Annotated in this window: 58 protein-coding genes (2 of these 58 cut by a window edge); 31 read left to right on the top strand and 27 right to left on the bottom strand. The window is 39.5% G+C overall.

Features of this window, described 5'->3' with window-relative positions:
* The 6 genes from CLW00_RS17760 to CLW00_RS21555 all read left to right on the top strand — a co-directional run.
* Positions 1-1,768, top strand: the 3' portion of a protein-coding gene (locus CLW00_RS17760) for an ATP-dependent Clp protease ATP-binding subunit (protein ID WP_106135048.1). 764 nt of this gene lie to the left of the window's left edge; 1,768 of the gene's 2,532 nt are visible here — the last part of the coding sequence; its start codon lies off the left edge, out of view; it ends in the stop codon at positions 1,766-1,768.
* Between the two features lie 480 nt (positions 1,769-2,248).
* Positions 2,249-3,223, top strand: coding sequence for a nucleoside hydrolase (locus CLW00_RS17755; RefSeq protein ID WP_106135047.1), 975 nt, complete (start codon positions 2,249-2,251; stop codon positions 3,221-3,223).
* 467 nt (positions 3,224-3,690) lie between these two features.
* Positions 3,691-6,474 carry a TonB-dependent receptor gene (locus CLW00_RS17750; protein WP_106135046.1) on the top strand — a complete coding sequence of 928 codons (2,784 nt, stop codon included), beginning with the start codon at positions 3,691-3,693 and terminating at the stop codon, positions 6,472-6,474.
* 32 nt (positions 6,475-6,506) lie between these two features.
* Complete coding sequence (locus CLW00_RS17745) at positions 6,507-7,862, top strand: right-handed parallel beta-helix repeat-containing protein (protein WP_106135045.1); 1,356 nt, start codon at positions 6,507-6,509, stop codon at positions 7,860-7,862.
* 46 nt (positions 7,863-7,908) lie between these two features.
* A complete protein-coding gene (locus CLW00_RS17740) occupies positions 7,909-8,859 on the top strand; it encodes a hypothetical protein (RefSeq protein ID WP_245917360.1) in 951 nt (316 codons plus the stop codon).
* An 11-nt stretch (positions 8,860-8,870) separates the two neighbouring features.
* Complete coding sequence (locus CLW00_RS21555; RefSeq protein WP_146131451.1) at positions 8,871-10,382, top strand: leucine-rich repeat domain-containing protein; 1,512 nt, start codon at positions 8,871-8,873, stop codon at positions 10,380-10,382.
* Between the two features lie 233 nt (positions 10,383-10,615).
* Here CLW00_RS21555 and CLW00_RS17730 read toward each other — a convergent pair whose 3' ends face one another.
* From CLW00_RS17730 to CLW00_RS17720, 3 genes are all read right to left on the bottom strand, one after another.
* On the bottom strand, positions 10,616-12,952 hold the full coding sequence (locus CLW00_RS17730) for a TonB-dependent receptor (RefSeq protein ID WP_245917358.1): 2,337 nt from the start codon (positions 12,950-12,952) through the stop codon (positions 10,616-10,618).
* A 69-nt stretch (positions 12,953-13,021) separates the two neighbouring features.
* Complete coding sequence (locus CLW00_RS17725) at positions 13,022-14,275, bottom strand: sensor histidine kinase (protein ID WP_106135043.1); 1,254 nt, start codon at positions 14,273-14,275, stop codon at positions 13,022-13,024.
* Complete coding sequence (locus CLW00_RS17720; protein WP_106135042.1) at positions 14,272-14,955, bottom strand: response regulator transcription factor; 684 nt, start codon at positions 14,953-14,955, stop codon at positions 14,272-14,274. The genes CLW00_RS17725 and CLW00_RS17720 overlap by 4 nt, the downstream gene beginning before the upstream one ends.
* A 401-nt stretch (positions 14,956-15,356) precedes the next feature.
* Between CLW00_RS17720 and CLW00_RS17715 the strand changes: the two genes are divergently transcribed.
* Both CLW00_RS17715 and CLW00_RS17710 read left to right on the top strand, forming a co-directional pair.
* Positions 15,357-16,004: a hypothetical protein gene (locus CLW00_RS17715; protein ID WP_106135076.1), complete on the top strand. Its 648-nt coding sequence runs from the start codon at positions 15,357-15,359 to the stop codon at positions 16,002-16,004.
* On the top strand, positions 15,988-16,506 hold the full coding sequence (locus tag CLW00_RS17710; protein ID WP_106135041.1) for a PRC-barrel domain-containing protein: 519 nt from the start codon (positions 15,988-15,990) through the stop codon (positions 16,504-16,506). Before CLW00_RS17715 ends, CLW00_RS17710 begins: the two co-directional genes overlap by 17 nt.
* Positions 16,507-16,564: 58 nt before the next feature.
* Here CLW00_RS17710 and CLW00_RS17705 read toward each other — a convergent pair whose 3' ends face one another.
* Both CLW00_RS17705 and CLW00_RS17700 read right to left on the bottom strand, forming a co-directional pair.
* A complete protein-coding gene (locus CLW00_RS17705) occupies positions 16,565-17,245 on the bottom strand; it encodes a hypothetical protein (RefSeq protein ID WP_106135040.1) in 681 nt (226 codons plus the stop codon).
* A gap of 66 nt (positions 17,246-17,311) precedes the next feature.
* Positions 17,312-17,881: a Crp/Fnr family transcriptional regulator gene (locus CLW00_RS17700; protein WP_106135039.1), complete on the bottom strand. Its 570-nt coding sequence runs from the start codon at positions 17,879-17,881 to the stop codon at positions 17,312-17,314.
* A gap of 236 nt (positions 17,882-18,117) precedes the next feature.
* Between CLW00_RS17700 and CLW00_RS17690 the strand changes: the two genes are divergently transcribed.
* The 6 genes from CLW00_RS17690 to CLW00_RS17665 all read left to right on the top strand — a co-directional run bounded on the left by CLW00_RS17690 (position 18,118) and on the right by CLW00_RS17665 (position 21,891).
* A complete protein-coding gene (locus CLW00_RS17690; RefSeq protein WP_170073246.1) occupies positions 18,118-18,459 on the top strand; it encodes a winged helix-turn-helix domain-containing protein in 342 nt (113 codons plus the stop codon).
* A 73-nt stretch (positions 18,460-18,532) separates the two neighbouring features.
* Positions 18,533-19,042 (top strand): molybdopterin-dependent oxidoreductase, encoded by a 510-nt coding sequence (locus CLW00_RS17685; RefSeq protein ID WP_106135037.1) that lies wholly within the window; start codon positions 18,533-18,535, stop codon positions 19,040-19,042.
* A 6-nt stretch (positions 19,043-19,048) separates the two neighbouring features.
* Entirely contained in the window at positions 19,049-19,825 is a 777-nt protein-coding gene (modA, locus tag CLW00_RS17680; RefSeq protein WP_106135036.1) for a molybdate ABC transporter substrate-binding protein, read from the top strand.
* A 5-nt stretch (positions 19,826-19,830) separates the two neighbouring features.
* Positions 19,831-20,505, top strand: coding sequence for a molybdate ABC transporter permease subunit (modB, locus tag CLW00_RS17675; protein ID WP_106135035.1), 675 nt, complete (start codon positions 19,831-19,833; stop codon positions 20,503-20,505).
* Positions 20,502-21,170: an ATP-binding cassette domain-containing protein gene (locus CLW00_RS17670; protein WP_106135034.1), complete on the top strand. Its 669-nt coding sequence runs from the start codon at positions 20,502-20,504 to the stop codon at positions 21,168-21,170. Before modB ends, CLW00_RS17670 begins: the two co-directional genes overlap by 4 nt.
* Before the next feature lie 187 nt (positions 21,171-21,357).
* On the top strand, positions 21,358-21,891 hold the full coding sequence (locus CLW00_RS17665) for a hypothetical protein (RefSeq protein ID WP_106135033.1): 534 nt from the start codon (positions 21,358-21,360) through the stop codon (positions 21,889-21,891).
* 60 nt (positions 21,892-21,951) lie between these two features.
* Here the strand turns inward: CLW00_RS17665 and CLW00_RS17660 are convergent, their stop codons facing one another.
* Together CLW00_RS17660 and CLW00_RS17655 are read right to left on the bottom strand one after the other, a co-directional pair.
* The gene (locus CLW00_RS17660) at positions 21,952-23,052 is read right to left on the bottom strand and encodes a fatty acid desaturase family protein (protein ID WP_106135032.1); all 1,101 of its coding nucleotides are present in this window, start codon (positions 23,050-23,052) and stop codon (positions 21,952-21,954) included.
* Between the two features lie 101 nt (positions 23,053-23,153).
* Positions 23,154-23,339 carry a general stress protein CsbD gene (locus CLW00_RS17655; protein ID WP_106135031.1) on the bottom strand — a complete coding sequence of 62 codons (186 nt, stop codon included), beginning with the start codon at positions 23,337-23,339 and terminating at the stop codon, positions 23,154-23,156.
* A 637-nt stretch (positions 23,340-23,976) separates the two neighbouring features.
* Between CLW00_RS17655 and CLW00_RS17650 the strand changes: the two genes are divergently transcribed.
* Positions 23,977-24,204, top strand: coding sequence for a hypothetical protein (locus tag CLW00_RS17650; protein WP_106135030.1), 228 nt, complete (start codon positions 23,977-23,979; stop codon positions 24,202-24,204).
* 85 nt (positions 24,205-24,289) lie between these two features.
* On the opposite strand, the gene CLW00_RS17645 is transcribed toward CLW00_RS17650, so the two are convergent.
* On the bottom strand, positions 24,290-25,675 hold the full coding sequence (locus CLW00_RS17645; RefSeq protein WP_106135029.1) for an alpha-amylase family glycosyl hydrolase: 1,386 nt from the start codon (positions 25,673-25,675) through the stop codon (positions 24,290-24,292).
* Between the two features lie 529 nt (positions 25,676-26,204).
* On the opposite strand from CLW00_RS17645, the gene CLW00_RS17640 reads away from it, so the two are divergent.
* From CLW00_RS17640 to ctlX, 5 genes are all read left to right on the top strand, one after another.
* The gene (locus tag CLW00_RS17640) at positions 26,205-27,686 is read left to right on the top strand and encodes a potassium/proton antiporter (protein ID WP_106135028.1); all 1,482 of its coding nucleotides are present in this window, start codon (positions 26,205-26,207) and stop codon (positions 27,684-27,686) included.
* A 55-nt stretch (positions 27,687-27,741) separates the two neighbouring features.
* Positions 27,742-28,059: a hypothetical protein gene (locus CLW00_RS17635; RefSeq protein ID WP_146131449.1), complete on the top strand. Its 318-nt coding sequence runs from the start codon at positions 27,742-27,744 to the stop codon at positions 28,057-28,059.
* 63 nt (positions 28,060-28,122) lie between these two features.
* Positions 28,123-28,599, top strand: coding sequence for a hypothetical protein (locus tag CLW00_RS17630; protein ID WP_106135026.1), 477 nt, complete (start codon positions 28,123-28,125; stop codon positions 28,597-28,599).
* Between the two features lie 203 nt (positions 28,600-28,802).
* The gene (locus tag CLW00_RS17625; RefSeq protein ID WP_211300217.1) at positions 28,803-29,711 is read left to right on the top strand and encodes a hypothetical protein; all 909 of its coding nucleotides are present in this window, start codon (positions 28,803-28,805) and stop codon (positions 29,709-29,711) included.
* Between the two features lie 26 nt (positions 29,712-29,737).
* Positions 29,738-30,673: a citrulline utilization hydrolase CtlX gene (gene ctlX, locus CLW00_RS17620; RefSeq protein ID WP_106135024.1), complete on the top strand. Its 936-nt coding sequence runs from the start codon at positions 29,738-29,740 to the stop codon at positions 30,671-30,673.
* Here the strand turns inward: ctlX and CLW00_RS17615 are convergent.
* Both CLW00_RS17615 and purB read right to left on the bottom strand, forming a co-directional pair.
* The gene (locus tag CLW00_RS17615) at positions 30,665-32,227 is read right to left on the bottom strand and encodes a SulP family inorganic anion transporter (protein WP_106135023.1); all 1,563 of its coding nucleotides are present in this window, start codon (positions 32,225-32,227) and stop codon (positions 30,665-30,667) included. The two genes, ctlX and CLW00_RS17615, sit on opposite strands and share 9 nt — an antisense overlap.
* Before the next feature lie 328 nt (positions 32,228-32,555).
* Positions 32,556-33,902, bottom strand: coding sequence for an adenylosuccinate lyase (purB, locus tag CLW00_RS17610; protein ID WP_106135022.1), 1,347 nt, complete (start codon positions 33,900-33,902; stop codon positions 32,556-32,558).
* 153 nt (positions 33,903-34,055) lie between these two features.
* Between purB and CLW00_RS17605 the strand changes: the two genes are divergently transcribed.
* The 3 genes from CLW00_RS17605 to CLW00_RS17595 are packed head-to-tail and all read left to right on the top strand — an operon-like array spanning position 34,056 to position 37,907.
* Positions 34,056-36,287, top strand: coding sequence for a DUF5916 domain-containing protein (locus CLW00_RS17605; RefSeq protein ID WP_146131448.1), 2,232 nt, complete (start codon positions 34,056-34,058; stop codon positions 36,285-36,287).
* A gap of 11 nt (positions 36,288-36,298) precedes the next feature.
* On the top strand, positions 36,299-37,405 hold the full coding sequence (locus CLW00_RS17600) for a ferredoxin--NADP reductase (protein ID WP_106135021.1): 1,107 nt from the start codon (positions 36,299-36,301) through the stop codon (positions 37,403-37,405).
* Complete coding sequence (locus tag CLW00_RS17595) at positions 37,398-37,907, top strand: hypothetical protein (protein WP_245917356.1); 510 nt, start codon at positions 37,398-37,400, stop codon at positions 37,905-37,907. The genes CLW00_RS17600 and CLW00_RS17595 overlap by 8 nt, the downstream gene beginning before the upstream one ends.
* Before the next feature lie 2 nt (positions 37,908-37,909).
* On the opposite strand, the gene CLW00_RS17590 is transcribed toward CLW00_RS17595, so the two are convergent.
* On the bottom strand, positions 37,910-38,230 hold the full coding sequence (locus CLW00_RS17590; protein ID WP_106135020.1) for a HesB/IscA family protein: 321 nt from the start codon (positions 38,228-38,230) through the stop codon (positions 37,910-37,912).
* Between the two features lie 69 nt (positions 38,231-38,299).
* Here CLW00_RS17590 and CLW00_RS17585 point away from each other — a divergent pair, with 69 nt between their 5' ends.
* The 5 genes from CLW00_RS17585 to CLW00_RS17565 all read left to right on the top strand — a co-directional run bounded on the left by CLW00_RS17585 (position 38,300) and on the right by CLW00_RS17565 (position 42,020).
* Positions 38,300-38,821: a DUF7935 family protein gene (locus CLW00_RS17585; protein WP_106135019.1), complete on the top strand. Its 522-nt coding sequence runs from the start codon at positions 38,300-38,302 to the stop codon at positions 38,819-38,821.
* A 9-nt stretch (positions 38,822-38,830) separates the two neighbouring features.
* A complete protein-coding gene (locus CLW00_RS17580) occupies positions 38,831-39,247 on the top strand; it encodes a YkvA family protein (protein WP_106135018.1) in 417 nt (138 codons plus the stop codon).
* Between the two features lie 121 nt (positions 39,248-39,368).
* The gene (locus CLW00_RS17575; RefSeq protein WP_106135017.1) at positions 39,369-40,085 is read left to right on the top strand and encodes an NAD-dependent epimerase/dehydratase family protein; all 717 of its coding nucleotides are present in this window, start codon (positions 39,369-39,371) and stop codon (positions 40,083-40,085) included.
* Positions 40,082-40,534, top strand: a complete 453-nt coding sequence (gene dtd, locus CLW00_RS17570; RefSeq protein WP_106135016.1) for a D-aminoacyl-tRNA deacylase — start codon at positions 40,082-40,084, stop codon at positions 40,532-40,534. Before CLW00_RS17575 ends, dtd begins: the two co-directional genes overlap by 4 nt.
* A gap of 16 nt (positions 40,535-40,550) precedes the next feature.
* Positions 40,551-42,020, top strand: a complete 1,470-nt coding sequence (locus CLW00_RS17565; protein ID WP_106135015.1) for an ATP-binding cassette domain-containing protein — start codon at positions 40,551-40,553, stop codon at positions 42,018-42,020.
* Between the two features lie 242 nt (positions 42,021-42,262).
* Here CLW00_RS17565 and CLW00_RS17560 read toward each other — a convergent pair whose 3' ends face one another.
* The 3 genes from CLW00_RS17560 to CLW00_RS17550 all read right to left on the bottom strand — a co-directional run bounded on the left by CLW00_RS17560 (position 42,263) and on the right by CLW00_RS17550 (position 43,864).
* Positions 42,263-42,658 (bottom strand): hypothetical protein, encoded by a 396-nt coding sequence (locus CLW00_RS17560; RefSeq protein ID WP_106135014.1) that lies wholly within the window; start codon positions 42,656-42,658, stop codon positions 42,263-42,265.
* Between the two features lie 63 nt (positions 42,659-42,721).
* A complete protein-coding gene (locus CLW00_RS17555; RefSeq protein WP_106135013.1) occupies positions 42,722-43,108 on the bottom strand; it encodes a hypothetical protein in 387 nt (128 codons plus the stop codon).
* A gap of 84 nt (positions 43,109-43,192) precedes the next feature.
* The gene (locus tag CLW00_RS17550) at positions 43,193-43,864 is read right to left on the bottom strand and encodes a metallophosphoesterase family protein (RefSeq protein WP_106135012.1); all 672 of its coding nucleotides are present in this window, start codon (positions 43,862-43,864) and stop codon (positions 43,193-43,195) included.
* Positions 43,865-44,071: 207 nt separating this feature from the next.
* Here CLW00_RS17550 and CLW00_RS17545 point away from each other — a divergent pair, with 207 nt between their 5' ends.
* Positions 44,072-44,647 carry a DUF4136 domain-containing protein gene (locus CLW00_RS17545; RefSeq protein ID WP_106135011.1) on the top strand — a complete coding sequence of 192 codons (576 nt, stop codon included), beginning with the start codon at positions 44,072-44,074 and terminating at the stop codon, positions 44,645-44,647.
* Between the two features lie 5 nt (positions 44,648-44,652).
* Here CLW00_RS17545 and CLW00_RS17540 read toward each other — a convergent pair whose 3' ends face one another.
* The 11 genes from CLW00_RS17540 to CLW00_RS17490 form a co-directional block, all read right to left on the bottom strand.
* Positions 44,653-46,200, bottom strand: coding sequence for a glycoside hydrolase family 3 protein (locus tag CLW00_RS17540; RefSeq protein ID WP_106135072.1), 1,548 nt, complete (start codon positions 46,198-46,200; stop codon positions 44,653-44,655).
* Between the two features lie 23 nt (positions 46,201-46,223).
* Positions 46,224-47,492, bottom strand: coding sequence for an MFS transporter (locus CLW00_RS17535; protein ID WP_106135010.1), 1,269 nt, complete (start codon positions 47,490-47,492; stop codon positions 46,224-46,226).
* Positions 47,485-47,967: a GNAT family N-acetyltransferase gene (locus CLW00_RS17530; RefSeq protein ID WP_106135009.1), complete on the bottom strand. Its 483-nt coding sequence runs from the start codon at positions 47,965-47,967 to the stop codon at positions 47,485-47,487. Before CLW00_RS17530 ends, CLW00_RS17535 begins: the two co-directional genes overlap by 8 nt.
* Before the next feature lie 131 nt (positions 47,968-48,098).
* Entirely contained in the window at positions 48,099-49,766 is a 1,668-nt protein-coding gene (locus tag CLW00_RS17525) for a glycoside hydrolase family 10-like protein (RefSeq protein WP_106135008.1), read from the bottom strand.
* 25 nt (positions 49,767-49,791) lie between these two features.
* The gene (locus CLW00_RS17520) at positions 49,792-50,451 is read right to left on the bottom strand and encodes an N-acetylmuramoyl-L-alanine amidase (RefSeq protein ID WP_106135007.1); all 660 of its coding nucleotides are present in this window, start codon (positions 50,449-50,451) and stop codon (positions 49,792-49,794) included.
* Between the two features lie 77 nt (positions 50,452-50,528).
* Positions 50,529-51,482 carry a formimidoylglutamase gene (hutG, locus tag CLW00_RS17515; RefSeq protein ID WP_106135006.1) on the bottom strand — a complete coding sequence of 318 codons (954 nt, stop codon included), beginning with the start codon at positions 51,480-51,482 and terminating at the stop codon, positions 50,529-50,531.
* Positions 51,483-51,493: 11 nt separating this feature from the next.
* Entirely contained in the window at positions 51,494-51,895 is a 402-nt protein-coding gene (locus CLW00_RS17510) for a VOC family protein (protein ID WP_106135005.1), read from the bottom strand.
* Between the two features lie 69 nt (positions 51,896-51,964).
* Complete coding sequence (locus CLW00_RS17505; RefSeq protein ID WP_106135004.1) at positions 51,965-53,431, bottom strand: Gfo/Idh/MocA family protein; 1,467 nt, start codon at positions 53,429-53,431, stop codon at positions 51,965-51,967.
* A 97-nt stretch (positions 53,432-53,528) separates the two neighbouring features.
* Positions 53,529-54,020, bottom strand: a complete 492-nt coding sequence (locus tag CLW00_RS17500) for a DUF4199 domain-containing protein (RefSeq protein WP_106135003.1) — start codon at positions 54,018-54,020, stop codon at positions 53,529-53,531.
* Between the two features lie 39 nt (positions 54,021-54,059).
* Positions 54,060-54,527 (bottom strand): SRPBCC domain-containing protein, encoded by a 468-nt coding sequence (locus CLW00_RS17495; protein ID WP_106135002.1) that lies wholly within the window; start codon positions 54,525-54,527, stop codon positions 54,060-54,062.
* A gap of 90 nt (positions 54,528-54,617) precedes the next feature.
* Positions 54,618-55,223, bottom strand: a complete 606-nt coding sequence (locus CLW00_RS17490; protein WP_106135001.1) for a DUF2911 domain-containing protein — start codon at positions 55,221-55,223, stop codon at positions 54,618-54,620.
* Positions 55,224-55,511: 288 nt separating this feature from the next.
* On the opposite strand from CLW00_RS17490, the gene CLW00_RS17485 reads away from it, so the two are divergent.
* Together CLW00_RS17485 and CLW00_RS17480 are read left to right on the top strand one after the other, a co-directional pair.
* Complete coding sequence (locus tag CLW00_RS17485) at positions 55,512-55,847, top strand: zinc ribbon domain-containing protein YjdM (RefSeq protein ID WP_106135000.1); 336 nt, start codon at positions 55,512-55,514, stop codon at positions 55,845-55,847.
* Between the two features lie 123 nt (positions 55,848-55,970).
* The gene (locus tag CLW00_RS17480; RefSeq protein WP_106134999.1) at positions 55,971-56,636 is read left to right on the top strand and encodes an FAD-binding oxidoreductase; all 666 of its coding nucleotides are present in this window, start codon (positions 55,971-55,973) and stop codon (positions 56,634-56,636) included.
* Between the two features lie 49 nt (positions 56,637-56,685).
* Here the strand turns inward: CLW00_RS17480 and CLW00_RS17475 are convergent, their stop codons facing one another.
* Both CLW00_RS17475 and CLW00_RS17470 read right to left on the bottom strand, forming a co-directional pair.
* Positions 56,686-57,504 (bottom strand): tyrosine-protein phosphatase, encoded by an 819-nt coding sequence (locus CLW00_RS17475; RefSeq protein ID WP_106134998.1) that lies wholly within the window; start codon positions 57,502-57,504, stop codon positions 56,686-56,688.
* Between the two features lie 52 nt (positions 57,505-57,556).
* Positions 57,557-57,671, bottom strand: the final stretch of a protein-coding gene (locus CLW00_RS17470) for a SusD/RagB family nutrient-binding outer membrane lipoprotein (protein WP_106134997.1). The gene runs 1,472 nt beyond the window's last position; only the last 115 of its 1,587 coding nucleotides appear in the window; its start codon lies off the right edge, out of view; the stop codon is at positions 57,557-57,559.

The raw sequence follows: 57,671 nt of genomic DNA, 5'->3' as shown, positions 1-57,671 counted from the left end.
AAAAGTCTCTAGGGTGCTTTTCAATAAGCGCGTAGTGACTTTGGATCTTGCTTCATTGGTGGCAGGGACCAAGTACCGTGGCCAGTTTGAAGAAAGAATGAAGGCCGTTATGAATGAGTTGGAAAAATCTCCAAACGTGATCCTTTTCATAGATGAGCTGCATACCATCGTAGGTGCCGGCGGTGCCAGTGGATCATTGGATGCATCCAATATGTTCAAACCAGCTTTGGCCAGGGGTGAAATCCAATGTATCGGTGCAACTACCTTGGATGAGTACAGACAGTATATTGAAAAAGATGGCGCTTTGGCCAGAAGATTCCAAATGGTGATGGTCGATGCCACCACTCCTGAGGAAACCATTCAGATTCTGAATAATATCAAGGACAAATACGAAGATCACCATAATGTCATTTACACAGACGAGGCAATTGATGCTTGTGTGAAACTATCAGACAGGTATATTTCTGACAGGTTTTTACCAGATAAGGCTATTGATATATTGGATGAGGCGGGAGCTAGGGTCCATATCAATAATATACATGTGCCAGAAGAAATCCTTAAACTTGAGCAAGAAGTAGAGGATATCAAGGTTGAAAAAAATAGGGTTGTTAAAAGTCAGAAGTACGAAGAAGCAGCACAACTCCGTGATAAAGAGAAAAAACTCTTAGAACAACTTGAAAATGCCAAGACACGTTGGGAAGAAGAAAGCAAAACCAAACGCTACACCGTAGAAGAAGAAAATGTAGCTGAGGTAATTGCTATGATGACAGGAATTCCTGCCAAGAGAATTGCCCAGAATGAAGGTGCCAAGCTACTGACCATGTCTCAAGAGCTTTCAGGTAAGGTTATCGGACAAGAACAAGCCATCAAGAAACTGACCAAGGCTATCCAAAGGACGAGAGTAGGTTTAAAAGATCCTAAAAAACCAATAGGTTCGTTTATATTCTTAGGTCCTACAGGTGTTGGTAAAACAGAACTTGCCAAAATATTGGCTACCTACCTATTTGACAAAGAAGATTCTTTGATCAGAATAGATATGTCTGAATACATGGAGAAATTCAGTGTATCCAGATTGGTAGGAGCACCTCCAGGATATGTAGGGTATGAGGAAGGTGGACAGCTTACTGAGAAAGTAAGGAGAAAGCCGTATTCTGTGGTTTTATTGGATGAGATTGAAAAAGCTCACCCAGATGTTTTCAACATCTTATTACAGGTGTTGGATGATGGCATACTGACAGATGGTTTAGGAAGAAGAGTAGATTTCAGAAATACCATTATCATCATGACATCTAACATCGGTGTTAGAGATTTGAAAGACTTTGGTGCAGGTATTGGCTTTGCCTCCAAAGCAAAAGCACAAAGTATGGACGAGGTAATGAAGTCTACTATACAGAGTGCTTTGAAAAAAGCATTCAGTCCGGAATTCCTCAACAGGTTGGACGATGTGGTAGTATTCAACTCTCTTGAAAAAGAGCATATTCATAAGATTATTGATATCAGCTTAGGAAAGCTGTTCAGTAGGATAACTGACCTAGGTTACAACATAGAGTTGACAGAAAAAGCGAAAGATTTCCTCGCAGAGAAAGGATATGATCAGCAATACGGAGCCAGACCCTTGAACAGGGCAATCCAGAAATACTTGGAAGATGCCTTGGCCGAGGAGATTCTCAAAGGAGAGTTATCCGATGGGGATGTGATTATTGCAGATTATTCCGGAGAAGGAGAGGAGTTGACCATCAAGGTTGACAAGAAGGAAAAAGCCGAGTAAGTTGTTTAACACCAAATTGAATAAAACGGTCAACGAAAGTTGACCGTTTTTTTTATGCCCTTTGCGTATTGGTGATCGGGACACAAGATTATAAGGATTCCTAATCCCTAAGATCCAAAACCAAGGAATGAAGATATACAAGTTACCTTTCACAAAGTCATTAAAGTTGAGAAGAGAGCTAATCCTCATTATTTTATATGATTATACGCTACTTTGCCAGTAGAATATAATTCTAGTATTAATGTTGGATTTAGATCAATATCTATCAATATCTAATATCATTTAATATCAAAATGAATCAAAGAGAACTCTCTCCTTAAGTTACTGGTATAATTCCGTATATACATTTTATTTTAAATTCCTTTACCCAAATTAGTCTTCTAACAGGATCTTGTTTTTTGAATTAAAATATTGAAGATAAAGAAAATGTGAAGTGAAATATGTTTGTTTTGGGAAAGACTTGACTTAACTTATTCAAATATGACGATTGGGATACGATTTATAGCGCTGTTTTTTCTTTGTGCATTTGCTACAATCTCAAATGCACAAAGCCACAAGGTAATATTGGATACAGATATTGATTCAGATGTGGATGATGTGGGAGCTTTAGCGATGTTACATACTTTGGCAGATCATAAATTAGTGGATATTTTAGGGGTAATTGTTACAAGTGATGACCTCCATGCAGCACAGTGTACTGATGCGATCAATCATTATTTCAAAAGGGGGAATATCCCTATTGGAGTAGAGAAAGGCATTGCATTAAAGTCTTTTTCCAAATATACCAAACAGATTAGCGAAGAATTCAAACACCAACTGAAATCTGCAGAAGATGCTGAAGATGCTACTTCCTTATATCGAAGGCTGCTGTCTGCTCAACCTGATTCAAGTGTAATCATTATTACCATCGGACATTTGACAAATTTGAGAAACCTGATGGAATCCAAAGCGGATGAATATTCAGATCTTTCAGGTATTGAACTGATCAAGAAAAAAGTCAAATTATGGTCTTGTATGGGAGGAATGTTTCCCGAGGGAAAGGAGGCCAATTTTTATCGACCTGACCCGGAATCAACCAAAATAGCGGTTGAGAAATGGCCGGTCAAGGTGGTTTTTGCAGGATGGGAAATTGGGAATGAGATAATTACTGGAGCGGATTTCCTCAAAAAATCACTTCCCGAGCATAGTCCAGTTTGGAGGGCCTATCAGCTATACAATAATTTTCAAGGCAGACAGAGTTGGGATCAGGCATCCATACTTTATGCAGTTTCCAGCTCAGAAGATTACTGGGATTTGAATGAAGAAGGTAGATGTGTGGTGATGACGGATGGTAGTAATACATGGAAAAGTGGAGAGAGGAGCAACCACTCCTATTTGATCCAAAAAATGAACCCCAAGGAAATCGCCAAGATCATTGATGCATTGATGGTAGGGTTTTATGGTGCTGAATATTGAACAAGAGCTGGAAGGGTATGATGTTTAGAAGCAAATAATCAAACTCATTTGGTTTTAACTACGCTTAACCTCCTCGACAAACTTCGTCTAGAAGGGTCTCTTCCCGATCTGGAATCGAATAACGATACATTTAAGGATTTAGAATCCTAAAGGCAAATAGTCCAATAAATCAGGAATTCAAAATTTTCAGTACCCACTCTCAAAATTCCAAATTTGGAAAAGCAGTAAAAGAGTAGAGCACCCAAAATTTCGAAATCATAACCCCAACTCAAAAATTGTACTTTTCCTGTTAATCTTTAAAAACTGGTTTAATTTACATGAGGGTGGGTTTTGTTAGGGCTTAAACCTGTTTATTTTTTCAGTAGATCTATTGGCTTAACAATGAGCTAACCTCAAGGCTATAAATGGTAACAAAACATAAATAATAGGGAAATGATTGGATAAAAGTGATTGCCCACCTTTGGGGCATGAAAAGAATTTTGCTGTTCTTAATATTCGTTACTGCTTCGTACACTTCTTTATTTGCCACTACGCTTACCGGTCTTGTCCAAGATAAGGAAACTGGGGAGCCGTTGATAGGTGCTACTGTAGAGGTCAAGGTTTCTGGAGATAAAAAATATGCCATAGTAGGCATGGATGGTTCCTTTGTAATCAAAAATGTACCTGTAGGTAAACATCTGGTAGAGGTGTCTTTTATAGGCTACTCAAGGGAATCAATGGAGATTGAGTTTACCAATGGAAATGCCGTCAGAAGGAATTTTGAACTCATTTCTGAGTTGAGTGAATTGACGGAATTTGTATTGTCTGCCTCCATGATTAAAGGTTCGGAGATGCAAGCGAGGAACATGGAGCGCAACGCACCTAACACCTTAAACATCATTTCAAAAAGAGCCATTGAGTTATCTCCCGATATCACTGTCGCAAATATTGTACAGCGTGTATCTGGGCTCTCTATAGAAAGAAATGCCAACGGAGATCCACAACATGCCATCGTAAGAGGTATGGACAAAAGGTACAATTACACCTTGATCAATGGAGTGAAGATTCCTTCCCCTGACAATAAAAACAGGTATATCCCTCTGGATATATTTCCCGCCCAGCTTCTGGAAAGGTTGGAAGTGTCCAAATCGCTCAATGCTTCTATGGAAGGCGATGCAATAGGTGGTGCAGTCAACTTGGTGATGAAGGATGCACCTGAGGAGTTTATGCTAGAAGGCGATGTGCAGCTTGGGTACAACCAAATCAATATGGATCGGGGTTTTTATAGCTACGATAGAAGCCCTATCAATAGACGCTCCCCCTATCAGCAATTTGGTGCGGATTATTTTGCAGAGACTTCAGACTTTCCAACAAGAAATATGGTTTTGCAAAATGTCATGCCTCTCCCTGATATTATCGGCAGTTTGACCTATGGAGATAGATTTTTGAACAACAAACTTGGTGTCATGCTCGGTGGTAGCTTTCAAAACAGTTACCGTGGAGTTGACAGTCAGTGGTACAGAGTAGGCTTGGATAATTTTGGGTCTAACAGGCCTACTCTTCAGAGGCTTCAAGAGAGAGAATCTTCCACACAGCAACAGCGCTATGCCATCCATAGCAAGCTTGATTATGCCATCAGTGAAAATCATGTACTGAAATTCTATTATGGGAATTATCAATTGAATGATTTCAGGGTAAGGGATATGTTGGATACGGATACAGAGGGGAGAAATTTCAGTGTTACCGAAGGAAATGGGATATTGACTTATATCACAAGGTTTACATCTAGGTTCCAAAATATTCAGACGCTTAATCCAAGAGGAGAACACAAGCTCTCAGATAAATTTATCATTGATTGGAATGCAGTGGCCTCACTTGCAAAAAGTGAATCTCCCGACGATGGCAATTTTATCAGAAATGGGGAATTGGCAAATTTCGTCGAAATGCCGCAGAATATAGAAAGGAGAAACAACAGGCGATGGGAAAACAATACCGACAGGGATTTGACCCTATACCTTAATTTTACTTATTCCCCGAGGTTGATCAATGACCAAACTCAAGTGAAGTTTGGTGGTATGTATAGGGATAAGGAGCGAGAAAGTTTTTTCAATCGGTATATTTTTGACCCATTCAATCCGGCTTTCCAAATCCAGGGGACGCATTGGGAGACCTTCGAAGATGTGAATTTTCAGTTGCTGAATCCACGAGGTGGGGTATCAGATCCTTTGAATTTTGAATCTTTCGAAAGGATTGCAGCGGGATATTTTACTACAAGATGGGATGTTTTCAATACTGAGATCCATGCCGGTGTCAGGGCTGAAATGACCGAACAAGGTTATTCACTTCGCGTGGCCCAGCAAAATGTAAACCCTGATTCCAGTCAGAATTATTTGGACCTGCTGCCTTCTCTAAGCTTCAAACACAGGTTGAACCCGAAAACCAACATCAGGGCTTCCTACTATAAAGCAGTGGCAAGGCCAGGGTTCCACGAAATTGTGCCTTATAGGATGTCAGAAGATGATGGTTTTGACGAATCAGGAAATCCAGGTTTGAACAGGGTAAGGGCGAACAATTATGACATCAGGTGGGAGCATTTTCCTTCTTTGACAGAACAGGTTTTTTTGGGAGCATTTGTAAAAGACATCAAAGACCCGATTGAATACACATTGGTAAGGGATAGGATTTTTTCAGGACCACTAAGTTTGAGACCCAATAATTTTGGAGACGCACTAAACTGGGGATTGGAGGCTGATTTTATCAAATACTTCAGAAGAATTGGCTTGAGGATGAATTATACCTACACCAATTCCAGAATTACCACAACAAAAATCACCAGAAGAAGAGAAGATCCCAATGATGAGAGCTCACAATTGGTGCAGGTGATTGAAAACCAAACCAGACCACTTCAGGGACAGGCAGACCATATCGGTAACTTCAGTATCATGTATAAGTCCGAAAAGACTGACATTCAATTGGCAGCGGTCTACACTGGGGAGCGAATAGAGTTTGTATCACCATTCTTGGACAACGACCATTGGTCGAGACCCATAACTCAGCTTGACTTTTCTTTCGATCAAAGAATCAACAAGTTCCTAACGCTATTTGTGAGGGTGAACAATATCCTTGACTCACCTTATGAATTATTCATCAAAAGCCCATTGGCAAGAGAAGGAGCGCTATTTCCTTATCAGGACAATCCCAATGAGACTATGGTCAGAACTGATAGATTCGGCCAATCATATAGAGTAGGCTTGAGATTCAAAAGAAATTAAACAATCATAAACTAAACCTTAAATCTTAAATTATGAAAATGACTAATTGGTTAAGATCATCTTTCATTGCAGCACTAGTCTTCGGATTTGTAGCATGTTCTGAAAATGATCCAGGTCCTAACGTACAGGATCCAAACGATGATGACGACGAAGAAGTGATAGCTTCACCGGAGAATATGTTTGGTGAGGTTGAGGGGGTATGGCCGTCAGGGTCTACTTACACAATTACAGGTGATGTAGTAATCCCTGAAGGTAGTAGTTTGACAATTGAAGAAGGTGTTACTGTAATTATTGATGGTGACGGTCGTCAGGGAAGTAGCCCTGAGATTGTGGTAAGAGGTAGCCTTTATGCATACGGTACTGAAAATGCAAGGGTAAGATTTACTGTTCCTGAAGGAAGAAGAACTGTTGCCAATACTTTTGCAGGCCTTTGGGGCGGATTCACTGCTACTGAAACTGTCGGTGATTTGGTGTTTGAATATGCTGATATTGAATATGCAGGTGCTCCAGGTGAAGCCAATAACCCAATCGTTCAAGAGGGTGAAATCTCTGAAGGTGAGCCAAGATATGCCATTTATATGCAGGATGATGGATTGACTTCCAACTTTATTGTGTGGCATACAAGAATTGCTTATAGCAAAGACGATGCAATCAGATTGAACGGTGCCAAAACTTTAATTGCGCATTCCACATTTGAGTTGAATGGAGAAACCGGGGGAGAAGCTGTAAATACCAAGTCAGGAACAGTTGGAGACTTTTGTTTTAATTTGATATATGGTTCAGCTACAAATGGCTTGAAAGTAGCCAACTCCAAAGGCAGAACACCACAAGCGGACAACTACTTTTACAACAATACCATAGTGGATTCAGGCTGGAGAAGAGTACAAGCTGGTAGAGGTGGTTCTTTGAATTATGAAAATGGTTCAAGAGGGCAATGCTTCAACAATTTGGTGGTGAATTCCAGATATGGTTTGAGAATGGTTCCACCAGATGATCAACCTGATTTGGCCAATACAGAATGGGGTTTTCACTACTACTATGGTGATGAAGAGATTATTGTAGAGGAGTTTTATCCTTCCAATGGCACCATAGGCAGAGTTGAAGACCAACCAAGACCAGCTTCTGATATTGCAGGTGGAGTAGGAGAAAATGATCCTCTTTTTGCAAATCATGCTTTAGGTTCATTTGATATTGCTTCAGCTAGGGAGGCGTCAACAGTGGGCAGAATGCCGGCAGATGCTGATTTTAGATTGAGTGCTGGATCTCCAGCTTTGACGGGTGCCAATACTGAATTTTCTCCAAGATATGCTTCTTACGAAGTGAATGGAAAAACTTACACTACTCCGACGCCACAGGCATACTTCGGAGCTTTCGGTGCAGCTAATTAATTAAATCCTAATGTTTGGGAGCCTAGAAGCTCCCAAACCTTTTTCTATGCTAAGAGCAATTCAAATAGTATTCCTTCTTACCCTTTGTTTTTCCTGTTCAGAAGCTGAGTCACCCGTTGACTTTTGGCAAAATCATGTTCCCTTCGAGGCGGAATATGCCGATGGCAATATGGAGAGGCTCGGTATTTTTGCTTCACCTGCCGAATCCAAAGGGCCTTCTACTTTGATAGAAGCTTCAGGTTTGGCTTATTCAAGGAAAAACCCTGGTCATGTTTGGTCACATCAGGACAAAAATAATGATAACCGCTTCTTTTTGCTTGATGCAAATACAGGTGAGACAGTGGCCGCATACAGGATTCCCGGGACCAGAAATAGAGACTGGGAGGATATAGAAATTGCCAACGGCCCAGTGGACGGGGTAGATTATCTTTATATAGGAGATGTGGGAGACAATGATCAAGTATATGCCAATTATACCATCTACAGGTTTGAAGAACCACAATTTGAAGAGGCCCACAGAGGTCAAATAGTGGACTTGAACATTGAATATGATGAAATCAAGTTTGTGTACCCAGATAAAAGCCATGACGTGGAAACGCTTATGGTTGATCCTCTCACCAGAGACATCTATTTGGCTACAAAAAGGGACTTCAGGTCTATTTTATTTGTCCTTCCATATCCACAGAATACCACAGAAAGGTTTACAGCTACACAGGTAGGCACATTTTCATTTACAAGGGCTACAGCCGGAACCGTATCCAAGGATGGTATGGAGGTTTTGGTCAAAAATTACGATCGTATTTACTATTGGAAAAGGGAGGCAGGACAAAGTTTTGCTGACTTGATGGCCACCAAACCAGCTTTGGCGCCCTACAACCCTACAGAAGCTCAGGGTGAAGCTATTTGTTTTGACCATGATGGAGGGTATTACACGCTAAGCGAATTTTCGAATGCAATTATTCCAGAACTCTATTATTATAAAAGACTGCAAAATTAAACACTGTAATCATGACTAAACTTTACAACTTACGAACAATGATGCTAGCCTTGCTTTTTGGAGCTACGGCAATAGCATGTACAGATGATGGAGATACTCCTCCAACCCAAGATCCAAATGACGAGGTGGTCGTTTTTGACGATGAGCTTTTGGAGGGTTTTATCAAAAGCGATCTTAACATCGGAGCCAATAATGACATTACTGTTGGTAGATTGGCAAACCTTACCACATTAAATGTTGCCAACACTCAGGTGGCTTCAATTTCCGGATTGGAAAAAGCAACAAATCTGGAAGTATTGAACTTGAACTTTACCAATGTGACAGACATGTCACCTGTAAAAGACCTTACAAGTTTAAAAGAGTTGAACCTTTGGAATCTTGACTTGGAAGGTGAAGGTGCCGCGATCCTTGATTTTGTTCAGAACTTAAATTCACTTGAATTTCTTGACCTGAGGGAAACGCCAACATCTGATATTTCAAGGCTTGCAGGAAAGTCTACTTTGAAGCACCTCAACTTAAGAGAGGCATCTGTATCTGATTTATCGCCGCTTGCAGGTATGACGCAGCTCGAATATTTGAACTTTAACAGGTGTGGAAATATCACAGATATCTCTCCGCTTGATGGTATGGTCAACCTTTATTACCTCAGCTTAAGAAATGCCGAAGTGGGTGATGAGCAGTTTCAGCAATTTGCCCAATATACCAAACTGGTAGAATCCAATATCAGAAACACCGGTATCACGGATATCACTCCATTGGTGACGATTTTTGAGGCGGGAGCTTTTACACAGGAATTATCTGATCTGTATGGAAATAAAATTTCTCTTGATCTTCAGAATAACAACATCACAAATCCATGTGTGATCGCTGAGTGGGTTGATCAATTTCCTCAAGGAGAGCTTGAAGGATGGGATGGTACAACATGTGGCGATATTGCAGAACCTTCTTTCTTTGAAGACGCTGGTCTTGAAGGCAAGGTAAGAGAAATCTTAGGTCTTGGTGATGAGGATGAAATCACTGAGGAATTGCTATTGACTGTAGAAGAGTTGGACCTTAGAGGCACGACTACTTCAAGTGTAGCTGGCGTGGAGAAAATGCCAAACCTTACTTTTGTAAGATTGGATGGTACAGAAGTTACTGATCTTACACCTTTTAGTGAGCATACAAAAATCACTTACTTCAATATCAATAGTGTAACTGGAATCACAGATATTTCCCCACTAGGTAACAATGCTGATTTGGGAGTATTGATTGCGAGAAATATAGCTTTTGGAAATGAGGGGATGGAAACCATTGCCAAATTTAAAAATCTGTGGAGACTGAATATGAGAAACACAGGTGTTACAGACCTTTCAGTTTTGGCTGAATTGATGGAAGAGGGAGCGCTTCAAAACGAAAAAGCACCCGAAGGGGAGGTTGCTATTTTGGATATTAGAGAAATCGAAGCAGACTTTTGTGTGATCGCAGCTTACAGAGACGAAATCGGTGACCTAAGCGGAGGTGACTTCTCTTCTTGTGATTAATACGCCTTTACCAGTTGGTCAATGATCAGCGGATAATTTTAGTATATATTTTTATGATTTTACCACCGGGTTTTGAAATCCGGTGGTATTTTTTTTGCTCTTCGCAATTTGTAATTGCGAAGCTTGATAATTAAAGATTTCTAATCATTAAGATCTAAAGTCAAGGGAGTCAGAAATTTTACAGCCTGATTAATATTCCAAATCATTACAATTCTCGAGAAGCGTTTGCCTCCTTAAAAATTATACCTTGCCGACATCAGCACAATTCTGGTCTCTTGTTTGGAATAGAATTCCTGGGAAAATGAATTTGTCAATGCATTGCCTGCAAACCTTCTGGTGTCAAAAATATCCCTTACACTCAAAGAAATACTTCCCTTATCCTTAAATAGGGCTTTTTGTATAGTGCCATCTATATAGTATTGGGCTAAATCCCTTCCTTGGGCTTCAATTTCCGGTGAATCATAATTACCTGCAAATTGAAGGTTCAATCCAAATGGTAATTTGAAATCCTGTATCAGCTTGAGGTTCCAGGCATAACCCGAATTGGTGAACTCCTCGCTGATATTTGACCCGTCCACCAGAATCCTGTAGATCGTAAAACCTCCATTGATGGAATACCAACTGTTGACTTCACTGCTTCCAATCCATTCCAATCCATAGGATTCTGCAGAAAGCAGATTGTCCGGCTGGGAGAAAGAGATTCCATCTTCCACGGTGGTAATGAAATCAAGCTGACCATTTACCTTTCTATAAAATAGGTTGGTGGTCAAGCTGGAATTTTTGAAGTTGGCAATGTGACCGAGTTCAAATGAGTTGATCATTTCGGGCTGAAGTTCGGGGTTTCCTCGCCTTACATTTAAGCTGTCTGTGATATCTGGAAATGGATTTAACCTCCAAGCGGTCGGCCTGTCGATTCTTCTGCTATAGGTGAATTTTATCGAGTGAATATCACTGACATTATACATTCCCTGCACACTGGGAAATAGGTTGAAATAATTTTGTTTGTTTCGCTCATCAGTATTTTCGAGGTAAGTATCGACCACAGTCATTTCACCTCTCAGCCCAAGTCCATATTCAAACTTAGGTGTACTTGCAGAAAACAAGGCATACCCTGCATGAATTTGATCTTTGTATATAAACCGGTTACTGATCAGGTCATCTTCCAAAAAGCCACCCTCCGACTCATTAAACCTGAAGTATTGGTAGTCATTGTCAAATTTTCTAAGAATGGACTTTAGCCCTGTTTCAAATTTCCCATTTTTCAAAGGTTTGATGTAGTCTGCCTGAAATACCGATATATTACGCACTTCATCTATATAGGCCAATTCCTGACCTGTGAGATTTTCTGGAATTGGATTGAGTGTATTGTTGAAAATATCGATTTCTTGTGTTTTGAATTGATTCCTAAATGAATGGCTTGCCGTAGCCCGGAACAAATGCCCCTTTTCTTTGAAAGAATGTTCAAAAATCAAAGCGTTATCCAAACCTGTATCGGTTTCACTTTCATTATTTCTCCTCACATAGTCAAATGAACGGGGGTTGTTTCCGCCTCTCTCCAATTCTGCGAATAGGGTATTCACCTGCCTGTCAAGACTGGATTGAAAAACTCCCTCATAGCTCAATACACTGTTTCCGAAATAATATTCCGTGCCATAGGTTAAATTATGACCTGCATTTCTACTTGAGCTGGATGTATTTTGCCTTAATTCTTCCTGATCTTCGAATAAAATTCTGGTGTTACGTCTTTCACCTACATTTTTCCAGTCTCGGTAGTTGTAGCCGACAAAAGTATTCCATTTTGCATTGCGGTGGTTGATTCGAGCTCCCAAATTCGTCCTGTTTCTGGTTCCATAGGTTGCTTCAAGTCCACCGTGTGTGCCGAGGTCTGTGCCTTTTTTCAAAATGATATCAATGACACCACCTTCGGCTTCAGCATCATACCTTGCATTTGGATTATTGATTATTCTTATCTCTTCCACTGCGCTGGCCGGTAATTGATCCAGGTTTTGTGTAAGAGAGGAATTCCTTCCGTTGATCAGGATATTGGTGCCGGTACTGCCTCTAATAGATATACCGCCATCTTCAGCCACTGAAATAGAAGGTGTGTTTCTCAGGATATCAAGTAAGGTGCCTCCGATATTGGCCAAGTTGTTTTCTGGAGTAATTGTGATACCTTCCATACTTGTTCTGATAGGAAGTTTATTTGTTTGGACGACCACCTCCTCAAGGTTTTGGCTGTCTCCGGACATTTTGATCTCACCTAATTTTTTTGCTGAGTTGATGCTGATTTTTTCAATCACAATATCATCATAACCTATAAAAAAAGCCTTGAAAGTATAAATACCTTGTGGTGCCTGGAGTGAAAAATCACCATTTTGATCGGTGTCTGAAAATGTGAGTGGCTGATCCTGATTTTCTTGAGAAAACAAGGCTACTTGTACAAAAGCCATTGGTTCATTTGAATCATTATCCAAAAGCGTACCTGTGACAGGGTAGGTTTGGGCTGATACTTTTGTAAATGAAAGTAAGGAAATGAAAGTAAAAAGCAGAATGTATTTGGACTGAAGCACTTGTGATGTTGGTTTAATATTTCACTACAAAACTACAGTCACATTCTGATTCAATTTTGAAGATGCAGTTCAAAAATCAATTGTCATGGTGTGGATGTTGTCCTTATCGACAGCATAACAAAATCTAAAACCATATGTTTTACAAATTTGATTGACAATAGCCAATCCCAGGCCTACAGATTCTATGTGTTTACTTTCTTTTTTGAATCTTTCCATCAATTCAATCGGCTCTTGCTTCAAGGCCTCGCCTGAATTGGAGATTATCAATTGATGGGTGACAAGTGAAATTTTTATCCAACCACCTTTAAAGTTATGTTTAATGGCATTGCTGAGCAGGTTGCTGAACATGATTTCTGCAACAGAAGGATGGATGTTTACAAAAACCGATGGACTGATGTCTGACTGGAATTTGAGTTCACTTAAAGTGATAAGCTCTGATAGGATTTCTATGTTTTTTGTAAGTATTTCTGAAACATCAATTTTAGTACTTGCCTTGAATTCTTCATTTTCAAGTTTTGCCAATAGTCCTAGAGATTTTACTATCCGATGAATCCGCTCATTGTTCTGATATGCAGCATATATCAAGACGGCTTGCTCTTCAGTGATTTCGGAGTTCAAGAGGTTTTCCAATTTGCCGCTTACTACAGCTGTGGGGGTTTGAATTTCGTGGGAAATATTTTCAGAAAACTCCTTTATTTGTCGATAATCTACCAGGAGTTTTTGTGTCATTTTCTCTAAAAAACCATTGAGTTGATCAAATTCTGAAATCTTAGTATCTTCAAAAAGCAGAGGTTCATTTGCTCTAAAATCAAAATTTCTGATTTTTTGCAATGTTGAATGAAATGGGCGCAGTATCCTGTTCGAAATATTCCTAAAAAAGAAAACAATGAATGCAATTTGAATCAAAAAAACCAAAGCCATGGTGTAAACCACCGTTTCTGTGATGTCTTCTGCTTCCACTACAAGATTATAGTAGGAGATTCTATAATGCGTATTGCCGATTTTGAAAGACTTGGAGGCTTTGAGCTGTTTTTCTTCCCTATTCAATGGGTCATGGTAGGCTATGGTATCACTCAATACCAATCCTTCCTCTTTCAAATCAAAGGCGAGTTCGGTGATTTGCAGACGATCACTTTCTAAGGCACTTGGAGATACCCCATTACTGATTCTTTCTGCATAAGCTTCTATTTGCCTTTCCAGCTCCTTTCCCAATTCAAAATCTATTTCAGAAACCAGTTTGCGGTAAATGAAATATCCGCCAATGATTACAGCAAGCAATGTGATGATGAGGTATACGGCTGTTAGTAAATTGAGTAGTCTCATGATTGAATAGGCCCAAATTTATATCCAATTCCATACACTGTAGACAGGTAATCATGGCCACCCCCTTCCGAGATTTTTTTCCGGAGGTTTTTGATGTGTTGATAGACAAAGTCAAAGTTCGAAAGGTTATCCGTGTAATCACCCCAAAGGTGTTGTGCAATGGCATTTTTGCCCAGAACCCTGTTTTTATTGGTTATTAAAAAAACCAAAAGGTCAAACTCTTTTTTGGTTAAGTCCAATGGTTTGCCATGCACACTGGCTTTTAGGTTTTGATATTCTACTTCGATTTCTTCAAATTTCAATACCTCAGTTCCACCAAGTTTTGTCCTTCTGTAAATCGCCTTAATCCTTGCAAGAAGTTCTGCTAAGTGAAAAGGCTTTGGTAAATAATCATCAGCCCCAAGATCAAGACCTTGTAATTTATCTTCAAGTGAATTTTTGGCTGAAATAATAAGGACATTTGGTTTTGACTCCAACCCCTTGATGCTATTCAGCAGACCAAGCCCATTGCCATCAGGCAGGGTTAGATCCAACAATATACAATCATACTCATAGGAAAGTATTTTATCCTGTGCTTCAAAAAGATTCTCAGCTACCTCACAAATGATCCCTTCCTGCGAAAGATATTTAATGATATTGAGAATCATTTCCTGGTTATCTTCTACTAACAACACTTTCATAACCTTTTCTTCAACCAATGAAATTTTTGAATTGGATAAGTAAATAACTGAAAAAAGTTGAAGTAAATCTGAAGTTTGGATTTAATTGTAAAAATGGGCTTTGGCTATCAAATCCATAATGAGAAAATCTATCTTCGACTTGCTAGCAGTAAGAATGATCTCTAGTAGAAGGATAAGTCTCGAAAGCGGAATTGCCTCCAAGAAATCAGCACAAACTGAGTAAGAGCATGCGCAACTTGGGTCAACTTTCATCCATCTATTATTTTTAATATTTTTTGTATAAACAAGGTTTATATGCTTTTGACTCAAATAGATGCAGTATTTATTTGTTGGCTTTGTTTAAACTTCTTACGGAGCAATTTTTGAAACAAGACATTTTTATAAACCAAAAGATAAGCATTATGGCAGAAATTAGAATTGAAAAAGAATCGCCTAAATGGCCATGGATACTATTGATACTAGCTGTAGTAGCTGTCTTGATTTATGTATTTGCCTTTAATGGCACTGATGATCAAACAGATGAAAGAATGCAGCAAGATAGAAATGAAGAAACAACGGGTGATTTTTCGGATACCAGTCATGCTGCCGCAAATAATTCAGTGGTAGCGGTCTATGTAGACTACATCAAGGATGATCCTGATCAGATGGGACTGGATCACGATTTTACCAATGAGGCCCTTATAAGGTTGGAGAAAGCCACCAATGCGATGGCAGATGAAATTGGCTATGACATCAAAAAGGATATGGATGAGGCAAGGACTCATGCAGTTAAGATTACCAAAGATCCATTTGAAACAACTCATGCCAATTCCATCAGGAAATCAGCGGAAATTCTGGCTGAAGTATTACAGAATATTCAGGAAAGAGCTTTCTCAGGTTTGGCAAATGAAGCCAATGAAGTAAAAAATGCAGCAACTGCCATCGATCCCGAAGTACTTACTTTAGATCAAAAAGAAGACATTAAAAATTTCTTCAGAGAGTCAGCTGACTTGCTTGAAAAAATGAACAATAACGCTTATCAAATGCAAAATCATGTCAGAGAACAATAGAAAACTTTATTACCTAGACGACCTTTCCGATTATAAAGTAGCCTCAGATGACAGTGATGTCAGGGGTTGGGAAGTATTAGATGCTGAAAACCGTACGGTAGGAACAGTAGACCGTTTGCTAGCAAATAAGGAAACAAAAAAGGTTGTTTACTTGGACATTGAAGTAGACCAGAGTTTGATTGAAGTAGGTCATGAGATCTATAACAAATCCGCAAACGAAGGAGCGCACGAGTTTATGAACCAAGAAGGAGATAATCATTTGATCATTCCGATTGGACTTGTGAAGCTTGATACAGAGAACAAGAAGGTTTTAACTAACGAAATCGATCATACTACTTTTTCCAAAACCAAACGATTCAGTAAAGGACAGAATTTAGATCGTAATTATGAAGTTACAGTCCTAGAACAGTATTTCCCGGAAAACAGGGTCAATGAAGATGATCAGCTAGAGGATGAATTCTACAACCGTCAAGAATTCAAACATCCACGAGAAGAACATTGATAGTTCTTTTAAATCAATTAATATCTAAACCCCTGGAAATGTATTTTTTCCGGGGTTTTTACTGGAATGCCCAACCCACAAAAATCCCATAATTGGGTTTGAATACTTTTTCTGGCCCATATTGGTCCAGATTCGCTCCCAAACCAAAACTCAAGGCCTCTTTTTTGAGACCTGCACGTAGCTGAAGAAAACTACGGGCGTGTAAGTTTTCGGCAAATCCATGAATATACATGTATTGAAGTCTTGTGTACAAACCCAAGGAATCGTTGATTTTTGGCTTGTATTCATATATACCAAAAAGTTCCACACTTCTGCTTGAGTTGAGGAAAAATGAAGCAATAGAAACAGCTACCCACTCTCTATTGGCAAATTCATGTTGTACACCAGCCAATGGTGCAAAACCGACCTTATTATTGATAGTAGTACCCGCCACCAAGCCGAAGTTTTTATAAAAATTGTAACTGATCAGGACAGGCATTACCAAATCCATTTCATTCAGATCATTGCTGTAATCAGCAGTAAAAGTAGCCACACTCAAAAATCCAAATTTACTCTCTGGAGCAAATTCCTTTTTGACTACCATTTGAAAGAATAGCCTTTCGTGACCTGCCATAAATTCCACTGGTGTAGGAACTTTTGGTTTTTGGAACTGTGCTCTAAGTACGCTTGGCATTGCCAAAAGTAAGAGCAGTAGCAAATATAGCTTTTTGTTAAAATCGAAAATGTTGAATTGTGCCATGATCAGAACTTTTTTTTGCAAAGTTCAGCCAATTAGCCCAAAAAAAGGTTGTCCTATGTCAACGTTTTACAACTTCGACTTTAACCGACTTAAGGTGTGGGGAGTTATGCCTAGGTAGCTTGCTACTACTTTATTGGAAATGCGGCTTAAAATTTTAGGTTGGTTTTTTAACAACCATTGTACCCTTTCCAAGCTGTCAGTACCTTGAAAATCATAAATTCTCCTTTGGGTAGTGATGTAAGCTGATTCTAGAATATGTCTGTAAATTTTATTGATAGAAGGTTCAGACTCCACCAAGTCATAAAAGTCATCCTTGTGTATGATCAGCACTGTGGTTTTTTCCAGGCATTGGATGTTTTCAAAGGCAGGCAATCCGGTGATCAGGCTGGTGAAACTGGTGCCGAACTTGCCTTCAAAAGCGATGTAACGGGTATTTTCGATCCCTTCTTTGTTGGTGGTGAATAATCTCATGCAACCGGAAATGATAAAATAATTGTGTTTACACACTTCCCCTTCACGAAGTAAGTATTCGTTTCTTTTGAATGTCTTTTCTACAAAATATGGAGAGAGCCTTTCCAGAATCTTATCATCGGCATTGGCGTGGAATTTGAAATATTCTTTGAGTAAAGGGTGCATAGATTCAATTTCCCATTTTTTTTTGAATCTCAGTGGATTTTTGAATTAAGATTTCAGATTTTAGATTTAAAAAATCGCCAACATTCAAGTGATATGCAGTTTTGAAAGCTAGGCCTGATCGGGGCTGCCGCCATGATGTGCCCCCGGAGTATATCCTTGCGTCTTTGCGTGAAATAGATTTAAACTGTTTTTGAGTAAGGAGGGCAATCACTAACTTGTCCATTCATTCAGAAATTATGCTTGACAAAAACCTCAAAATCCGTTGTTGGATTGAAATGGACCAGGCCAAGTTTTTTGGACCAGGTCGAGCCAGGTTATTGGAACTGATTGAGGAATTGGGTTCTTTGTCCAAAGCGGCCAAAGCCATGAACATGTCCTACAAAAAAGCCTGGGATATGGTACAAGACCTCAATAATCGGGGTTCTAAGCCGTATGTACACCTGCAAAAAGGAGGGAAGGATGGCGGCTTTGCTGAATTGACCCCTCATGGATCTGCCTTACTTCAAAAATACAGAGAATTGGATCACCATCTTCAAGGTATTTCTAAAAGCCAAGAAGACCTTTTAAATCTTATTTAGAATGTCAAAACACATATTTTGTTTCAATTGTAAAAGCGATATATATATTTGTATATAACGATATCAACTCAATATGAAACCTTCCCACATATTCCTATTGGTTTCCATCATTTTGGTACATTTCTCTTGTGATGAGCCTTCTAAAGTCGGATTGATACATAATACTGTTTTGTCTTTTTCCGGAGATTTTCAACAACCATTTACCATAGATATGGATGGGTTGAAAGCAATGCCTGTGCAATCTGTCTTGGGAAAAGACAAAGACGAGCAGACTTATGAATTTCAGGGCGTTTGGTTACGTGACCTGATACAAAAAGCAGGAATTGAATTTGGAACAGGCCTAAAAGGTAAAAATCAGTCGCAATATATTTTGACGGAGGCATCAGATGGGTACAAATCAGTTTTTTCTTTGCCAGAAATAGATCCTGAGTTTTCCGGAAAACAAATTTTGGTGGCTTATGCTAGGGCTGGCGAACCTTTGGGAGAAGGAGTGGGGCCTTTCAGAATTATTGTGCCGGAGGAAAATCTCCATGCAAGGTGGGTAAGGCAATTGGTTTCTGTAAAGTTGGTAAAAATTGAATAGGCTTTGATGAAAATTACAAAAGCAGTGTTTTCTGTTATAATATTATATTTAATAGTCTTTTGGTTTGGACCGCAAGATCTTCAAGCCCAGGGTAAAAAAGCAACGGTAACGATTGCTGCTGCAGCTGATTTGAGGTTTGCCATGGACTCCATTATTCATCTTTACCCTAACAAGAGCGACGTTCAGGTGATTTATGGATCTTCAGGCAAGTTTTTCGAACAGTTGACAAAAGGCGCTCCATTTGATATTTATTTCTCGGCTGATATGGAATATCCCAAAAAGCTTGAGACGATGGGTAGGACTGGTTCGGAGATATATGCTTATGGGATAGGAAGGTTGGTCATATGGTCAAAAAGCAAAGGCATTGAACTCAACTCTGTAGAAGATCTTTCTTCTGATAACCTTAAGAAAATCGCCATTGCCAATCCACGCCATGCCCCCTACGGTATGCGTGCAGAGGAAAGTCTCAAGCATTATGGTGTTTATGAGAAAGTGAAACCCAAACTGGTTTTTGGGGAAAATATCTCCCAAACAGCACAGTTTGTAAGTACAGGCGCGGCAGATGCCGGTATAATTGCCTTATCATTGGCATTATCACCAACCATGCAAAAAATCAATTCTGATTTTATCCTTATCCCTGAAAATACCCATCGGCCTCTTTTGCAAGGTGCTATCATTACCCAAAGGGCAAAAGAAAACAAGGAAGCAAAAGCCTTTTTTGAATTTGTCCAAAGTGAGAATGCAAAGGCCGTTTTGGCTTATTTTGGATTTAGACAACTTTGACAACAATGGATTATACGCCTTTTTGGATATCGATCAAACTAGCGGGCATTACCACAGCGGTATTGTTTGTGATTGGTGTTCCTTTGGCATATTGGTTGGCATTCAATCCGCGCAGGTACAAGGTCTTGTTTGAGGCCATCGTGTCGCTGCCTTTGGTTTTGCCTCCTACAGTTTTGGGATTTTACATATTGTTGGTATTGAGTCCCGAAAGTGGGCTTGGTGCTTGGTTTGAAGAATACCTGGACTTGCGTTTGGTGTTCACCTTTGAAGGGCTTGTCATTGCATCTGTATTTTATAGCCTGCCTTTTATGGTGCAGCCTCTGCAGTCCGGATTTAGGTCTGTGCCGATTACATTGGTAGAGGCTTCTTACTCTTTGGGGAAAAGCACTTGGACCACATTGTTGCGGGTTATTTTACCCAATATGACAGGAGCTTTGCTTACAGCAGGGATATTGACTTTTGCCCACACTATTGGTGAATTTGGGGTGGTTTTGATGGTAGGAGGGAACATCCCCGGCCTCACTCAGGTGATTTCAATCAGTATTTATGATGAAGTGGAAGCGATGAATTATGGCTTAGCCAATGAATATTCCCTTATTTTGTTGCTCTTCTCTTTTGTGATCTTATCCCTAGTCTACCTTTTCAATTACCAAAAAAGAAAGGCGGTGAGGTTGTTATGATGGAGCTTGATATTAAGAAAAAACTTTCCGGTGCCAATGGACCATTCGAACTTCGAGTGCAAACTGAGATCAAGAAGGGTGAGTTCCTTACCTTATATGGTCCTTCCGGTGCAGGGAAAACCAGCGTGATCAGGATGTTGGCTGGATTGATGAAGCCTGATCAGGGAAGAATCTCTGTGAATGAGCAACTTTGGTTTGACAGTGTGCAAGGTGTTCACCTCAAAACAAGGCTACGTTCCATTGGGATGGTTTTTCAGGAATACTCCCTTTTCCCAAACATGACAGTCAGGGGTAATCTTGTTTTTGCTTTGCCAAAAGGAGAAAATGAAAGCTGGGTAGACCATATTTTAGGCATGGTTGGTCTCTTGTCACTTCAGGATAAAAAGCCAGGCTTGCTTTCAGGTGGGCAAAAACAAAGAGTGGCATTGGCTAGGGCTTTGGTCAGGAAACCTCAACTTTTGCTTTTAGACGAACCGCTTTCTGCTTTGGATACTGCTATGCGCAACAAACTGCAGGATGATATCTTACAACTCCATGCTGAATTGGGGCTCACCACTGTATTGATTTCGCATGATTACCATGAGGTGAAAAAAATGTCGGACAGGGTCTTGGTGATAGAGGAAGGGCAATTGGTCAAACAAGGCAAAGCTGAAGATATTTTTTAGGAATCACCGGTCATATTTGTAATCCTGCCATATAATCTGTTTTTTTAATTAATTGAGTGCCTAAGACTTAGAATCTTTAAAGGTCTTTTGCTATTTAATAATCATGTCTGACGAGATCAGAAAGTGTATTCCCTTAACCAAATAGCAGGGTTTAGTGCACTCTTTTTCACCCATAAGCCATTGTAAAATGAAACATTTCGGTGTATTGATTTTCTTCTTTTGCAGCTTTCAATATGCTTTGCAGGCACAAACAGACAAACCTAGTTTTTTGATTGGGGTGAATCCAAGTGTTACGGTTGAGCCATTTTACGAAAGGGGAGAATTTGATATCAATGTGCTTCCCGTTGTTTTTCAGAAAAGATTGGCCGAGCGGGTAGACTTGAGACTGACCAGTATTCTCAACTTAGGAATACGTAGCGAAAGAAATCAAATCAGCCATTATGGCTTGGAAGTAGCCTCACCCATTTTCTTTAAAAAAAATGAAAGCATATACTCTCAAGGCTTTTACACAGCACCGATAATTAGCCTTACTCAAAACAGACTAGAGCAGCATCACAACGTGGGGCTATGGGTAGAACCAGGATATCAATTTTATTTTGAAGACAAATTCTCTCTATCCCTAGGTTTACAATTTGGAGCGACATATTTTACCTATGCTACACAAGATGATAGTTGGGGATCACATTTTGGGGTTAAGGTGATTTTTGGAAGGTGGTTTTAAACAAAAACACCTCCGGAGTATCCATCCAGAGGTGCAATGTCATTGATTTGTAATTTTTATTTAAGCTTTCTCCAACTGTGGTGCAGGAACCGAACCCATTTTTTTCAAAAAGTTATAGTGAGATTTTACTGCCGAAAAGAAGGTTTCATTTTCATGATAGGGAAGACCAAATTCTTCAGCTGTGCTTTTCACAATTTCAGAAATAGCCGGATAATGGATATGGCAAATGTTTGGAAAGAGATGGTGCTCTATTTGATAGTTTAAGCCACCAAACATGGATGTGACAAAACCATTCTTCCTAGCAAAATTGGCAGTTGTTTTCATTTGATGAACAGCCCATGGATCAGAGATGCTTTTGTTGGTATTTGGTTCTGGCATATCAGTCTCCTCAACAAGGTGGGCCAATTGGAATACATTGCCCATTACCATTCCCTCAGCAAAATGCATTACCAAAAGAATGGCCAAAACTGTCGGCCATGTAAAAGGCATGAATACCAAAGGGAATACCAGGAACAAAGTATAGTAAAGTGCCTTATAAGCAAAGAGCTTGACATACTCTGAAGTAGGTGGTTTACTGTTTTTTTCTCTCAATGATTTGTCAAAAAACTTCATGTAATCCTTCTTAAAAAACCATGAAAGTGATGATAGAGAATACAACATAAATGAATAGATATGCTGATATTTATGTATCGGTTTCCATTCTTCGGTATCATTGATTCTGATGATGCCCGGTGCGACTTCCAAATCAGCATCATGTCCGACGATATTGGTATAGGTATGATGAATTTGATTATGTGTTATTTTCCATACATATTCATTGGCACCGATAAAATTGAAAAACCAACCTAAAGAGGAGTTTACCCATTTTTGGTCAGAGTATGAACCATGAAGCGCATCGTGGCATATATTAAAACCGATCAAAGTCATATTGATTCCCAATGAAGCTGCCAAAATAAAATGTACAATAAGTGGGAAATTACCAAAAACCAAGAGTACATAAAGACTTACCAAAAGTACCAGAAGAATAATGGTTTTTGAAACCATTTTCCAATTGGCTTTTTTGGAAATGTTATTTTCTTCGAAATAAGCATTCGTATTGTTCCGTACTGTTTGAAGAAATAAGGACCTATCGCTTTCTATAAATTTTAATTTTCTGGACATGCAGGTATTCTATCTAGTTTTACTCCTGGTTAGGGATTTGCTTTTTTAATAAAGGTTCTCAAAATATGAGATGTGGTTTTTAAGGATAAAAAGGACTTGAATCAAAAAAGTTGAAGATCTGCCAATATGGCTTCAAGCTCAGGTCTTGTTTTGACTAGTTTTGCTGAAAGCCTATCCAACATGCTTTCCCTAGTGCCTTCCTGATAATCAAAATCTTGGTCAACTAATTCTGGAAAGATTCTTTTCAACATGATTTTTTGTTCTCTCCAACTTCTTAATATGTTCATGGATACTAAATTTAACTATGTGATATGGTTGTAAACAGGTGTTTGGGGTGTGATTAAACAAAATCCATTTGTGAATTCTTATTTGATGATTCTTAAAATGCTATTTTACATAATTTAAGAGAAAATCAAAAGCTCTGCTTTTAACCTATTGCAAATCTACCTTATTACAAGGTAACACTAATTACATCATATAAAGTTTAACTTATATATTTCGCATGTTTTTAGTTGGGACGTTCTCCAAGTTTTTTTCATGTGTACGAGTAAATATTTTTCTCAATTATATGCCTTGAGGTCATTGATTAGGCTATAATAATTGTGGCAATTATGTAAGCATTAGTATTATTTTTATAAAGGTTTTTAAGTTAGAAACTGCAAAATTTGTATTACACAAACAGACAAAAAGAAATACCTTATTAAAACTTATCCTAATAAAATGTACGGAGGTGGTTTTAGTGATAAGTTAATAAGGGTTTTTTCAGGCTTGAAACTATCAGGATCTTTTGGTTTCAAGTCAATAACTGACCTGATATTTTTTCACCTTGACTTTTTTATAAATAGCAAACAGGAAAACACCAAAGTACTAAAAAGAAAGACTCTAAAATTAAATAAACGCTATAACTAACCGACTATAAAAGTTATGATAACAAAATTGAATTTGAAGAAAAAATATGATGTAGGCGATGAAGTATGTTCAAAATTAAGCCCGGATGAGGTCTTGATTGTGAAAAGGCATGTTGATGGCTTGTATTTTTGCAATATTAAAGGCACCTCAGAAAAAATAGAAAAAGCATATTTTGAAATTGAGCTAAAGGAATTGCCAAAAATGGTTTCCGAAGAGTATAAAATTAGACAAAGGCTTTACTGATTTTTTCAAACCGAATGACAAATAGCTGGCATGGAAATGTAAGTTGTTAGTAAATAAGTGGTTGTTTTTTGTTTTATAAGTACAGCTATATTTCTTTCAAAATAAGATAAGAATATGCCGACAGAGCTAGTTCATTTTCCAAAACCACTTCAGTATCCAGCAATACATTAAGCCATTTACTTCCTTTTAATGAATCAGGAATTTGTATTTCACTGTCTTTTCCTAAGGTATTGACCAGAACTACCACCTCCTCATTTTGGAAGGTTTTTTTGAAAGACAAGATAGCGGCCGTTGAACCAAGATTTTCCAAGACTCCCTTTCTGACAGCATTACTTTCTGCTCTGAACTTCAAAATACGCTTGTATTCTTCGAGAATATGAGGATTTTGTGCCCAGTTGATCCTGTAATTTGTCCCGAAAAAGAAGGGGATTCTATCCGAAACTCCTATTTCCTGTCCATTATAGACCATTGGAACACCACCAAAATAAGAAGTGATCAAAAATGCAGCTAGGGATCCTTCAATTGTGTTGAAGACATTTTGAGGAGTGTCCTCCCATGCGTTGTCATCATGATTGGTGGTGAACCTTAAGATATCAGCGCCATTTGGGACATTCCTATAGTCAGCCTCATTGGAAGTAAATAAGTCACTTGCCTGTCTTTGTTCTCTAAAAACCTCTTTGAGCCTTGCTTGAAAATCCCAACCAAATATCAAGTCAAAGTCTGCATTGAACAGTTGTTTGTCAGCTGATTCTGCAAACATGATGATATCTCTGTCCGGAATATCCCTCAATTCTTCTATGGCTTCGGTCCAAAAATCAACTGGAACACCTCCCGCAAAATCACAACGATAGCCATCGACATTGGCTTCCAAGACCCAATACTTCATCACATCAATCATCTCCGACCGGAGAGTAGGATTATCGTAATTCAAGGCAGCCACATCACTCCAGTTCTCGGCAATCATGATATTACCTGATCCATCTTGCTTGTACCAGGATGGGTTTTCTGTTATCCACTTATTATCCCAGGCTGTGTGATTGGCTACCAAATCCAAGATGACAGCCATTCCTCGCTCATGAGCTTCCGATACAAGTTTTCTCAAATCTTCCATATTACCATAAGAAGGATTGATATCGTAAAAATCCCGAACAGCATAAGGTGAGCCAAATGCTTTTTCCTGTCCAATTGGATGTATAGGCATCAGCCAAATGACGTTTATTCCCAAATCCTGAATTTCATCTAGCCTTTGACGTACACCATCAAGATTTTTCTGTTGACTGAATACCAGTGGGTTGACCTCATACATATTGATGTCAGAGATTTCAGGTACTCCGGCGAATGGAGTACCGTATTGCACAAATTTTTCATCTTCAATGACTTTATCATTGTCAGGGAAATTTGTTTCAGTATTGCAAGACACCAAAAACAAAGTATATATAAAGGGGACAATCAGTGAATATGTTTTTTTCATCAGGTTTATCTATTTGATATGCTGCTTGGGTTTTTCAATCCTTTATTAGGATTATAGTTTTATTCTACAAAGTAGCCCGTCATTTTTCCTCATGACTAGGATATTAAAATTAACTCACTTAAAACTATTGACTATTGCCCAATCATTGACTGTTTTTTTAACATTAAATTTTCAATTTATATTTTTTATGTATATCCGCTTTCATGCCAGTAGAATCTAAATAATAGAATTAACCTGTGATTTCGAACCAACATCAATAAATATCCAATATCTATTAGTATCCGTTTGCCAATAAACCCTCGTTTAATTGATTAGTGGCATGATTGCGGATAATCATAATATTTTTCTTTTCGATTGGTAAATAGTTTTGCGATAAGGAATTATTTTGGTTCAAAAGGAGTCTTATTTTTACAAAGCCAGTGTCTTAATGGATGAAGCCGAATTGTTGCCTTAACCCATTAAAATTATCTTTAAAGGAAATTGAGCTTATTAATTATAGGGTTTTTGCTTATTGCATAAAGTTTCAAATATGGGTTTAACGATTGAAAATATATTATTAGTTGGGTCAGTATTGTTATTTATTAGCATACTTGCTGGCAAGACATCTTACAAATTTGGAGTCCCGACCTTGGTTTTGTTCTTGTTTATAGGAATGGCTGCAGGGACAAATGGCTTTGGGATTGAATTTGACAATCCACGTACAGCACAGTTTGTGGGCATAGTTTCTTTAAATTTCATTCTGTTTTCCGGAGGCTTGGATACTTCCTGGAGATCAATCAAGCCTGTCTTGGGTCAGGGAATTATGCTTTCAACTGTTGGGGTTCTGATGACAGCTGTTTCAGTGGGGGTTTTTGTCTGGTGGATTACAGATTTCAACATTTATGAAGGTCTACTCTTAGGTGCAATTGTTTCTTCAACAGATGCCGCAGCGGTCTTTTCAATTTTGAGGTCAAAGAGTCTTGCTTTGAAATATAAACTTAGGTCTACTTTGGAATTGGAGAGTGGGAGTAATGACCCCATGGCCTATGTATTGACCATTGCTTTTTTGGGCTTAGTCACCAATCCTGACTTGGGTTATTTGGAATTGGTAACCCTCTTTTTCAGTCAAATGATCATTGGAGCTGCTATGGGATTATTATTTGGTTGGATAAGCAAATTTTCAGTTAATAGGATAAATCTAGGTTTTGAAGGCCTTTATCCAGTTTTGGTGATTGCCTTAATGTTTGTCACCTTTTCCTTTACGGATTTGATTGGAGGGAATGGTTTTTTGGCGGTTTATCTGTGTGCCGTATACCTTGGGAATCAGGATTTGATCCACAAAAGAACGATTTTGAAGCTTTTTGATGGCTTGGCTTGGCTCATGCAGATTGTCCTTTTCTTGACTTTGGGGCTTTTGGTCAATCCTTCGGAAATCATACCGCTTATGGGTCTAGGTTTGGCCATTGGTTTGTTTTTGATTTTTGTATCAAGACCGATTGGAGTATTTGCTTCATTACTGCCTTTCAAAATGAAAATGCGAAGAAGGTGGTATGTATCTTGGGTTGGCCTGAGAGGTGCTGTACCGATAGTGTTTGCGACATATCCGCTCATTGCCGGCATTGACAAGGCCAATACAATTTTCAATATTGTCTTTTTTATTTCTTTGACTTCTGTCTTATTGCAGGGGACTACCTTATCCAGGGTGGCAGATTGGTTAAAAGTAGCCTTACCTGAAAAATTAAAACCGAGATCACCATTGGATTATTTTCTGGATGAACCTCCTAAAACTTCCATGGTAGAAGTCAATATACCGGAAGACAGTAAAGTGATTGGAAAAAAGATCCTTGATGTAGGCTTTCCGAAAAGTGCAATTATAGCGATGTTGAGAAGAAAGGGGAAGTACCTCACTCCAAACGGGCAGACTGAAATTGAAGCCAATGATCAATTACTGGTTTTGGCAGAAAATAAAAAATCCATAGAAGATGTCTTTCAAAGCTTACATCTTCCAGTCCCTGACATGAGTGATGACTGATCTTTATCCATTAAAAACGATGCACTTGAAGTGGCGCCCAAATATCTCATTGATCATGCTTGTTGTATTCAGCCTAAGTATTGTATTGGGGGTGTCGCTAAAAAAAGAGTATTTCTATGGACTTCACCATTCTGAATTACTGAATGAATATGGCGGGCAGTTTGATCTTATTTCTATCAACCCAAAAAATCAGTGTCAGCAGCTATTGCCCAAAATAAAAATTTCATCTTTTCAGGCTGATTTGTTTGGGAAAAATGAAGGTTTTGAGCAAAATGTTTTTTCGAATTTTTTATTTGCTCAAAGCTTTGGTTTTAATTTCCCTTTTAAAAAATCCAAAATAGGAAGATTTTACTACTTTCATGGCTTTTGGTGAGATTGTCAATTATAGGGCTTTGTGCCCATTTTATAATTTTCAAATTATCTAAATCAAAAAACCATGGACTATAATACTTTGGCCCTATTGCTTTTAATTATTCTAATCATATTTATACCTTATTTAATATTCAAAAAGGAAAAAATCAACTCCGAAGGAACTGCTGGTAAACTATTTAATGCCTATGCTGAAAGGCTAGAGGTTAATTGTGATATAGTTGATATATGGAGAGATACTTATGGGATTGGCTTTGATTCCAAAAAGAAAACACTCATTTATGTCAATGTAGTCAGTAATGTTCAAAGTTGTATTGGATTAGAAGATTGTAAGGAAGTTTACCTTCATCAAAGCGAACAAACCAATACCAATTTTGGGAAAAATAAAGTAAAAATTGAGTTTGTTTATTTGAAAATTATACCTGATTCAATCCACGAAGAGGCTTATAACATAGAATTATATAACCACAATTTGCATGGGCTCGATGGAGAGTTACAACTTGGTCAAAAATGGAAAAAAATAATTGCAACGCATATTGGTTAGTTTACCAATCATTTTGTTGACGAAGATTTCGAGACGCATAAATTACTAGAGTTTATTTATCCAATCTTACAATAGATAGGGTTTTGGGAAGAATGAATAAATGAGTCAAAAAGTTAATTAGTAGCCGGTACCAAATTAACAATCCTTAACCCACCTAGTTGATATTGGGTCTACTATTTGCGTAGACCCAAAATATGAACAGTATGAACTACTATATTTTCAAGGTATTTTTGATTTTTGTCTCTTTGCCTTTTCTGATTTCACAAAGGGTTCCGCAGGCCAAGTACTTGCCATTGATACCTATGTATCAGGATTCGCTTTTTTCGGGACCGAAAACTGTCGGTAGATTGGAGAATAGGGAAATTGATGAAGCCAGTGGATTGGCTTTTTCAAGAGTGCATGCTGGGATCCTCTATACCCACAATGATAGCGGTGGTGATCCTTTCGTGTTTATCTTGGATACTTTAGGGAAAGACCAAGGGAAAATCATTCTGGAAGGAGTCAAAAACAGGGATTGGGAAGATATAGCAGTAGGACCGGGGCCTCAGGCCAATACTTCATATATCTATGTGGGCGAAATCGGGGACAATAATGCAGGGCATCGTGAAATACAAATCCATCGCTTTCCTGAACCAAAGAAGCTTGAAAAATCACAAAAGGTCAAACCTGAAACATTGACTTTGGTCTACCCCGACGGGCCTAGAGATGCCGAAACGCTGATGATTGACCCCATCACAAAGGATATTTTTATTCTTTCCAAAAGAGACAGTGCTAACATCCTCTATAGGACCACGCAGGATGCGTTTGGAAAAAAGGGGAAAGTAGAACTTGAGAAGGTGATGACTCTTGACTTTACCATGTCCGTGGCAGGAGATATTTCTTCAGATGGCTCGCAGATACTGATCAAAAATTACCTTGCTGTTTTTTATTGGCAGCGAAATCCTGGAGAAACAATTCCTGAAGCGCTGTCCAGAAATCCGGTGATCTTGCCTTACAAACCCGAGCCACAAGGTGAAGCCATTGCTTTTGACCCATTGGGGAAAAGTTATTTTACGCTGAGTGAAAAAAGGTTTCAAATAGAACCTGTCTTGTACCGGTATCACAAAAAATAACTAATTTGTACCTTCAATGGAAATTTATGCCACTACAGACGACTTCAAATATTTTAATGGTCAGACCGGCCAATTTTGGTTTTAACCCCGAAACTGCGGAAAGCAATTTTTATCAAAAAAGAGATGCCAGAACTCCCCAAGAAATCAATAAGGCAGCGCAAAAGGAGTTTGATGATTTCGTTTCCTTGTTGGATGAAAAAGGGGTGAATGTAATTGTTGTCGAAGATACAGAAGATCCGAAAAAAACAGATGCTATTTTCCCGAATAACTGGTTCAGTACCCATGAAAATGGAAATGTAGTACTTTACCCAATGTTTTCTGCCAATAGGAGGTTTGAAAGACGAATGGATATTGTCGAGATGTTGATGAAAAAGGGGTTTAAAGTCGATGAGATAGTAGACCTTACTTTTTTTGAAAAAGACAATCAGTTTCTAGAGGGGACTGGAAGTCTGGTTTTGGATAGGGTACATAAGATTGCTTACGCTTGTAAGTCTGTCAGAACGCATGAAGTACCATTGGCCTATTTTTGCAGGTTGATGGACTATGAGGAAGTGGTTTTTGATGCTGCCCAAAGCATTGATGGCATTGTCTCCTCTATCTACCATACCAATGTCATGATGCATGTGGGATCTGAGTTGGCGATTGTTTGTTTGGATAGTATTCCTGTAGCCACAGAAAAACTCAGGTTACAGAAATTTCTGGGAAAGACAGGTAAAAAGATGATACCTATCACTGAAAAACAGAAGTTTAACTTTGCTGGAAATATGCTTGAGGTGCAAGGGAAAGAAGGAAACAAAATCACAGTAATGTCTGAGACTGCCCGCCAGTCACTGGGAGATGTACAACTCAACGCCATCAAGCGATACACAGATGTTATAGTCCCTAAGATACCTACTATAGAGAAATTAGGCGGTGGTTCCGTCAGGTGTATGATGGCTGAGATTTTTCTTCCTTCAATGTAAGCTGGCGATTTTGATCGATTGAATATTGATCGTCTCTACTTTGATGTTTTTGGTTTTGGCTGTAACCTTGAAATTTTCTATCACTTCCAATACATCATAATCGATCACCTTTGAATTGCTGCCATCAATGATGACATGCTTATCTTCTTCGATTTCATCCAAGGTTTTGATTAGAGATCCTTTATTCAAAAAGCTAACCTCTTCAGAGAGTTTTATCCTAATGGTGTTGCCTTTTGTGGTCGTACTTTCCTCCAAAACATGTGAATTCTCATAGTTCCTGATCAGAATGTAAATTACCGCTACACACATTCCAAGACCGATTCCGACTAACAAATCAAAAACCACGATTCCGACTATGGTAATGATGAAAGGTAAAAACTGATCCCAACCGAGTTTTGCCTGTGTCTTGAAAAGAGAGACTTTGGTGAGTTTGTAACCTACTTGCAAAAGTATGGCTGCCAAACAGGCTAGTGGGATGAGGTTGAGTAATCCTGGAATCAACATTACTGAAGCAAAAAGTAAAACCCCATGTACCAAGGCTGACATCTTGGTTTTGGCTCCTGAGGTGACATTGGCTGAGCTTCTTACAATCACAGCTGTCACTGGCAGCCCTCCGATAAACCCATTGATCATATTGCCTATCCCTTGCGCAAATAGCTCTTTATTGGGGGGCGATACCCTTTTATATTGGTCTATTTTATCAGCCGCTTCCAAGCTGAGTAATGTTTCAAGACTGGCGATGATCCCAATGGTAATGGCTACAATCCATACCTCAGAACTTAGAATTTGAGAAAAATCAGGAAAAGTAAGCAAATTGGCAAAATCTCCCAAGCTGCTAAGTATTGGCAGAATTACTTTGTCTTCAGTATCCAAATAGAGCACGGGTATAAAGAACTTAAATAGTTTGTTCAATCCTACGCCCAGCAAGACGACCACCAGTGGGCCGGGAACAAGTTTACCAAAAACACCCCTTTTGAAAGCGGGGAGATCCCAAATGATCAGAATGCTTAGTGAGACAATGGTGATGATTACAGCTCCCCAATCAATCACACCTGTCAAATTCCCCAAATCTCTTACAGCTCCCCAATCATTGATAAAGGGGATATATTCGCCAAGGTTTTTGGTTTCGTTCACACCAAAAGCATATGGGATTTGTTTGATGATCAAAATGATACCTATTCCAGCCAACATACCTTTGATGACAGAGGTGGGGAAATAATAGCCTATGATCCCTGCTTTGAGGATACCAAATATAATCTGAATGATACCTGCCAATACGACGGCAGAAAGAAATACTTCAAAAGACCCCAATTCTGTAATGGCAGTGAGAACTATGACAGTAAGGCCTGCGGCTGGCCCAGATACTGAAGTATGAGATCCTGAAAGAGATCCCACTACGATACCGCCAACAACTCCGGCAATAATCCCTGAAAACAGTGGGGCCCCTGAAGCCAATGCAATTCCGAGACATAGGGGCAGGGCTACCAAAAACACTACAAGTCCTGCAGGAATATCACTGCCTAGGTGTTTGAAAAGGTTAGGGGAAGAGTTCATGAAATTGCTGGGATAGGAAAGTGACCGGTCACTTAAATAAATTTATCATTTTTATGTGAAATTAAGTCCTTTGTTGGAAGATACTTTGAATATCAATAAAAGTGAAATGACCTAATAAGTCTATTTACTGTTTTTTTTACTTGGAAATGTATCTTGTTTTATTCTTCTCTCCGTAAGCCTTTACAATTCCCATATCCACTACAGCATTCAGATCCCGACTAGTCTCCTACCGCAGACTTCCCTAACAATTTACATCTTACAAAGTACTTGGTACAATAAAAAAACACCCACCCAAAACCAAAAGGCTTCAAGTGGGTGAAAAAAAAGGTCAATAAAGCCCCGTATAATTAAAAGGGCTGATTTTTTTCAATTCTTCTTTGACTTCTGATGAAACCTGAAGGTTTTCGACAAACTCTTGGATTGAAGATTTTGTGATTTTAGAGTTTGTTCTGGTCAGTTCTTTAAGCGCTTCGTAAGGTTTTGGATACCCCTCTCTTCTTAAGATTGTCTGTATGGCTTCAGCTACCACAGCCCAGTTTTCTTCAAGGTCCGCTTCTATGGCAGCGGGATTCAGCTCCAATTTGCCCAATCCCTTGAGCAATGATTCGAAACTTATCAGCATATGTGCCAAAGGTACGCCAATGATCCTCAAAACAGTACTGTCGGTCAGGTCTCTCTGAAGGCGGCTGATAGGAAGTTTGGCTGCAAGATGCTCCAAAAGTGCATTGGCAATACCCAGGTTTCCTTCTGCGTTTTCAAAATCAATAGGGTTGACTTTATGAGGCATTGCGGATGAACCTACCTCACCAGCTTTGATTTTTTGTTTGAAATAATTCATGGCAACATACTGCCAGATATCTTTGGACAAATCCAACAAAATGGTGTTGATCCTTTTAAGCGCATCAAAACTCGCGGCCAGGTTGTCATAATGTTCTATTTGGGTAGTTGGGTAGCTCCTTTCCAAGCCAAGGTAATCGCCCACAAAAGTACTGGCGAAACTGTTCCAGTCAATTTCAGGATATGCTACATGATGGGCATTCATATTTCCAGTGGCTCCACCGAATTTTGCTGAATAAGGCACTTGGTCAAATAGAGCCAATTGCTTTTCAAGTCTATTGACAAAGACCTGGATTTCTTTGCCGAGCCTCGTAGGTGAGGCAGGTTGACCATGTGTTTTAGCCAACATAGGGATTTCCCTCCAATCATTTGCCTGAGTCTCCAGCTTGCTGATTACCTTTTTCAAAGTAGGAAGAATCACTTGTTCCAGTCCCTCTTTGAGCATCAAAGGTGTGGAGGTGTTGTTGATGTCCTGAGAGGTCAACCCGAAGTGTATAAATTCCTTGTATTTTTCAAGTCCTAGCGCATCAAACTTTTCTTTGATGAAGTACTCTACCGCTTTTACATCATGGTTGGTGACTTTTTCAGTTTCCTTTATGACCTCAGCGTCAGCTATGTTGAAGTTTTGTGTGATTTTTCTCAATTCAGGGAAAATACTTTTATCCAATTCTTTGAGCTGAGGTAGGGGGAGTTCGCACAGGGCTATAAAGTATTCTATTTCTACATGTACCCTATATTTGATCAGGGCAAATTCAGAAAAATAGTCCCTTAAACTGGCGGTTTTGGATCCATATCGGCCGTCTATGGAAGATACGGCTGTAAGGTGAGTCAAGTCCATTATAGGTTGGGTTTGTTTTGAGTTCGCAATTTAGTCCTAAGCTTTGAAAAACCTGCCTTCCGTTTATATTTATATAATATTATCAGGCACTGATTTTTGCCTTAGGACAAATTAGCGTAGTCATTTTTTTTGCTTAAGTGTATCATTGCTGCAATGAAACCTATTTATCAACTAATTATAATTCTTTCTATTTTATTGTCCCATCCTGTGCTTTCGAAAGATGGCAAAGACAAGGAAAACAAGGATAAAGCTGCCAAGGACAAGGAGTTTGGGATGGAAATCGGATATGCAGTAAAGGCTGTCAATCTTGATGGGATCGTGGATACTGAAGAATGGGCCGATGCACAAGTGATATCTGGTTTTGTACAGCAAATACCAAACGAGGGTTTGCCAGCCACGGAACATACCGAAGTTAGGCTGAAATATGACGATGACTTTTTATATGTAGCTGCCACACTTCATCAGAAAACACCAGGTGATTATGTGGTATCTTCATTGAAGAGGGATTTTAGGTTTTATGAAAACGATGCTTTTGCTATAGTCCTTGGACCCTATGATGACGGGAACAATGGCTTTATGTTTTCTGTCAATCCATACAATATTCAAATGGAAGGTTTGGTTTTCAATGGAGACAGGGTATCGGATGTATGGGATAATAAATGGTATTCCTCAGTAAAAAGATATGACGACCGATGGGAAGTAGAGATTGCGATTCCTTTCAAAACCCTAAGGTTTACCGAGGGATCAGAATACTGGAGAGTGAATTTTTTGAGAAATGACAGAAAGAACTTCGAACGTTCCTCTTGGGTGCCTGTTCCCCTCAATCAGAGAATTCAGGGCATAGCTTTTTCAGGATACCTCAATTGGGACAAGCCACTAAAAAAACCGGGATCCAATATAGCAGTGATTCCATACATTGCCACCAATGGCGCCAAAGATTACAGAACTGATGATGGCATCAACTCGGGAATGGCAGCTGGCTTTGATGCCAAAATTGCCCTGAGCCCATCAATGAACCTTGACCTTACATTCAATCCTGATTTTTCTACTGTGGAAGTAGATCAGCAACAGACCAATTTGAATAGATTTGAACTTTTCTTTCCGGAAAGAAGGCAGTTTTTTCTCGAAAATGCTGATTTGTTCGGTGATTTTGGTTTTTCCAGCATCAGACCTTTTTTCTCACGAAGAATAGGGATTGCCACCGACAGTATGGGACGAAGTTCAAACAACAGGATCCTGTATGGTGCAAGGCTAAACGGAAATGTAGGGGACAATACAAGGGTTGGTTTGCTCAACATGCAGACCGATACAGAAGACGCTATTGGCTATCCAGGACAAAATTACACTGTAGCGACAGCCCAGAGGAAAGTCTTTAGCAGGTCCAGTATAGCGGGTATTTTTGTGAATAGGCAGACCACGGGTACTGTTGCTGAACCTGGTAGAGAAGTAGCAAGTTATAACAGAGTCCTTGGAATCGATTATAATTTGGCATCCAATGATAATAAGTGGAATGGGAAGTTTTTTTATCACCAATCTTTCAGTCCTGATGTCTCAGGCGATGCCAAGGCTCATGCGAGTAACCTGAGTTACAATACTAAAAAATTTGTAGCCAGATGGAACCATGAATATGTAGGAGAAAATTACAATGCTGAGGTAGGCTTCGTTCCTAGATCTTCTTATTGGAGGTTTGAGCCAAGTGTGATGTACAGGCTTGTGTCAAATGGGAAACGGATTTTCCAACAGACTTTCCAGTTGGCCTATGATGTGTATACCGATGAGAGTTTTGGATTGAAGATGGATGAGAGGATGACTTTTGCCTACAGGTTGTATTTTAAAAATACCTCTACACTTCAATTCAGGGTCTTCAATGAGTATGTGTATTTGTTCAATTCCTTTGATCCTACCAGAACAGGGGGGGAGCGATTGGAAGCAGGTACAGATTATTCATATGCGAGAACAGGTCTGACATATACTTCTGATGCTAGAAAGTTATTCAATTATTCCAGCACTGTCTATGCAGGTGAGTATTTTAATGGTGAACGATTATTTGTCAGAAGTAATATCAATTATAGGTTTCAGCCATATGGCAATGTCTCACTTTTTGCAGAGTACAACAAAATTGACATGCCAGAACCTTATAATGATGCCAGCTTATGGCTTGTTGGTCCTAAAATGGATATTTCATTCACAGATAAACTCTTTCTTAGCACTTTTGTACAGTACAACAGTCAGATAGAAAATGTGAATATCAACACACGTTTTCAATGGAGATTCAAACCAGTTTCAGATTTATTTGTTGTTTACACAGACAATTATCATCCAGAGAGCTTACAAATTAAAAACCGCGCATTAATTTTGAAGCTGACATATTGGATCAACGTGTAAAGAAATTGGGAATGTTTAATTTATTCAAGAAGAAAAAAGAAGAAAATAATAAAGGTGATCAATACATATCTCTCAAAGTAAGAGAGGTGGTGAAAGAAACACCGGATACTGTCACTATATTTTTTGAGCAGCCAGAACCTTATTTGGAATACAAGGCAGGTCAATACTTGACAGTAATATTTGATATTAACGGCAAAGAGGAGAGACGCTCTTATAGCTTATGCACTTCGCCTTTCGTGGATTCCTATCCCGGTATTACGGTCAAAAGAGTGAAGGATGGAGTAGTATCCAACTATCTCAACGATCACATCCGACCAGGAAAGACCATTGATATCATGAAACCCTTAGGGAACTTCACAACTGACTATCATTCCAAAAACAAAAGGAATTTTGTCATGATAGCAGGTGGCTCAGGGATTACGCCGATTATGGGTATTACCAAATCTGTATTGGTCAATGAACCGGAATCAAAAGTAACCTTGCTGTATTGCAGTAGGTCTGAGGAACAGATTATTTTCAAAACTGAGCTCGAGAAGCTTGAAGCGAACTACGGAGACAGATTGATGGTTATCCATAACCTAAGTCAGCCTTCAGGAACCTGGACTGGTTTGAAAGGCCGCTTGGATGCATCAAAAATCAAGGATGTCCTCGACAGTACGGTGGATGTCAAGGCGGAAGGGAATAAGTTCTTTGTCTGTGGTCCTGAGGGATTAATGGATGTTTCCCTAGAGACACTCAAGGGTCTCGGTATTCCTGATGAAAGTGTTTTGGAGGAGAGTTTTTACAATGACTTGGAAGCCAAAGAAAAAGAGTTGAAAGCTGAAGGCAAGCTATCACCTGAATTGACCAGAGAAATAGAAGTGACCGTGGAAGGGGAGGTGTTTGTATTCGAAGTGCCTGCTGGGAAAACTATTTTGGAAGCTGGATTGGATGAAGATGTAGATATGCCATACAGTTGTCAAAGTGGTCTTTGTACCGCCTGTAGAGGAAGATTGCTTTCAGGAAAAGTAGATATGATAGAAGACGCAGGACTGAGTCAAAGTGAAATTGATGAAGGATATATACTGTGTTGTTCATCCAAACCTGCGAGTTCAGATATAAAAATTGTTATTGAATAAGAAAGTTTTGGATACAGATATTATTAGAAAAACTTACGATACATTGGAACGGAATGCGCTCATCATGATGGCCATTCCGCTTCCTTTTTTTGCGCTGGCCTATTTGTTTACCACCAGTAGCACGATTTCCTATAAGGCACCTGAATTGCCTTTGTTATTGGACACGGCCTTGTTGACTTTGGTGATCTTAATGCTGGCACTGCATTATGTCAATTTCCAAGCTGCGATCAAAAAAGCCAGAATCGAGGGTGCTGATTTGGAAGATAAAATGATGCGTTATGCTCAAGCTACCATGAAAAGGTTGTGGGTACTCTTTGCAATAGTCTTTCTTTGTGCCGGAGGTTTGTTGATTTATCAAAACCCAGGATACACGATTTCCTTTGCTGTTGCTTTGGTTTTCTTTTCCTTGGGGAAGCCTACCCCTGACCGTATCATCCGTTTGTTGAGACTTAAGGGTGAAGAAAAGGATGCCATTGAAGCTCTGAAAATGCGAAACAGGTAGTGCTATTCGGCGGCATCATGTCTTTTGGGTACATCAGGATTGATAAAAGTAAACCCTCTCGCCTCATTTCCTTCGAAGAAATCAACCTGCATTCCCATCAAGAACATGTAGTGCTTTTTCTCTATCAATACGGGAATATCTTCAATTTCAAATTGCTGATCACCTTCTTTGGGTCGGTCAAAGCCCAACATATAGGACATGCCACCACAACCTCCGCCTTTTACACCTACCCGTAAAGCGTAGTCAGCTGGGATGTTTTTATTGGCAATGATGTTTTTGATTTCTTCCTGCGCCTTTTCGGTAATAATAATTGGGATAAGCATAGATATTTAATGCAATTTTGCGTTATAGAGTTCAAATTTCGCATATTAGATATAAATAAAAACAACACTATGGAGTATTTGGCAGACTTGTTAAAAATTGTACTACCTGCAGGTTTGGTAATTTATGGGATGTACCTTACCATCATGAGTTTTCTCAAAAAAGAAAGAGAAAAAATGCTGGTGGAAATCAAAACCCAAAACACCAATACCATACTACCTATCCGTCTTCAGGCGGGAGAGAGGTTATGCCTGCTATTAGAGAGGATCACCCCGAATAATTTGGTGAAAAGGGTAAATAATCCTGAATACTCGGCAAGAGACTTGTACTACAAATTATTGCAAGAAGTAAGAGAAGAGTTCAACCACAACCTGGCACAACAGGTGTATTTTTCAGACGATACTTGGGAAAGCGTCAGAAGAGGTGTGGAAAGTGTCATTACCATGGTCAATCAAGCGATGCAGGAAATGCCGGAAGAAGCCAGAGGATTGGACCTAGCGAAGAAGATTTTTCAGATTTCATTGGATCAAAAATCTGATGCCATTCAGAAAGCTTTGAAGAATGTAAAGGACGAAATCAGGATATTTTTTTAAATTGAGGCTATGAGTACATTCAAAGACAGATCGGTAGATTTTTTCACCAAAGCCAAATTATTGTACCAGCAAAAGGCGCATGATATAGCAAAAGAGGACGGTAAACTCAAAAAACTGATTGAAAAAGTCAAAATCAGGTTAGAACAAGTTTCTCATAATCCGAAAATTCAGGAAGCTTTGGAACCGATTATGGTTTTCAAAAGGATGATAACCGCACACAGGCGCAATGAATTCAAGGTTTCAAATAGGACTTTAGGTCTGATTGTACTGGGCTTGGTGTACTTTGTGACTCCTTTAGATCTTATCCCTGACTTTATTCCTGTGATAGGCTATGTGGATGATTTATCCGTATTACTGGCTGTTTTCGGTTCGGTCAAGGATGAAGTGGAAGAATTTAAGAAGTGGGAAAAGACAAAGCTTTTTTAAGATTTAGGGATTTCATGTGGCTTTAAAAAACAAAATATAAACACATGAAATTCAACGAAAATAAAGTGCTTGACCCTGATTTGTAGCACATACAGCTCAAGAAATTTAAAGAATTAAAACTATGAAGAAAATAGCTTTTTTGGCAGGTACATCGGGACTGGTAGGGATGCAGGTGATGCATCAGCTAATCCAAGATCCTGATTACGATATGATCATTTCTATAGGTAGGCGTAAGTTGTCGCTCAAACATGGGAAGCTGGTACAGGTAGAGGTAGATTTCAAGACCATCAGAAAAATGGATCTTGAAGCAAAGTTGAGAGAAAATGACCTAGGAGGGACATCTTTTTCACTTATAGAAGCACTCAAAAACAAGTCAGTTACAATTCACGCTTTTTGTTCTCTCGGCACCACCATAAAGGTTGCCGGATCAAAGGATAAATTTTACGAAATTGACCACGATTATGTAATTAATTTTGCCCTTTGGGCACATCAAAATGGAGCAAAGAAATTTCTATATGTCAGTGCATTAGGTGCGGATCCCCAGTCTAAGGTGTACTACAATCAGGTGAAAGGTGAAGTGGAAGAAGACCTCAAAGTGATCCCATTTGATTTTTTAGGGCTTTTTGAACCGTCCTTGCTATTGGGAAGTAGGAATGAATTCAGATTTGGGGAAGAAGTGGCCAAAATCCTGACCAAACCGCTGGTTTGGTTGAAATTGGCTAAAAAATACCGACCCATTCATGATTATCAAGTAGCCAAAGCCATGATTTTTTATGCCAACAAAGAGACCTCTTCCAAGGTAGCTGTAGTTTCCAATAAAGACATGCAAGTCGTATGATAGCAGTCATTCAAAGGGTATCGGAATCATCTGTAAAAGTAAAAGGCGAGATCATCGGTCAAATTGACCATGGATTACTGGTTTTACTGGGTATTGAGGATGCGGATACTACTGAAGATATTGATTGGTTGAGCAAGAAAATTGTGAATCTGAGGATTTTCCCCGATGAAAACATGGTGATGAATAAAAGTCTTCTTGATGCTGGTGGAGACATCCTGTTGATTTCGCAATTTACCCTGCATGCCAGTACCAAAAAAGGAAACCGTCCTTCCTATATCAAAGCAGCCAAGCCTGATTTTGCCATTCCTATGTATGAAAAATTTATTACGGCTTTAGAATCTGATCTCGGAAAGCAAGTGCAAACAGGCGAATTTGGTGCAGACATGAAGGTGTCTTTGGTCAATGATGGTCCTGTAACCATTGTGATAGACTCCAAAAATAAAGTTTAACAATAAAAACAGCCTCTTGTCTACAATCATTTCCATAAAAAAAGCGACAGTAAGACACCTAGATAAGGTAGTATTTGAAGACTTGGATTTTGATTGGAATGAAGGGCAGCAATGGGCTTTGATCAGCCATTCGGGGGCAGAACTCACAGCGTTCCTGGAAACCTTACGGGGGAGGACAATGGTCACTGATGGTGATATTGATCGGCCATTCTCCAAAGAATACCAAAGTCAAATGAATGAACAGGGGAAAGTGAATTCTTTTCGTGACCTGATTGCTGTGGTTTCACAGAAATATACTTTTAGAAATAAGTCCAATCTCCAGAATTTCTATTACCAACAGCGGTTCAACTCTATGGAGTCAGAAGAAGCGGCTACCGTAGAAGAGTTTTTATTGGAAATTCCGCACCATTCAGGTAAATGGACGCTTCAAAGGGTGATGCAATTGCTTCAATTGGAGAAGCTCAAGGACAAATCCCTGATCAAATTATCCAATGGCGAAACGAGGAGACTGGCCATAGCTCAGGCGCTCTTACAGAATCCCAGATTGCTTCTGATGGATCAACCTCTGACAGGTTTGGATGTGCAGACCAGAACTGATTTTGGCAAGATCTTACAGCAAGTAGTGGATGCAGGAGTACATATAGTGATGGGCACCAACCCACAAGAAATCCCTGAATGTATTACAGACATAGCTGTATTGGGGAAGAAAAGGGTTTTGAAAGTGCTTCCTGCTGCGAATAAAGATCAGGCCCAATTAGATTTTGAACAGGCCAAAGGTTTTGAGTACACAGCATTGAAGAAACTCCTTTTACCATACCCTTTACCTATAAGAGAATCGGTGATTAAGCTTGTCAATGTAAATGTCCGATATGGAGAGAAGCAAATCCTCCAAGGGATCTATTGGGAAGTCAAACCAGGAGAAAGATGGAGCTTGAAAGGTCCTAACGGAGCAGGGAAATCTACTTTACTCAGTTTGATTTTGGGTGAAAACCCACAGGCTTATGCCAATGAGATTTACTTGTTTGATAGGAGAAGAGGGACTGGAGAAAGCATTTGGGATATCAAGAAAAGAATAGGATTTGTTGCACCTGAACTGAGTAGGTTTTTTCCCGCCAATCAGACTTGTTTGAAAGTGGTACTTTCTGGACTCTTTGATACCATGGGCTTGTTTAAAAAAGTCACAGCCGAACAGGAAAAACTAGCAATGGACTGGCTAAGTTTCTTTGGCTTGGAAGATACTGCTGGAAAGTTACTCAAACAGGTATCCTTGGAAAATCAGCGCTTTATTTTGTTGGCAAGAGCATTGATCAAGAAACCTGAATTGTTGGTTTTGGATGAAGCATCACAGGGGATGGACATGATGCAACGGAGGATATTTAAGGAAACGGTCGACCGCATTTGTGAATTGACTTCGGTGACATTGATCTACGTGAGTCACTATGCAGAGGATATACCGGAGGTGGTGGATAGGGAGTTTGGATTGTAGATTTACGATTTTTGATTTAAGATTTACGGGCAGGGATTTGGGAGTGAGGCTTCTTTTCTTTTTTGAGCTTTTTGATCGGATATTGTTGATGGTAAATGGCCTTCTCAGGCTAGCCAATTACGATTTTGGATTTACGATTTACGGACGGGATTTAAGTAATAAAGCTTCTTTTCTGTCTATTGGGCTTTTGATTGAGATTAACGTGTGGAATTAGCCGAAAGAATTGATAAAGGATGAATATTTTATTTGTCCCCATATTGTTCCAAGACTATATATTCTAAGTGGTGAGGAGTCGCATGGTAAAACTTTTTAGAAGTATGGTAAACTTTATCTTCCATGTCTACCAGAAAAACTACATAATTCCATGTTGATTTGGATGTACTTAGTGTACCTCCACTGTTGCCAACATTGCCATAAGAACTAATTTGCGCTGCAAAATTCATGATTTCGCCCCCCTCGCTTACAAGATATACCAAAATCTCCCCTTTTTCTCCATTGGGAATCATCAAGCGGGGATCACCTAAATGTAAGATGAGTGTGTCTTTGGAAGAACCTACGTAATGCTTGGTCTGCACTAGGGATTTGTTACAGCCAAAGGAAAAAATCATTAGAAAGAACAGTGGAAGTAGGTTTTTCATAAGTAGATCATAAAAGTCCCAATTAAAATATGGAGATTTTTATAATTAAGCAAGTTTTTTAGTTCATCCATACTGTTCCAACATCATTCTTTTGAGTTTACCAGGGCTTACCCTATAAAATTTCTTTGCAGTATGGTAAACGATATCTTCCTGATCTACTAAGAAAATGACATAATTCCAAGAAACAAAATCCTGAATAAGACTCCCATCTTGCGCCAAAAATTGAGGTTGGGATGTATTTCCATTTGGACCGATCACCATTGATCTTTTGTTGAAAAAGTACACCAGTATTTCTCCCTTTTCACCATTGTCGATTGCCATGTGTGCTTCACCAATGTGCAATTGCAAAATATCTTTGGGCGTGCCGACATAATGTTTGGTCTGGGTTAAAGATCTGTCACAAGAACAGAAAATTAAAAGAATGACCGATATTATGTACAACCTTTTCATAAAAGATACTTGGTTTTAAAACACCATACTTAAATACACGTTAGTTCTGAGCCAAAGTTTTGTTTGTGAGGTTTTTATATGATTTTAAAAAACTTTCTCTTTTGTCAAATCACGCTCATCAGTAGGCACACTGATGGCTTCCAAAAACTTCCCATCTTTTCTCATCCGGATTCCTGTCAGACAGATATTCCGGTAAGCTCCAGTATCTATGTTCCAGGAATTGGAGGCCGCACTGTATTCAGGTTTTCCATTTAGTCTCGGTGTGTGGCCTATGACTTGTGTTTTGCCTATGTTGAGTAGAGGCTTACGGTTCCAGAGTAGCCCATTGGTATCTCTTACATCAAATGGATCTTCTGACATTACAGAAAAGCCGGCATGCGATACCATTACATGGTCATTGTGCCAGGTCAGCGGCAGGGATTTGATCCAACCCAAATAAAAAAAAGGGTCTACTTCCTTTTGTTTGAATTCCTGAAGGGTCTCCACCCCTCCATTATTTAGCCAATTGAGATGGTTATTGGTTTCGTTCAGGTATTCTATCATCATCTGCTCATGGTTACCTCTCAGGAAGATAGCCTGATCTTTAAAGGTGCTCTGCAGTTCAAAAGCCAGTTTAATACATTGCGAAGAATGATTTCCACGGTCTATCAGGTCACCCAATTGGATCAAGGTCTCCGTTTTTGGATCCCAATGTTCCATGAGTTTGATGTAAGTGTACAGACAGCCGTGTACATCTCCGATGATAAAAAGTCCCATTATTCAAAAATTTTATTGTGTGGTGGAAGGCATTTAATTTCTGTAACGTAGTTCATTCATAAAAGATTTCTTGATATAAAACCCAGAAATTGTTATAATACATTGGGATCCAACTCTATATCTAAAACATTCTATCGTGATCCAAAGTTAAAAAGTTATGCGTAATTAATTACTAATAGATTTTCCATCCTTTATACTCTATTCAAAATGAAATCTGCCCTAACTCTTCTCTCCTTTTTATTCATTTTGAGCGGTTGTCTAAGTCAAAAAGACTATATCGCCGAATACGATTTTAATTATTCAGGAAATTTTAAAAAATATAAAACCTTCGGTTTTGTTGAACATCCTTTTCCGGATACTACTTTTTTTAATATTACCATTGAGAACACAATCAGCAATAGACTGGATGCTCAGGGTTTTAGAGCTCAAGACGACAAACCTGACTTACTTATCAATTATAAGATCTTTAGTGATTCTATAAAGTATAGAGGTTATCAACAGCCTAATTTCGACTATTGGCTATCAAGAAGAGCCTCTCAGTTTGAAGTGACTGAAGAAGAAGAACGCGAAAACCGTGAGCGTGACGAAAATTACAATAGTGTAAAGTACCTTCAAAATACCGGAATGCTGGTCATTTATGTCATTGACAACAAACGAGGCAGTACGATATGGCAAGGCTATACACCGGCTGATTTTGACTTTATGTCACCTGAAATCAATACTGAATTGACGAGAGCAACTTACCGGGTGATGGATCAATTCAAATTGCTCACCAGAAATTAGGTTGGTTATTTCCTGTGGCCTTCCGCTTTAAGTTTACCTGTAAAGTGGAGGGCTGCCTTTTTTTGTACCTCTTCAAAATGCTGATAAGCGCAAACAATTCCTGCAAAAACCTCTGATTGTGAGAATTCTCTTAATGATAATGGGGTGCCAAAAAGATACAGAGAGACTTTTTTGAGCTTGCTCAAGCGTATCAATTTTTCTAACAAAGCTGGTTCTAGGCCAAAATGATTCACTGGCTTTACAGAAGGCACAAATACTGCCACTAGAGCGCAATCGTATTTTTGCAATCCTTGGAAATCATCTCCTATATCCTCAAGTGTAAAGACAGGTCCTTCTATTGTGTCTTTTAGGTCATTGAAAAAGTGATTGGTATCGGGTGAGTTTAAAGAGATTTTACAACAATTCTCCAAATCCAGAACCTCCTCAAGAGGCTTTATTTCTGTAAGGTATTTTGGTGCCAATTCAAGCTGAAATTCTGAATGATCACCCCAATCAAACGCAGGGACTTTGATTTTTTTGATTTCCAGAACACCATATTTTTTCTTCCAAGTCATGATTTTTTGAAAACTCTCATCAATCTGTTCTTCGGAAGCTTGATCTGCGATCAAATCAATGGCTTCGGAGATATTTTCTGAAAAACATAGGATGTCATTCCCAGCAATAAAGGCTTCATATTCCAATTGGCCTGGTATCGGAAATTTGTCAGAGACACTTTTCATGTTCAGGGCATCTGAGACCACAAGTCCTTCAAATTTCATTTCGGTTTTGAGAAAGTTCTTGATCACCTCTTTGCTGATGGAAGCTGGGATGTTTTTTCCATTGGTCAGGGCAGGTACTGCTAGATGGCCTACCATGATCATATCCAAGCCAGATGAGATGGCTTCGGCGAATGGGAAAAGTTCTTCCTCCAGAAGTTCTTCTTTGGATTTTTGCAAAATGGGAAGCCCTAAATGAGAGTCCACATCGGTATCACCGTGACCGGGAAAGTGTTTGTAGCAAGCACCTACTTCCTCATCGATATGCGCCTTGTACATCTGCCAGGCAAATTCACTCACCTTTTCTTTATTGGTTCCAAAAGACCTGTAGCCAATTACCGGATTGTTTGGATTGGTATTGATATCCGCTACAGGGGCAAAATTGAGGTGTATACCCGCAGCCTTTAGGTCTCTTGCCATTCTTTTACCTGTCTCATACACATAGCTCTTTTCAGATATGTCCATGGCGCCTAGGCTGATGGCATATGGATATTGCGGGCTGTGTTCTATTCGCATTGCCAAACCAAATTCCGCATCAATGCTGATCATCAGTGGGATTTTGGTTACCAACTGATAGCGATTGATCTGTTCTATGAGTTTTTCAAGGGTATTTTCATAGGATAATTTCTCCTGCCTTTGTTCAAAATTAGCTGCTGCGGAATGTCTGCTATGGAAAAAAGTGAGGCCTCCAATATGATGTTCTGCAATGAGCTTTTCCATTGCTTCAATGTTTTCTTCTGAGTCATGTATAAAAGCGGCAGGTGAAAATAGCTGTCCGATTTTTTCTTTTAATGTCATGGTATTGGTTTTTTTTAAAAAAATCATTTAATCTGTTTCTTTCCGTATTCATAGGGGAATTTGACATACTTGACCATCAATATCCCGGGGATTGCAGCGAATGCCACCCATAGGAAAAAGCCATTATATCCTAACCATTCTTGGATAAAACCGGAAATCATTCCCGGTATCATCATCCCTAAGGCCATAAATCCAGTGGCAATGGCATAGTGGGAAGTTTTGGAGGGACCTTCGGCAACGTAGATCAAGTACATCATGAAGGCAGCAAAACCAAAACCATAACCCAATTGCTCAATAACAACAACTAGGCCAGCATAAAACGCTGATTCGGGCTGAAAATAAGCCAGAAAGTAATAGAAAACGTTTGGCACATTCAAAGCCATGATCATGGGCAACATCCACTTCCCAAGGCCATCTCTTGAAATCACAATTCCTCCAATGATGCCACCGATGCTTAGTGCTATAATGCCAAGGGTACCATAAATCAAGCCCACTTCAGATGTACTTAAATTCAAACCTCCCATTTCTCTTGAGTCCAATAAGAATGGAGAAGCCATTTTTACCAATTGGGATTCTCCAAGCCTGTACAGCAGGACAAAGGTCAAGGCGATCCATATGTCCTTTTTCCCGAAAAAGCTCTCAAACACCTTCCAAAAAGTCAATGACTCAGCTTTCACATAGTCTTTTGCCTTTTCTACATTCGGTGTAGTCCAGAGATTGATTAAGGTAAGGATGAACATCAGTCCGGCTATCATCACCATGGTCAAGGACCATGCTTTGGTATTGTCACCATAAGCTACTTCCAAGTATCCCGCCACGATTACAAAAAGTCCCTGACCTGTTACCATAGCGACCCTGTAGAAAGTACTTCTTACACCTATAAAGAATGCTTGTTTTTCCTCTTTCAATGCCAATAGGTAAAATCCGTCTGAGGCGATATCATTGGTGGCTGAAGCAAAGGATGCCAACCAGAAGAAAGCCAAACTGATTACAAAAAACTGACTGGTAGGTAAGGACAGACCTACTCCCAAGAATGCCAAAGATAGGATGAGCTGCATCCAAAGAAACCATTTTCGCTTGGTGCCATAGAGGTCCACAAAGGGACTCCAAAATGGCTTGATAACCCATGGGAGGTAAAGGAAGCTGGTATAGAGTCCAATGTCAGCGTTGGATACGCCTAGGTTTTTGTACATGATGACTGATACTGTGATGATCAGCACATATGGTATTCCTTCTGTAAGGTAGAGTGGTGGTACCCAGTACCAAGGGTTGTTTTTGATGGGTTTACTCATGGTTGATTCGGATCAAGTTTTGGTAAATGCTGATTTCGGAACCTTCTATTGTTACAGCATTGACCGTGTTTTTATAAAAGTCAATCGGGCCTATACCTCCTATAATGGCATAAGCATAGCCCATTTCTCTAAGTGCCAGCAAGCTTTTGACCAAGAGTACCTTTCCGATGCCCTTGCCCCTCCAGCCTTCCTTAGTCCCTGTTGGACCAAAAAAGTTTTTGGCTGTAACTTCATAGCAGGCAAAACCCAAGATTTCATTTCCCTTCTGGGCTATAAAACAATGTACAGGTTGAAAGGAAAAAGCAACATCTGTCTCGCTTTCCCAATAGTTACCAAATTCTTTCCCTACCCATTGGCATACAATAGATTTCTCAGGGGCGATTGGTCTCCTGAAAATGATGTTTTCTTCAGCCAGGTGCCTTTCTTCTTGGCTGATGTCGGGAAGATCCGTCAAGCGGACAAGCATGTCTTTCATTTGATTATGATTTGATTTTTGAAGGCTTGATTCGGGGCATTCCTGCCATCATGTAATAGGTCCCCAAATTCTGAATTCATCCCAGTATGTGAGTCCATTGTTTTTCAGGATTCTTTGTGGAGCCTCGATTTTTATTTGTTTTGGGATAAGTTTCGAGTTTGGATTTCAAAAGCTTTGGGCCTGGTCTCTTTACCATAGCGGTCAACAAAACTGATTGTGACGTATTTTTGGTTGATTGGGCTAAGTACTGGAATCAGTAGCCTGTTGGTCTCGTCTAGATACACTTTCTGGCGAACGCTTCGTTCGTTCCTCAACTGTAAATCTTGTAGGGTAGGGGCTGTATAGATGACTGCATACCTGTAGTCCAGATCGAGTATACTTGCAAACTGGAACGCAAAACCATCACTATGAGGAACCAGCTCTACCTTTTTGCTGAACTGTGGCTGCATGCTTACAGGTATCACATCAGGAGTAAGGACTGGTGTTTTGTAATGGTTTTGATGCAATAGCTCGGCGACATCTCTGTTTTTGAGGTACATGGATTTGGCACTGAAATAGGCATTCCCCGAGATATTGGGAGTGATTTTGGACAAGCCTACCTGATTGGGAATTTCCATAGGATTGTCCCAGGCCTTGTCGGCATTGTCACGGATTTTGTAAGGCCCATTACCGATATAGATTTTGGTGTCATAACTGTTTTTTGACCACCAATTGACCAATTCTCTGTAGGATGCGAGGTTGTAGTCCATACTCCAGTACAATTGAGGGATGAGGTAATCAATCCAGCCGTTTTTCATCCATGTAAGTACATCGGCATAAAGGTCATCAAAATTGGTCTGTCCTGCTCTTGTGTTGCTGCCGCTTGAGTCTTTGTCTCTATTCCTCCATACACCAAAAGGACTGATCCCAAATTGCACCCATGGCTTTTCGGTTTTTATGGTTTCATTGACTTCTTTGACCAAAAGATTGACATTTTCCCTTCTCCAATCATCTACTTTTTGTCCGGGTTTGCTGTATTTTTTATAGGAGGCTGCATCTGCAAAATCGAGTTTGGCTACCTTGTATGGGTAGAAATAATCATCAAAGTGAATGGCATCTATATTGTAATTTTTCACCACTTCCCTGATAATATTGACGAGGTGTTTGCGGACTTCCGGCAAGCCTGGATTGTAATAGTACTTGGTGTCGTATTTGATCATCCAATCTTTGTGTTTGAAAAAATCATGTTCGGGACTGAGGATCTTAGTGTCCAGATTCATGGTAGCCCGGTAAGGGTTTAGCCATGCATGAAATTCCAAACCTCTTCTGTGTGCTTCCAATATCATCCAAGAAAGTGGATCTTCGGTAGTGTTTGGTTTTTGGCCTTCTTTGCCAGTCAGGTACCTTGACCAAGGGGAATATTGGGACAGGTAAAAAGCGTCTCCCGAGGTTCTTATCTGTACGATGACTGCATTGAAATTCAGTTTTTGATAGTAATCTAAAAGCTCAGTAAATTCTTTCTTTTGTCTTTCAAAAGGAATGGTTCCTGAACTCGGCCAGTCAATATTTGCCACTGTGGCTATCCAAACAGCCCTAAATTCTCTTGGGCTAGGGGTTATTTCCATATCCAGTATTTTGTAAAATTCGGGAGAAGGCAAGGTATTCACAGTTCTTTCCGGATAGCCCGAAGAATTACCTGGTGCAGTAGTCGAAATATTCCTGTTCCCTGAAGGTGTATTGGCAGTTGGTTGACTTGATTTACAGGATGAAAATATCCATATAGAAAAACAGATAGTGGCCAAATAAAGGTACTTGTTCATAATGAGTAGGTGTAATTGGGGAATGTCAAGGTTTTGATTTGAAATTAAGATCGGAGAGTTTTTTTCTAAGTCTTTTCATAAACTTGTCTCCTGGATCTTGCTTACTCGTTAGGTAGTCAGGGTCCGTTTCTTTCCATAGTTGGCTGCCTTGAAAATCATAATATTCATGATGCCCGATGACATATTCAATATTGTGTTTTTTGTGAAGGTAGCGGATAAGTTCTGCATTTGCTTTCACTTGGGATTTTGTAAGAGGAGCATCAGGCCCGCCGATATTTTCTATGCCTATGGACATGTAATTGAGACCAATTGTGTGCCTTGCAAATGTGGTGTCGGGTAACAACCTGAAGATAGTGCCATCCCTGTCTACAAGAAAATGGGCAGAGACATTGAGGTTGCTTGCAGATGTGAGTTCAGGTCTGCCGCCCAGATGGACTGGGTTGAATACATCAAAAGTGGTCTCTAAAGTAGGAACTGCCGTCCAGTGTACGACTACCATTTTTGGATCAATAGTGGCAGTCTCTTGTTGGATACCATGCCTGTTTTTTAGGTATTCCAATGATAACTTTTCCCTTTCTTCATCAAAAATGATGGGTTTTTCAAAAATCCTGAAAGTCTGTGCTTGTGCTGAAAAATTCAGCAGGATTAAAAGTAAAAGAATATGTGGTAGGTGCTTGTTGTTCATAGTTCTGGGACTGGATATTGGACTAAAATTAAAGCAATTTATTGAAATCCGCATCTTGGAAAAATTTTGTCATGCCTTTACTCCTCTTGACGTACATACATCTTCCTTAACATGAATTCTACACATCTTGCAGCCAATCTTGCAGTTTTGTGGTCTTGATCATATCTGGGGTTTAGTTCCACCACATCCATGCTGATTAATTTTCCTGTTAGGGCAAGCCATTCCATGACTTTGAAGGCAATTTCAGGAGTAAAACCTGTAGCTGATGGAGCACTTACTCCAGGTGCATAAGCGGAGGAAAACCCATCCAAATCAATGCTGAGGTAGATTTTATTGACTTTCCCACAGAAAGTATTCAAAAGGGAGGCAATGTAATCCCAATTTTCCAGCCTAAACTCCTCCATATCCATCCATTGCGTCTTGGTAGCAAAAGCATGCCGGTAAAGACTGGTAGGATTTGCAGCTTTTTGAATCCCCAGACAGAGGTATTGGAAATTATCAGGAAACTCTTGAGAAAGTTGGTAAAACGGACTGCCTGAATGACCTTTTCCATCATTCAGACCCCTTAAGTCAAAGTGAGCGTCAAGGTTGATGATTCCCAAGCGCTCATTTTTATCCTTGAGATGAGTTAATATACCTTTCCCATGGGCATAAGCCAAGTCATGTCCTCCTCCAAGCAAAACCGGGAAAATGTTTCCTTGTAGTAATCCTCTCACTTTCTCAGAAATCAACTGATGACCGCTTTCCATGTCTTCACTTACAGTTTCTACATTGCCTAAATCAAGTACCTTTAAGCTTTCTGGCAGGTGGTAAGCCATGGTTGCCATCATTTTGCGTATCTCATCAGGAGCCTTGGCGGCACCTATACGACCGAGGTTCCTTTTTACTCCTTCATCTCCGCAGTAGCCCAAAAGTGCAACCTGCTTTTTACCTGCTGATGTTTCAAAATTGATCGCTTGGTGCCAATATTCAATTTCTTGGGAATTTCTTCCTTGCCATAGTTCAGGGTTTGCTGGGTGTTGAATTGACATAGGCAAATCGATTAAAGGTTGGTTTCTAATGGCTGAATCAAATCCCAGAGATTGCCATAAAGGTCTTCAAAAACCAAAACCTTGCCATAGCTTTCTTCACTAAGACCTCTTTTGATTTTAACGTTTTCTGCTAAGAGGTGCTTAAGGTCTCTATCTATGTTGTCGGTGTATAAAAAAAGAAAAACCCTTCCTCCAGTCTGATTACCGATACTTGCGATTTGCTCCTTATTCACTGCTTTTGCCAATAAAAGAGAACAGCCCTCGCCTCCTGGAGGTCTCACTCTTACCCACCTTTTGCTATCAGAAAGAGGGGTGTCTTCGAGTAATTCAAAGTTGAGTTTTTGGGTATAAAAAGTGATTGCTTCGTCGTAATCCCTGACTACCAAAGTGATTTGATTCAAGACTTGTTTCATGCAATAAAGGCTTAAAATTAAAAACCCGGCAACCAATTGGCTGCCGGGTGAAAGTCATTATATCTTAGGTTAAACTTCAAATCCCGGACGGTATTCTCTACCGACAAACTGGTTGGCTTCTTCCAAATTGGTGATGCGCATATTTTCTCCATCCCAAAGCAACTTGCGTCTTCCGAAAAACTCCATCTGTCCGTTGCTATTTTCCCTTCTCAGCATATAGCTTCTGATGGCTAAGTTGCCCATCAAAACGGTTTCCGTCATTGGGCCTGCGTAATCAAAGGAAGAAGTCAGACCTTTGTGCTCATCGCTGCCATATCCTGCTTTGATGGCATCCACCCATTTGCGTTGATGTCCGTATTCCGGCTCGTCATTTGGCTCTTTTTCAGGCCCAAAGTCAGTAGTTCCGTCATTGAGATATAGCTTGGGCATCAAAGGTGAACTGTCATTGATATTTGTAGAGATGATACCTTTTTCGCCGATGATCAAGACACCATTTGCCGAATTGGCACCGCCAATATCATGGTCTGCAGGAATAATGTCAGGATGCGATGGTCTGATTCCTCCATCACTCCAAGTCATTTCGATTGGGGATTGACTCTTGTCAGTGGCTCCAAAGTGAAGCGTGATGAAGGAGGAAGCTGGTGCACCCTCTGGATTATAATCAGGAGTCCACATTCTAGAAAAAACTGTACCTACGCTACATTCCGCACTTTTGGGATAATTCAATCCAAGGGTACGGAAAGGAATGTCAATCAAGTGACATCCTACATCTCCAAGAGCCCCTGTACCATAATCCCACCATCCTCTCCAATTGAAGGGGTGAAGGTTTGGTGTGTATCCTATTTCGGGAGCTGGACCTAACCAAAGGTTCCAATCCAACTCTTCTGGTTTTTTGCTGGGTTCTGGTTGAGGAAAGGCGAATCCCTGAGGCCAAACAGGTCTGTTGGTCCACACTTGTACTTTTGAGATTTTGCCTAGTTTTCCGGAGTCAACCCAATCCTGCACCATGTTCAATAGTGGGTTAGAACCACCCTGATTACCCATTTGGGTAACAACTTTTTGGTCTCGGGCCATTTGGGTCAATAACCTGGCTTCACGGATATTATGCGTAAGTGGTTTTTGTACATAGACGTGTTTGCCTCTTTCCATGGCATATTTGGCAGCCGGACCATGGACATGGTCAGGTGTGGAGATGGTGACGGCATCTATGTCTTTTTCATTATCCAACATCTCTCTATAATCGGCATAGAGCTTGGCTTTTGGGAAGTTTTCCGCGGATTGCTTGGCCGATCCCGAGAAATCTACATCACAAAGTGCAATGACTCTTTCTCGGCCATTGACAGCCGCATTTTTGATATCTGAGATACCCTTGCCACCCGAACCGATGGCGGCAAGATTAAGTTGGTCCGAAGGGGCTGTAAATCCCACTCCACCCAATACATGTCTTGGAACAATAAAAACAGAGGAAGCCAAAGCAGCATTTTTGATAAAATCTCTTCGGGATTGTCCTGTGCTTGATTTGCGGGGAGGTTTCATAAAGGTTTGGGTTACTGAAAATTTTTCAAGAACCAAGTTAAACTTTTATGTTTATTTTATTTTACTTCCTTTCAAGAAATTTCAAAAGTTGCGTGAGTTAGGCCGTGGAAACCTTCTTTTTTCTGGTGAAAATGGCCACGATCGCTGAAGTGAAAACGCCGGCCACTGGAGCAAAGACAGTACTTAGAATTAAATAATTCTTGAATTCAAAATATTCCTCTGCTTCCTTTTGCGTCATTTCACCTTGTTGTACGCTGAAGGCGATCATATTATCGAAGTATTCAGGACTGATCCAGAAAGAAACGAGATATTGTGTAAGTGGAGTCAAAATAGTCACAAACAAGGTTATCCAAAGACCTGTTTTGAATCCCTGCCAATAGGTCATTATTCCATTTAAGTCATTTTCACGCTTGTCAAACAATGCCAAAGTGTAAATGACAAAGGCGAAAATCGCTACAAAGTTGGTGTAAAAAGCATGCTGTTCTATGTGGCGATCATGAAGACCTGTCCATTTTTCTATATAGAACCATGACAGCTGCATAAGGATAAAAACCAAGGTCCATTTGATTTCGATTTTGAGGTTCTTCATAAAGTGGGTGCTTATATATAAAAGTATAAATAATCCTGTTTAATTCTCCGGATTTTGCTGCCTCATAAAATCAAAACCTCCTTTTCGCAAGTTGATGCCATGTTCTATGTAAGCTTTAAGGCAAGCAAGGAAGTTGGCCCATCCAGCTGTATTGCCTTTGAGCCATTTGATGCCTTCGGGGTTTAAGTCCATTTCTGATTCTTCCACATAGACCACAGTAGCTTCACCTTCAAGGCTTGGCTCCAGCCGTATTTCTACATATAGAGGATGAGTATCTCCGTCCCATTCGAATTTGATAATGCGGTTTTCTATGACCTCCTTCACCCTTACAGGGAAAGCTCCGGGGAATTCCGGGAATTCCCAATAGACTGTTTCACCTTTTTCCATTGGCGCAGAACCATTGGTGATAAAATAGTTTTTCATCAATTCTGGGTCAATGATGGCTTTAAAAATAGCCTCAGCTTTTGCGCTGATTTGCAAGGCAGTTGAAATTCTTAGCTTCTCCATCCTTATGGTTTTTTGATGAAGATAATCAATTTAGGCCAACAAAAAAGGGAGACCCTGCAGCCTCCCTTCATATTCATTGATAGTTTAACATTAAAATGCTGCCTTGAAAGCGTCCATTTTTTGGTCTACCTGTGTGTCTACCATGAAGGAAACTTTTACATTTTCCCATGCCATGCTCACTTTTGCGACTTTATTGTCTTCCGCAGAAATGTAGTACTGTAGTCTCTCCTTGGTTTTATCCAGCATTTCAGGAGTTGCATTTACAGATACAGCCAAGTCTTTTGAAAGGGCATCCATGTCGATTTTGCCATCTTTCATATAGGCAAATACTGTGTTCCCTTTAGAATTGAAGTGAAAAGTCCAATCACCTGATTCATTTGGAGTGATAAAAATGGAATACTTTCCTGGTCGAAGGTTGGTGCCACCGATATTGACAGATGTTGAAAATTCAATAATAGTGGCCGCATTTGCGCCAGCTCTCCATGGAGTGCCATATTTTTCCATTTCTCCAAAAACTTTTCTGCCTTTGACAGCTGGAGAGGAATAGTCTAAGCTAATCTTGGTGAAGCCTACTACCTGAGATACGGTAGCTGCCGGGCTAGGAGCAGGGGCTTGAATTTGAGCAAAGGAATTTTCATTGTTGGCAAAAAAGAAAATCACAGCAAAAGCGGCGATAAATAGTCTCATTTTTTTCATACGTGTTTTGATTTTTTGAATGGGTTATTTTTAACGAATGTAAAACCTCAAAATGGATTTCTTGTTTAAAAATAGAGGATATACATCTAAAATTTATGTATATACGGAATGATGATACATATAGTATGTCTGGAGACTAATTATTATCAGAAATAAATTCTAAAGCCCTAACACAACGATTGTACTAGAGTTTCAGGTTACTGATAAATTAGCGTTCAATCATTTAAATTATAAAGAGACCTTGTATGTAAGTAAAGCTGTAAAGATAAATAGGTGTAAATTAGCCGGATGAATAAAATCCCTCCTTGCCCTTCTTGTGGTTCATTGTATGCCTATCCTGTTGACACTTTATTGGTTTGCCCAGAGTGCACTTTTGAATGGAATCCTTCAACGCATGAAGAGGAATCTGGCTTGCAAGTCAAAGATTCCAATGGTAATTTACTGAATGATGGTGATACAGTGGTAGTGATTAAAGACCTTCCTGTGAAAGGAGCACCTAAAAGTATCAAAGCAGGCACTAAAGTAAAGAATATCCGCTTGACAGATGGAGACCACAATATTGATTGCAAGGTAGATGGCTTCGGTTCTATGGCTTTGAAGTCGGAATTTGTCAAAAAAGCATAGAATCTCATTAGGGAGGAATCTCCAAATTGATCTGACAATGGTTAGATATTGGGTTTTGGATTGATTAACTTGAACAATTCAATATTAAATTGTTTATATAATTATACTAAAACCCAAAAATTTATGGCAATTACAGTAAAAATCACTGATATTCTTTCTTTGACACATGATGTCAAAAGGTTTAAAACTGAAAAACCAGATGGCTACACTTTTATTCCAGGTCAGGCAACGGAAATAGCCATTAATAAAGAGGGATGGAAAGAAGAAAAACGCCCTTTTACTTTTACCTCATTACCTGATGATGACCATTTAGAATTTGTGATTAAGTCTTACCGCGACCACGATGGTGTGACCAAGCATATTGAAGATTTATTAGAAGGAGATGAATTTATTATTGACGATCCATGGGGAGCCATTCAGTACAAGGGCAAGGGAGTGTTTATAGCCGGAGGAGCGGGAATTACCCCCTTCATCAGTATTTTGAGAGACTTATCGGCCAAAGGTGAGCTCGATGGGAATAAATTGATTTTTGGAAATAAGACAGGAAAGGATGTGCTCATGGAATCATTTTTCCATGATCTCTTGGGAGAGGATTTTATTTCGATTTTGGATAAAGAAAAAGTAGAAGGACACGCATATGGCCTTGTCAATATGGAGTTTTTGAAAAATACTATACAAGATTTTTCACAAGAATTCTACGTATGTGGCCCAGAGGCCATGGTCGAAAGTGTGAGTGATTTTCTCAAGCACCTCGGGGCTAAGCCAGAGGGGATTACATTTGAGGAATAAAATCAAAAAGCCCATTTTCTAAAAATGTAGAAAATGGGCTTTACAAACTTTAATCAGTGGTCAATAAAATATTCCGTAAACGTTCTTTTTTTGCTTCATTAATTCCAAGTTCTTTTTCGAGCATGGTGTCAGCATCTCCATATTTTTTTTCTATTTCATCCCAAGCGGCTAATAAATATTCCGGCTTAACTCCCATCATTACTTTGACTCTTTCTTTGGGAATGCCATAGGCCTCCATTTTACTGAGATCAGTTTTTTCTACAGCCTCGTTTGATCGAAGAAAATCTTCCATGATGATATCCCAATCAGCCCCCAAAGCATGCAGTAATAGGGATGAAGCAAAGCCCGTCCTGTCTTTTCCGGCACTGCAATGGAAGAGTACGATTGCATCTTCATTTTCCAAAGCATTGAATAAAGGTTGAAAGTCTTTGATATTTTGAACAAATCCTCTGTTGGCTTCTATCATAAGTTCGTCGACACTCTCCTCGTCGAATTCAGGACTCATAAGAACTTGAGAAAATTTAGCCATTCCTTTTCCATCAAGGTTTCCTATTGGAGAATTTATCCATTCTACTTCCATACCGCTTGGTATGTGATCGGGATCTCGTTGGATTTCAAAATCAGACCTGAAGTCAATGATTGTTTGTAGCTTTGTTTGCCTTAGCTTTTCCAATTCCTCTTCTTGAAGATTCGAAAAACTTCCTGATCTGTATAATTTTCCTGTTTTTATCCTAAGAGAATCATTGATCTTTAAACCTCCGAGTTCTCTGAAATTTGGACTTGAAGTAATTTCTAGGTTTACTTGTGCTTGTAAATCAAGTGCGCCACATACTAATACGAGCATGAGCGTTGTAATATAGTTTTTCATAATGATTTCATTAAAATAGCTCCCCAGAAGTAAATTCTGGGGAGTAATAAATTTATTTTAACAGCCACATGTCTGCAAAGACGTTGTCATTGCCGCCGAACTGTCTTTGAATTGCCTGTGTTGCGTTTTCTCTGTTGTTGTCTACTTCTCTCACTGGATATTGCCAT

Source organism: Mongoliibacter ruber, assembly GCF_003003005.1.
GTDB classification, from domain to species: Bacteria; Bacteroidota; Bacteroidia; order Cytophagales; family Cyclobacteriaceae; genus Mongoliibacter; species Mongoliibacter ruber.
Note: the sequence above shows the minus strand (reverse complement) of the source record. Positions and strands in the feature narration are given on the sequence as shown.

Coding starts and splice junctions, on each gene's coding strand:
- CLW00_RS17575 (WP_106135017.1), top strand. CDS start 39,369: ATGAAGAAAATAGCTTTTTTGGCAGGTACATCGGGACTGGTAGGGATG.
- CLW00_RS17715 (WP_106135076.1), top strand. CDS start 15,357: ATGGCAGAAATTAGAATTGAAAAAGAATCGCCTAAATGGCCATGGATA.
- CLW00_RS17585 (WP_106135019.1), top strand. CDS start 38,300: ATGGAGTATTTGGCAGACTTGTTAAAAATTGTACTACCTGCAGGTTTG.
- CLW00_RS17550 (WP_106135012.1), bottom strand. CDS start 43,864: ATGGGACTTTTTATCATCGGAGATGTACACGGCTGTCTGTACACTTAC.
- CLW00_RS17745 (WP_106135045.1), top strand. CDS start 6,507: ATGAAAATGACTAATTGGTTAAGATCATCTTTCATTGCAGCACTAGTC.
- CLW00_RS17510 (WP_106135005.1), bottom strand. CDS start 51,895: ATGAAACAAGTCTTGAATCAAATCACTTTGGTAGTCAGGGATTACGAC.
- CLW00_RS17495 (WP_106135002.1), bottom strand. CDS start 54,527: ATGGAGAAGCTAAGAATTTCAACTGCCTTGCAAATCAGCGCAAAAGCT.
- CLW00_RS17655 (WP_106135031.1), bottom strand. CDS start 23,339: ATGAACATATTAAGAAGTTGGAGAGAACAAAAAATCATGTTGAAAAGA.
- CLW00_RS17615 (WP_106135023.1), bottom strand. CDS start 32,227: ATGAACTCTTCCCCTAACCTTTTCAAACACCTAGGCAGTGATATTCCT.
- CLW00_RS17750 (WP_106135046.1), top strand. CDS start 3,691: ATGAAAAGAATTTTGCTGTTCTTAATATTCGTTACTGCTTCGTACACT.
- ctlX (WP_106135024.1), top strand. CDS start 29,738: ATGCCACTACAGACGACTTCAAATATTTTAATGGTCAGACCGGCCAAT.
- CLW00_RS17725 (WP_106135043.1), bottom strand. CDS start 14,275: ATGAGACTACTCAATTTACTAACAGCCGTATACCTCATCATCACATTG.
- CLW00_RS17600 (WP_106135021.1), top strand. CDS start 36,299: ATGTTTAATTTATTCAAGAAGAAAAAAGAAGAAAATAATAAAGGTGAT.
- CLW00_RS17670 (WP_106135034.1), top strand. CDS start 20,502: ATGATGGAGCTTGATATTAAGAAAAAACTTTCCGGTGCCAATGGACCA.
- CLW00_RS17705 (WP_106135040.1), bottom strand. CDS start 17,245: ATGGCACAATTCAACATTTTCGATTTTAACAAAAAGCTATATTTGCTA.
- CLW00_RS17685 (WP_106135037.1), top strand. CDS start 18,533: ATGAAACCTTCCCACATATTCCTATTGGTTTCCATCATTTTGGTACAT.
- CLW00_RS17540 (WP_106135072.1), bottom strand. CDS start 46,200: ATGACATTAAAAGAAAAAATCGGACAGCTATTTTCACCTGCCGCTTTT.
- CLW00_RS17650 (WP_106135030.1), top strand. CDS start 23,977: ATGATAACAAAATTGAATTTGAAGAAAAAATATGATGTAGGCGATGAA.
- CLW00_RS17520 (WP_106135007.1), bottom strand. CDS start 50,451: ATGAACAACAAGCACCTACCACATATTCTTTTACTTTTAATCCTGCTG.
- CLW00_RS17525 (WP_106135008.1), bottom strand. CDS start 49,766: ATGAACAAGTACCTTTATTTGGCCACTATCTGTTTTTCTATATGGATA.
- CLW00_RS17505 (WP_106135004.1), bottom strand. CDS start 53,431: ATGAAACCTCCCCGCAAATCAAGCACAGGACAATCCCGAAGAGATTTT.
- CLW00_RS17645 (WP_106135029.1), bottom strand. CDS start 25,675: ATGAAAAAAACATATTCACTGATTGTCCCCTTTATATATACTTTGTTT.
- CLW00_RS17635 (WP_146131449.1), top strand. CDS start 27,742: ATGCTTGTTGTATTCAGCCTAAGTATTGTATTGGGGGTGTCGCTAAAA.
- CLW00_RS17485 (WP_106135000.1), top strand. CDS start 55,512: ATGAATAAAATCCCTCCTTGCCCTTCTTGTGGTTCATTGTATGCCTAT.
- CLW00_RS17560 (WP_106135014.1), bottom strand. CDS start 42,658: ATGAAAAACCTACTTCCACTGTTCTTTCTAATGATTTTTTCCTTTGGC.
- CLW00_RS17710 (WP_106135041.1), top strand. CDS start 15,988: ATGTCAGAGAACAATAGAAAACTTTATTACCTAGACGACCTTTCCGAT.
- CLW00_RS17590 (WP_106135020.1), bottom strand. CDS start 38,230: ATGCTTATCCCAATTATTATTACCGAAAAGGCGCAGGAAGAAATCAAA.
- CLW00_RS17700 (WP_106135039.1), bottom strand. CDS start 17,881: ATGCACCCTTTACTCAAAGAATATTTCAAATTCCACGCCAATGCCGAT.
- CLW00_RS17690 (WP_170073246.1), top strand. CDS start 18,118: ATGCTTGACAAAAACCTCAAAATCCGTTGTTGGATTGAAATGGACCAG.
- CLW00_RS17720 (WP_106135042.1), bottom strand. CDS start 14,955: ATGAAAGTGTTGTTAGTAGAAGATAACCAGGAAATGATTCTCAATATC.
- CLW00_RS17665 (WP_106135033.1), top strand. CDS start 21,358: ATGAAACATTTCGGTGTATTGATTTTCTTCTTTTGCAGCTTTCAATAT.
- CLW00_RS17580 (WP_106135018.1), top strand. CDS start 38,831: ATGAGTACATTCAAAGACAGATCGGTAGATTTTTTCACCAAAGCCAAA.
- modB (WP_106135035.1), top strand. CDS start 19,831: ATGGATTATACGCCTTTTTGGATATCGATCAAACTAGCGGGCATTACC.
- CLW00_RS17555 (WP_106135013.1), bottom strand. CDS start 43,108: ATGAAAAGGTTGTACATAATATCGGTCATTCTTTTAATTTTCTGTTCT.
- CLW00_RS17490 (WP_106135001.1), bottom strand. CDS start 55,223: ATGAAAAAAATGAGACTATTTATCGCCGCTTTTGCTGTGATTTTCTTT.
- CLW00_RS17630 (WP_106135026.1), top strand. CDS start 28,123: ATGGACTATAATACTTTGGCCCTATTGCTTTTAATTATTCTAATCATA.
- CLW00_RS17530 (WP_106135009.1), bottom strand. CDS start 47,967: ATGAAAGACATGCTTGTCCGCTTGACGGATCTTCCCGACATCAGCCAA.
- purB (WP_106135022.1), bottom strand. CDS start 33,902: ATGGACTTGACTCACCTTACAGCCGTATCTTCCATAGACGGCCGATAT.
- CLW00_RS17740 (WP_245917360.1), top strand. CDS start 7,909: ATGCTAAGAGCAATTCAAATAGTATTCCTTCTTACCCTTTGTTTTTCC.
- CLW00_RS17475 (WP_106134998.1), bottom strand. CDS start 57,504: ATGAAAAACTATATTACAACGCTCATGCTCGTATTAGTATGTGGCGCA.
- modA (WP_106135036.1), top strand. CDS start 19,049: ATGAAAATTACAAAAGCAGTGTTTTCTGTTATAATATTATATTTAATA.
- hutG (WP_106135006.1), bottom strand. CDS start 51,482: ATGTCAATTCAACACCCAGCAAACCCTGAACTATGGCAAGGAAGAAAT.
- CLW00_RS17500 (WP_106135003.1), bottom strand. CDS start 54,020: ATGAAGAACCTCAAAATCGAAATCAAATGGACCTTGGTTTTTATCCTT.
- CLW00_RS17640 (WP_106135028.1), top strand. CDS start 26,205: ATGGGTTTAACGATTGAAAATATATTATTAGTTGGGTCAGTATTGTTA.
- CLW00_RS17605 (WP_146131448.1), top strand. CDS start 34,056: ATGAAACCTATTTATCAACTAATTATAATTCTTTCTATTTTATTGTCC.
- CLW00_RS17535 (WP_106135010.1), bottom strand. CDS start 47,492: ATGAGTAAACCCATCAAAAACAACCCTTGGTACTGGGTACCACCACTC.
- CLW00_RS17545 (WP_106135011.1), top strand. CDS start 44,072: ATGAAATCTGCCCTAACTCTTCTCTCCTTTTTATTCATTTTGAGCGGT.
- CLW00_RS21555 (WP_146131451.1), top strand. CDS start 8,871: ATGACTAAACTTTACAACTTACGAACAATGATGCTAGCCTTGCTTTTT.
- CLW00_RS17480 (WP_106134999.1), top strand. CDS start 55,971: ATGGCAATTACAGTAAAAATCACTGATATTCTTTCTTTGACACATGAT.
- CLW00_RS17660 (WP_106135032.1), bottom strand. CDS start 23,052: ATGTCCAGAAAATTAAAATTTATAGAAAGCGATAGGTCCTTATTTCTT.
- CLW00_RS17755 (WP_106135047.1), top strand. CDS start 2,249: ATGACGATTGGGATACGATTTATAGCGCTGTTTTTTCTTTGTGCATTT.
- CLW00_RS17625 (WP_211300217.1), top strand. CDS start 28,803: ATGAACTACTATATTTTCAAGGTATTTTTGATTTTTGTCTCTTTGCCT.
- dtd (WP_106135016.1), top strand. CDS start 40,082: ATGATAGCAGTCATTCAAAGGGTATCGGAATCATCTGTAAAAGTAAAA.